Source organism: Cellulomonas sp. P1_G12_2, from assembly GCF_056405535.1.
The window spans coordinates 57,672-115,342 of sequence record NZ_JBFUBX010000005.1; the positions used below are offsets into that span (position 1 = coordinate 57,672).

A 57,671-nucleotide genomic window follows, 5' to 3' on the forward strand; every position below is an offset into this window, starting at 1 on the left:
TGCGCATCATGCCGAGGACGACGTTCGACGCGGTGATCCCGTCCGCCAGCTCCAGGGTGCGCATCTCAGGTCGCCGACAGCGTCGCGAGCTCGTCGGCCGTCAGCACGAGATCGGCCGCCGCGGCGGAGTCCTGGATGCTGGTCGGACGCGACGCGCCAGGGATGGGGATGACCACGGGAGCGAGCGCGATCTCCCACGCCAGGGTGACCTGGTGCACGCTCACACCGCGGCTGGCAGCGACCCGCCCGAACGGCGCGTGCCGCGTCGCGAGCTCTGCGGCGTTCGAGATGCCGCCGAGCGGCGACCAGGGCAGGAACGCGATGCCGAGCGCGGCGCAGTGCTCGAGCTCGCCGAGACTGGAGCGGAAGGCCGGCGAGAACTGGTTCTGCACCGACGCCAGCCGGCCGCCCAGGATCCGCTGGGCCTCGTCGATCTGTGCGACGTTCGCGTTGGAGATCCCGGCCATCTGGATGACGCCCTCGTCGAGCAGGTCGACCAGCGCCCCGACGGAGTCGGCGTAGGGCACCCGCGGGTCCGGCCGGTGGAACTGGTACAGGCCGATCGCGTCGAGCCCGAGCCGCTGGGCCGACGCCTTGGCTGCAGCCTTGAGGTACTCCGGGTGCCCGTCCTGGGTCCAGGTGCCATCGCCCGGGCGCAGGTGCCCGCCCTTGGTCGCGACCAGGACGTCCGAGGTGTCGGCGCCGTAGCTGCGCAGGGCCTCGGCGATGAGCTCCTCGTTGTGCCCCACCTCGTCGGCGTGCAGGTGGTAGGCGTCCGCGGTGTCGATGAGGGTGACACCCGCGTCGAGGGCGGCGTGGATCGTCGCGACGGATCGCTCCGGCTCGGGACGGCCCTCGATCGACATCGGCATGCCGCCGAGACCGACGATCGAGACGGTCCGGCTACCCAAGGTGCGTTGCTGCATTGCTTCCTCCTGATGACTGACTGACGCAACGACGCTAGAGATTCGAGATATATCTGTCCAACATGACAAGACGATGGGTTTCAGAACTCGCTCAGATCAATGCAGGTGGTCCTGCGGTGTGTCACGTTAGGGTCGGCCGATGGCCCTGATCCACCGCGCCACCATTCGTCCGACCAAGGCGGAGCTGCTCACCGACTGGGTTCCGACCCAGCCCTGGGGAGAGCAGGAGCTCGAGCTGGTCGGTGCGTACCGGTTCGACGATCCGGACGGCGAGGTCGGCATCGAGAGCCACGTCCTGTCGACTGCCGGCGGGCACCTTCTCCATGTTCCGCTGACCTATCGCGGTGCTCCGCTGGACGGAGCGGAACGGTTCCTGATCTGCACGATGGAGCACTCGGTGCTCGGGCGGCGTTGGATCTACGACGCGACCGGAGACCCCGTCTATGCCCGCGTGCTCGCGTCCGTGCTGCTGGCGGGTGCTGACCAGGCCGACGAGCTCGTCGAGGGTGCCGCCGCCCCGCGCGAACCGAGCGTGCGCGTGACCGGGAGCGGCGCTCGCTCACGTGAGGTCCCGCCCATCAGCGAGGTGACTGCGTCCTCGGATGACTCGACGACAGTCATGGAGCTGTCCGGGGCCTTCCGCATCGTCATCTGCCGTCGTCTCGCCCGGCATGCGACTGCCACCGACCGTGAGTCCACCCTCACGGGCACGTGGTCGGGGCTCGAAGCGCCCGTCTTGCTCGCCTACGTGGACTAGCGCCGCGGCGGCGACTTCCGGATCGCTCAGCATGACGCACGCGACTCCGCTCGCTGAGCACGTCGCACCCCGATGGTCCCGGGCACGTGCCTCTGCGGGGTGGTTGCCTACGGTGATGAGGCAGACGCCGATCTACTACTACTCGTCGACGTCCGGCTTGGTACGCACGTTCGTCGATCGGCTGGGCCGACCCGCGTTCAACCTGGCCGAGCGAGAGCACCGACGCGCAGAGGTCGACGGACCGTGGGTCCTGCTGACGCCGTCGTACAAGACGGGCAACCCTGACAACGACACGATCCCGGAAGCCGTGCGACGGTTCCTTGCCTCGCCGGTGAACAGACGGCGGCTGGTGGCCGTGATGGGGTCCGGGAACCGGAACTTCGGGACGTACTACCAGCACGCGGCGAGACTCATCGCCACGCGGTCCGGGCGGCCGATCTTGTTCGAGTTCGAGCTCGCCGGCACCCCGTGGGACGTCGAGGAGGCACGGGGGCTCATGGCCGCGCTCGACGAGCGGCTCGCCGCAGGTCGATCCCGCCAGGACGACCGTGCTCCCCGCATTTGCGAGGCGGCACCGCGCGAGCGGGCACCCGAGACGGCATAGGTCGGAGCCGACGAAGCCGGTCCTGTGATCGCGCGACGATGCGGCCGCGCGTCGATCAGGGCGTCGGGACGACGCGCAGCGTGACCTCGGCGGCGCTCGGGCCGACGATCGCGCCGACGGGTCCGGGTCCGTAGCGGTCGTACTTGGCGTGCAGCGCCGCGTCGATGGCGGCGTGAGGCGCGTCGAGCCCGTCCTCGAAGACCACGTCCTTCTCGACGGAGCCGATGCGCACCCGGCCGGTCCCGGACTCCGTGGCCCGACGGAACCAGCCGTTCTGCGGCCCGTGCGCCGAGCGGATGTAGACGTCGTCGCCGAGGGCGGTGAACCAGATCGTCACGAAGGCCCGCAGGCTGCCGTCCGGGCGTCGGGATGCCACCTGGAGCTCGTCGACCCTCGCGATCGTGCGCAGGTCGTCTGCTGTCCAGCCGCTCATGCGCCTGTCCCTTCGTACTGCTCGGGGGTGACCTCGTCGGCCCAGTCCGTGTCTGGCCCGGTGCTCTCGTCGCCGATCTCCCACATGGCCAGGTGGGTCATGAAGCGGTCGGGGACGGCGCCGTGCCAGTGCCACTCGCCCGGCGGGGTCCAGACCGTCTGGCCCGGGTGCACCTCGATGACACGCCCGTCACGGGTGCCGACCCGGGCGGTGCCCTCGGTGACGTGCAGGGTCTGGCCGCGGGAGTGGCGATGCCAGAACGTGTGCGCGCCGGGCGCGAACCGCACGGCGTTCACGCGCAGCCGTGCGGGTTCGGGYGGTGCACCCAGGACGTCGAACCAGACGTCCCCGGTGAACCACGTCTCGGGGCCCTTCTGCGTCGACGGCAGCGGAGTGATCTCCATGTCGTCCTCCATTCCTTCGTGTCGTCGTCAGGGCTGCAGCAGGACCTTGATCGCCCGACGCTCGTCCATCGCCCGGTAGGCCTCGGCCACCTCGGAGAGGGGGAGCGTCAGGTCGAACACCTTGCCGGGGTCGATCTGCCGGGACCACACCAGGTCGATCAGGTGCGGCAGGTAGGCGCGCACGGGTGCCGGGCCGCCTCGGCTGCCCTTGTTGGACCAGAAGATCTGCTCGGTCGGCAGGTCACCGTGCGGGACGCCGACCAGGCCGATCATGCCGCCGGGTCGTGCGCACGCGACGGCCTGCAGGCGTGCCTCCTCGGTGCCGACGCACTCCAGCACCGCATCGGCGCCGATGCCCTCGGTCAGGTCGCGGACCTGGGCGAGTCCGGCCTCGCCGCGCTCGGCGACGATGTGGGTGGCGCCGAACTCGGTGGCGACCTTCTGGCGGTCGGCGTGCCGGCTCATCGCGATGATCGTCGTCGCCCCGAGCTGCGCCGCGGCCAGGACGCCGCTCAGCCCGACGGCGCCGTCGCCGACGACCACCACGCTCGTCCCGGGGCCCACCCCGGCCGAGACCGCGGCGTGCCACCCGGTGGCCATCACGTCGGACAGGGCCAGCAGGCTCGGGACCAGGTCGGGATCGGGCTGCCCGGGGGTGGCGATCAGGGTGCCGTCGGCGTTCGGGATGCGGATCTTCTCGGCCTGGCAGCCGTCGAACCCGCCACCGCGCTGGCAGGCGGAGTGCATGCCCTTGCGGCACACCGGGCAGGTGTTGTCGCTGTGCAGGAACCCGCCGACGACGAAGTCTCCGGGCTTCACGGTGGTGACCGCGTCGCCGACCTCCTCGACGATCCCGACGTACTCGTGGCCGATCGGGACGGGCTTCGACACGTCCGCGAGCCCGCGGTACCGCCACAGGTCCGAACCGCACACGCACGCGGCGACCGTGCGGATGACGGCGTCGGTGGGCTCGATGATGGCCGGGTCGGGGCGCTCCTCGAAGCGCACGTCGTGGGGTCCGTAGATGATGGCTCCTCGCATGGAACCCATAGAACCTCGCTCTGCGGATGGCCGGGAGGGCCTGTCGGTACCCCCCTGCGTCCGGCCACACCGTGTGCGAGGAGGACGACGACGCTCGGGCCTGGATCGCGAACCCGGTGCGCCGCTGACGGATCGACTCCCAGGCGGGTGCTTCACCTGTAAAGTAATTCGCGTGGACGTCAAAGGAGATGGAGCGCCGCTGAGCGAGCAGGAGCGGGCGTTCCTGCGCGCGCTCGCTCGGGCGCTCGTGTTCGTGCCGCGCGCGCTGGAGGCCGACCTCGGCCGCGAGCACGGGCTGTCCATGAGCGAGTACTTCGCCCTCATGTACTTGTCGGAGTCTCGGTCCGGCGGCCTGCGGATGGGAGACCTCGCCTCCCGGAGCGCGCTGAGCCTCGGTGGAGTCACGCGCGTGGTCAAGCTGCTCGAACGCAAGGGGCTCGTGGAGCGCAGGCGGACGCCCGCCGATGGCCGGGGCTACGAGGCCGTGCTGACGGAGGCGGGCCGTCGCCGGCTGGACGCCGTCCAGCCGGCCCAGGTGGCCAGCGCGCGTCGGCGGGTCTTCGACAAGCTGCAGGGCGTCGACCTGCGCGAGGCGACAGCGATCGTGTCCGTCCTGAGCCAGGACGACTGAGGAGAGGACGGGCCGTGCCGACGACCAGCGCAGGGACGAGCGAGTACGACAGGTTCGGTCCGTGGATCGACCAGGTGCGCACGCGGGACGACGTGCCTCGGCTGTTCCGCGACGACCCGGTCGACGTCGCCGGCGCACGCCTGGTCCTCAAGGTCCCGCGCAACATCGCCCGTCGCGATGCGACTCCGGACATGGACCTGTACGACCACCTGCTCGTCCTGGAGCCGGACGCGCTCACCGTGCTCAGCCGGCGGGGCGGACCCCAGGACGCGGTCGGAGGCTACGACCGGGTCCGCGTGCCGCTGGGACAGGTCGTCGCCGTGCGCGACGTGGTGAACCTGCTCGACGGCCGACTCACGGTGAGCACCCCCGCCGGCGACCTGCTGTCGATCCGCTACAACGGCTCCGCTCGGGCCAGCATCGGAGTGCTGGTCGATGAGCTGCGTGCCGCCGCGGCCGGTCGTCCGGCGAGTCCGGTGGGCGCGGCACTGCGGGCGTCGGGCACGGCGCTCGCCACACCGGTCCCGCCGTACAGCATCGGCCGGGACGACCTCGCCCTGGTCAGCGACCTGCACGAGCTGGAGCGTCGCCACCCCGGCGTGACCGTGTGGAGCCTGCACGGCAGGACGGCCCTGACTCCCACGCGGGGCGGTGCGATCGCTCGCGCCCGGAACGCGCTGTCACCGGCGACGCTGCACGGGGCAGTCCTCGCGGGTGACGCGACGGCTCTCGAGGTGCTGGGGCGTCACGACTGGGTGCTGCGCGGGCGCAGCCCGGTCCACTCGGCCTCGCGCACGGTGATCCCGTGGAGCGCGCCCGAGCACCTCACCGTCGCACCCCACCCCGACTACGAGCGAGCCACGCTCGTCACGTTCACGACGGGTGCCTCCGAGGTGCGTCTCGTGGTCCCGACGGGGTCCGCGGCCGAGCAGCTGTTCGCCGGAGCCGTGCAGCGTCGTCCCTGAGAGGTCACGATCGAGGTGGCTACCCGCCCTGCTCAGTCCAGGGGCGCTGTCCACCGCAGCAGCGCCCCACGGCCCGACGGCGGCCTCTGCAACGAGAAGGTGCCGCCGGACTGCCGGGCGCGGATCGCGAGGTTCTTCGTCCCGGAGGCGCGGGTGGGCGCGGCCGGGACGCCGACGCCGTCGTCCTCGACCTCCACGATGATCGAGCCCTGCGGCGGCGACGTGAGCATGAGCCGGACCGCGACCGAGTTGGAGTGGGCGTGCCGCGCGGTGTTCGACAGCGCCTCTCGGACCACCGCCACGACGTTGTTCGCCCGCCCGGGCGCCACGAGGTCGTCGAGGAGGGACGGCGCGGGCGACCACGGGGCGCCGTCGGCCAGGGAGTCGCCGTCGACGCTGATCAGCAGCGACGGGGCGAAGCCCAAGGAGGTGCGGGCGAGCTCCACCTCGGCGGCGACACGCTCCACGAGCGGGGTTCCCACCCCGCCGTCGTCCAGGGTGCGCACGACCACCCGGATCTGCTGGATCCCGGCGTCGACGAGGCTCAGCGCGGAGTCCAGCGTGCGGGCGAGCGCGGGCGGGAGGGGCTCGTCGGTGCTCGTCCGGGCACTCTCCAGCTGCATCCCGGCGGCGAAGAGCTGCTGGATGGCGAGGTCGTGCAGGTCGCGGGCGATGCGGGTGCGCTCGTCATCCAGCACGGCGCGCCCCTGCGCCCGGCGGGCCTCGGCGAGGACGAACGCCAGCGCGGCCTGGGACGCGAACGTCCGGGAGAGCGCGAGGTCGCTGTCGGTGAAGGGTTCCGCGCCCGCGCGCCGCAGCAGCAGCATGACGCCGACGCTCTGGCCGGCAGCGCGCAGCGGCGCGAACAGGGCGGGCCCGTACCGCGCGAGGGCCGGGTCGGCGGCGCCGTCCATGCTGGTGACGAACAGCCCGGCGCCGTCGTCGAACGCCGAGCGGACGCGCTCGTCCTCCGTCAGGTCGAGACCGAGGAGCTCCTGCTCGCCGACGCCGGACACGATCTCCAGCACCAGCTCGCCGCGACGGCCGGGAAGCACGAGCGCGGCGGTGTCCGCCTGGTCGATCTCCCGTGCCGACGAGGCGATGCGGACGAGCACGTCCTCGTCGCCGGCGTCCTCCAGCAGCATGGTCGTGATCACCTGCGCGGCGGTCAGCCACTGCTGCCGGCGGCGCTCGAGGGCATAGAGCTGCGCGTTCTGCACGGCGACCGCGGCGGCTGCGGCCAGCGCGAGGACCACTGACTGGTCCTGGTCGTGGAACCCGCCCGTCTTCTCCGAGAGGTACAAAGTCCCGTACCTCGCACCGCCGACGCGGACGGCCGCACCGAGGAACGAGCCCATCGGCGGGTGGCCGGGTGGCAGGCCCCGGAACGCCGGGTGCGCCGAGAGGTCCTCCAGACGCAGGACGCCTTCGTCGGGGATGCTGCCCAGCACGCCCCAGGCGTGCGGCGGATGCCCCAGGAAGGCGGCCGTGGCGTCGTCGACTCCGCTCTGCACGAAGGTGGTCGACGTGCCGCTCTCGTCGACGATGTTGATGGCGCCGTACCGTGCGCCCGTCAGCTCTGTGCTCGCCACCACGAACCTCGTGAGCAGGCTCTGGATGTCCAGGTCCGCCGCGAGACCCAGGATGGCGTCGAGGAGGGCGACCTCACTGTCGGAGGGCGCACTGCCGCTCGACTCGTCGACGCTCACGATCGGCCTCCTGGAGTCGAGGCGCACCGGGACGGGGTGCGCGAGGGACCAAGGTCCCATGCCCGAACGTCAGCGACCAACTGCCACGCCACGCGGCCGAGCGTCCACCGGGACCTTCGGCTCGGCGGGCGCACCGTCGGGACCCATAAGGTGCGTCCAGGTCAGGACCGTCGCGGGCGCACGCCCGGCGCCGAGATCCCGGCTCGAGGAGGCGGCGACGTGGCGGACCCCCGGGGATTCCTGAAGACCCGGCAGCGCGAGCTGCCGACCGACCGGCCCGTCGACGTGCGCATCATGGACTGGCGCGAGGTGCACGCCCACCGCGCCGGCCACCCGGACGACCTCACGATGGTGACCCGCCAGGCGGGTCGCTGCATGGACTGCGGCATCCCGTTCTGCCACAACGGATGCCCGCTCGGCAACGTCGTGCCGGACTGGAACGACCTCGTCTGGCGCGGCCAGTGGGCCGACGCGAGCGACCGCCTGCACATGACCAACAACTTCCCGGACTTCACCGGCCGGCTCTGCCCCGCCCCGTGCGAGACGGCGTGCGTGCTCGGCATCACCGAGCCGCCGATCACGATCAAGAACGTCGAGGTCACGATCGCCGACGAGGCGTTCGACCGCGGGCTGGTCCAGCCGCAGCTGCCGCAGTGGATGACCGGCAAGACGGTCGCGATCATCGGGTCGGGACCCGCCGGGCTCGCGGCGGCGCAGCAGCTGACCCGGTCCGGGCACACGGTCGCCGTCTTCGAGCGGGCGGACCGCCCTGGTGGTCTGCTCCGGTACGGCATCCCCGAGTTCAAGATGGAGAAGCGGCACGTCGACCGGCGCCTGGCGCAGATGGAGGCCGAGGGCACCCGGTTCCACAACGGCGTGGCCGTCGGCACGGACGTCACCGGCAAGCAGCTGCGCGACCGCTACGACGCGGTCGTCCTGGCGGTCGGGTCGACGATCCCGCGTGACCTGCCCGTGCCCGGGCGCGACGCCGGCGGCGTGCTGCAGGCGATGCAGTACCTGGTGCCCGCCAACCGCGTGGCGCTCGGCGAGGTCGTGGAGGGCCAGCCCCTCGCCACGGGCAAGGACGTCGTGGTGGTCGGCGGTGGCGACACGGGGGCGGACTGCGTCGGCACGGCGATCCGGCAGGGCGCCCGGTCGGTCACGCAGCTCGAGATCATGCCGCGTCCGCCGCAGGAGCGCCCGGCCACCCAGCCGTGGCCGACGTACCCGATGATCTACCGCGTCGCCAGCGCCCACGAGGAGGGTGGCGAGCGCGTGTATGCCGTCAGCACGCAGGAGGTCCTCTCTGACGAGGACGGGCAGGTGCGCGCGATCCGCCTGGTCGAGGTCGAGCTCGTCGACGGGCGGTTCCAGCCGGTCGAGGGATCGGTGCACGAGATCCCCGCGCAGCTGGTACTGCTCGCCATGGGCTTCACGGGTCCGGAGCGGGGATCGCTGCTCGACCAGCTCGGCGTCGACCTGACGGAGCGGGGGACCGTCGGGCGGGACGACGACTTCGCCACGAACGTGCCGGGGGTCTTCGTCGCGGGCGACGCCGGTCGCGGCCAGTCGCTGATCGTGTGGGCGATCGCCGAGGGCCGATCCGCCGCGGCGGCGGTCGACACCTACCTGTCGGGGCTGACCGAGCTCCCGTCGCCGATCCGCGCGAGCACGGGGGCGCTCCGGCCCTGACCGACAGGGGCTCCGCGCGTCAGGCCTCCTGGTGCGCGTCCGCGCCGACCCTGTGCAGCTGGAACAGGTAGGGCTCCGCCATCCCGCGGGAGTCCATGGCGCCCAGAACCGTGTCGTCGTCGACGGCGCGGAAGGCGTCGATGACGGGGAGGTCGTCGTAGACCATCGCCGCCGACACCACGCCGCGGTAACTCACGTCACGCAGGCGCGCGCGGGGTCGACGCGTCGACATCAGCGGGCGGGCCAGGGCGAACACGCCGGCCGCCGGCGGGGTGCGCAGCAGGGGAGCCGCCCGCAGCACCACCGCGAAGGGGACCAGGGCAGGGTCGATGCTCGTCAGGCCGCGCCGGGAGTGGAAGACCAGCGGCTGGACCCGTCATGGGCGCCTCCTGCGGACGGTGGACCAGGCTGGCACGACGCCGGTCAGCGGTCTCGGCTCAGCGCACCATGCTGTGGTCGTACTCGGGTGACAGCCGCGCCTTGACGCTCAGGAGCGTCTCGATGATGAAGTCCTCACGGCCGGCCAGGCGGCTGATCGGCACGGCGACGCTCACGCCGTCGACCGCGGGGCGGGCGAACGGCAGCGCGACCCCGAAGCAGCGCACCCCGATGCACGACTCCTCGCTCTCGGTCGCGTAGCCGAGCCGCGCGGCGTCGTCGATGATCCCGAGCAGGGCGTCCCGGTCGGTCACCGTCTGGGAGGTGATCGGCGCGATCGTCTGGGGCACGAGGCCGGCGCGGACCTCGGCGGGTCGCTCGGCCAGGATCGCGCGTCCGAGGGCGGTGGAGAAGGCGGGGAGGCGCCGGCCGACGGGGGAGTGCATCCGCAGGGGGTGCACGGACTCCCGCTTGGCCGTGTAGATCACCTGGTTTCCGGCGAGCCGGCCCAGGTTGACGGTCTCCTCCGTGGCGCCCGCGATCTCGTCCATGATCGCCTGGGCGCGCGCGAGCACCGGGTCGCCGGCCAGGTACGCGGAGCTGACCACCAGCGAGTGGATGCCCAGCTGGTAGACGCTGCCGGTCTGGTCGGTCTCGAGCCACCCGCGGTCGGTCATCGTCTTCAGGAGCGCGTGCAGGCTGCTCTTGGGGATCCCCAGCCGCGTGGACAGCTGCAGCTGGGTGCCGGGGCCCGCCGCCGCGATCTCGTCGAGGAGGTCCAGGGCGCGAGCGGCCGACTTCACGGGGCCGGCGGCGCCGAGGGTGCCGTTCGGGTGCGGGGACTGCATCGCAGAGCCTCCTGATCTTCCGCGCATCTCGCACGCGCGGAGCGTTCCCCCGACTGTACTCGCTCGTCCACATACATGGACGGACTTCCATCCCTTGACCGTGAGGTGGGTCACGTGTACGTTCGCGATTCACATAGACGAACACAGTTCATGAAACAGGGAGCACATGTGATCCAGGTCCGGTATTCGACATCGCCGTCGAGCGTGGAGACAGCAACCACGGCGGACCTGCGGGAGAACTTTCTCGTCGACGACCTGTTCGAGTCCGGCGAGGTGCACGGGGTCTACACGCACGACGACCGGATGATCGTCGGCGGAGCGGTCCCGGGTCACGAGCGCCTCGAGCTGCCGTCGTGGAGCGAGGTCCTGGGGACCGGCTCGCACCTCGAGCGTCGCGAGCTCGGCGTCGTCAACGTCGGGGAGACCGGGCACGTCCTCGTGGACGGCGAGAAGTTCGAGCTCGGCCACCTCGACGGGCTGTACGTGGGCCGCGGCAGCGAGGTCGCGTTCACCGGCGCCGACGCCGCCTTCTACTTCGTGTCCGCCGGCGCGGGCGCCACCTACCCCACGACCCCGTTGGTCCACGACGAGGTCAGCGGGGTGTCCATCGGCACCGCCCAGGGCGCCAGCGAGCGCAATCTCTACCGCTACGCGTGGGGTTCCGAGCTCAAGACGGCGACCCTGCAGTTCGGCGTCACCGTCCTGGCGGACGGGTCGGTGTGGAACACGCTCCCGCCGCACCTGCACGACCGCCGCACGGAGGTCTACCTCTACGTCGACCTCGCCGAGGACGGGCGGGTCTTCCACTTCCTCGGCAAGCCGGGCGCCACGCGGCACCTGGTCCTCGCCAACCGGCAGGCCGTCATCTCGCCCCCGTGGTCCATCCACGCCGGTGCGGGCACCAGCTCCTACGCCTTCATCTGGGCGATGTCCGGTGAGAACACCGAGTACACCGACCTCGCGCCCGTCCCCCTGGAGCAGCTGTGACGCGCTCACCCTTCGACCTGTCCGGCAGGCGGGCCGTCGTGACCGGCGCCGGTCGCGGGCTCGGCCGGGGCGTCGCGCTCGGCCTCGCGCAGGCGGGTGCCGACCTGGTGCTCGTCGGCCGGCGCGACAGTCACACCGAGACCGAGAAGGCGGTCCGCGACCTCGGCCGCGACGTGGAGCTCGTCGAGCTCGACCTGGGCGACCACGCCGCGGTCGCCACCGTGGGCGCGCAGATCTCGGACCGCCACGAGGTCGACATCCTGGTGAACAACGCCGGAGTCATCGACCGCCACGACACGGTCGACGTCACCGAGGAGTCCTGGAGCAGGGTGCTCGACGTCAACCTGTCGGGGCTCTTCTTCCTCACCCAGCACGTCGGCGCAGCCATGGTCGGGCGCGGGCGCGGGAAGATCGTGAACATCGCCAGCCTGCTCTCGTTCCAGGGCGGCATCCGCGTGGCCTCCTACACGGCCAGCAAGCACGGTGTCGCCGGCCTCACCAAGGCCCTCGCCAACGAGTGGGGCCCCCGCGGCGTCCAGGTCAACGCCATCGCTCCGGGCTACATGGCCACCGACAACACGCAGGCACTGCGCGACGATCCCGACCGGGCGCGTGCGATCCTCGAGCGGATCCCGGCCGGACGCTGGGGCACCCCCGACGACGTCGCCGGCACCGCCGTGTTCCTGAGCTCCTCGGCAGCCGACTACGTCAACGGGCACGTGCTCGTGGTGGACGGGGGCTGGATGGCGCGCTGACCGAGCTGGCACTCCCGACGTTCCTGGCGCCGCGCCACGCGGCCTCACGCACCACCCTCTCGGAATTGTCCCGCCGGAGTTTCTGGCACTACGGAAGAGGATCAACGATGATCTGCACGTCACGTTCCGCCGCCGCGCTGCTCGGTCTGTCGCTGGCGGCCATGGCCCTCACGGGCTGCACCGAGGCGTCCAGCGCCGAGGAAGGCGGCTCCGGAGCTGCCACTGGCTCGTGCGACCCCGCCGACGTCAAGCTGGTCGGCCAGGTCCGCAACGAGTCCAACCCCTACGAGGCCTCCTGGCTCGACGGCGGCGACGCCTTCGCCGAGTCGGTCGGCCTGGAGCAGCAGCGGCTCACCTACGACGGCGAGTCCACCAAGCAGCAGGAGCAGATCCGCCAGGTCCTCGCGGGCGACACGGACTGCCTCGTGCTCAACGTCCTGCCCAACGGCGACGCGGACACCAAGCCGATCGTCGAGGGCGCCGAGGCGGCCGGGGCCTTCCTGGTCACCCAGTGGAACAAGCCCGCCGACCTCAACCCGGTCGACTACGACACCTGGCTCAGCCACATCACCTACAACGGCATCGAGTCCGGCAAGCAGATCGGTGACGCGCTGGCCGAGGCCATCGGCGGCGAGGGCGGCATCATCGCGCTGCAGGGCATCCTCGACACCGGGGCGGCCAAGGACCGGTTCGCCGGGCTCGAGGAGTCGCTCGCCGAGAACGCCGGCGTCGAGCTCCTCGACCAGCAGACCGCGAACTTCTCCCGCCAGGAGGCGCTCGCGGTCACCGAGACCCTGCTGACCAAGCACGGTGACAAGGTCAAGGGCATCTGGGCCGCGAACGACGACATGGCCCTGGGCGCCCTGCAGGCTCTGGAGCAGGCCGGCCGCACCGACGTGGCCGTGGTCGGCATCGACGCCGTCCCCGACGCGCTGACCGCCATCAAGGACGGCACCATGACCGCGACCGTCTCGAGCGACGGCCCGTGGCAGGGTGGCATCGGCCTCGCCATCGGCTACTGCGTGGCCACCGGCGAGCTGGCGGTCGAGGACATCGCCGACGACAACCGCGCGTTCTTCGCCGAGCAGTTCCTCATCACCGACGAGAACGTCGCCGACTACCTGACGCCGAAGACCGACCCCGCCGACTTCGAGTGCGACAACGTCTTCAACCGTGTGGCAGGTCCGCTGTCGTGACCATGACATCCCCCGCCGAGGACGTTGTCGCGGCGCGCCCCCAGCCTCGGCGGGGGGTGTCCCTCCGGGACGCCGGTCCTCCGATCGCCCTCGTGGTGATCGTGATCGTCTTCTCACTGCTCAGTGCGCAGTTCCGCACGCTGGGCAACTTCCAGAACATCCTCGACGCGGCCTCGGTCCTGGCCGTCGTCACCTGCGGCGCCACGTTCGTGCTGCTGATGGGCTCCATCGACCTGTCAGCGGCCGGGGTGATGGCCACGTCGGCCATCACCGTGGCGCTGCTGGTGGAGAACAACCGCAACGGCAACGACCTCGGGTTCCTCGGCATCGCGATCGCGGTCGCCCTGGGCGCGGCGCTCGGGTGCCTGAGCGGGGTGCTGCTCATGGTGCTCAAGGTCCCCTCGTTCATGACGACGCTGGGCGTCTCGGCCATCGGGATCGGGATCGCGACGCTCCTGTTCGCCGGCGTCCAGCCCAACATCACGGACGCCGCGCTGGAGAGCTGGGCGACCGACCGGCTGCTCGGGTTCACCTATCTCACGTGGATCGCGGCGGGCTGCGTGCTCGTCGGCTGGCTCATCCAGCGGTACACCCGGCTCGGGCGCTACGCCTACGCGATCGGCGGCGCCGAGGAGGTGCTCGGGCTGTCGGGCGTCAAGGTCGCGCCGTACAAGGTGGCGGTCTTCACCCTCGCCGGCGCGTTCTACGGGCTCGCCGCGGTCATGGTGACCAGCCAGCTCGGAGCCGGGCTGGTGCAGGCGGGCGCCGACTTCACCTTCTCGTCCATCACCGCCGCCGTCGTCGGCGGCACCCTGCTCACCGGCGGTCGCGGGGGAGTCCTGCACTCCACCGTCGGCGTGCTGCTGATCGTCGTCCTGACCAACGGGCTCGTGCAGATCGGGGTCAGCCCGTACTGGCAGGGCGGCGTCCAGGGTCTCATCGTCGTCATCGCCGTCGCGGCGGCCGCCGTGCCGCTGCGCCACAGGAACCAGGTCGTCAAGTGAGCGTCGAACTCGCCAACCAGCCCAGCCCCTTGCTGCCGGCCCTCGAGGTCCGTGGCCTGGTCAAGCACTACCCGGGCGTCAAGGCGCTCGACGGCGTCGACTTCTACGTCAACCAGAACGAGGTGCTCGGCCTCGCGGGCGAGAACGGGGCCGGCAAGTCCACCCTGCTCAAGGCCCTCGTCGGTCTGGTCCGCCCCGACGCGGGGCAGATCTACGTGCGCGGCGAGAAGGTCAGGATGCGCAGCGTCGTGGACGCGGCCGACCACGGCGTCGGCATGGTCTTCCAGGAGCAGTCCCTGGTGCCCAACCTCACCGCGGCCGAGAACATCGTCCTCGGCAGCGAGGGGCCTGGGGTGCGCCGCGGGCTGTACCGCTGGGAGACCATGCGCAGGCTGGCGCAGGAGCAGCTGGACAAGATCGGCTCGACCATCGACCCGCTGGCACGCACGGACACGCTCAGCTTCGCCGACCGGCAGATGGTCGAGATCGCCAAGGTGCTGCGCATCGAGCAGCGCACCCAGCACGCCCCGGTGATCATCCTCGACGAGCCGACGTCGGTGCTGGAGTCCGGCGAGGTCGAGACCCTGTTCACCCAGATCCGACGGCTGCGCGAGTTCGCCTCCGTCATCTTCGTCTCGCACCGTCTCGACGAGGTGCTCGAGGTGTGCGACCGGGTCACGGTGCTCCGCGGCGGCCAGTCCGTCGGCGACGTCCCGACCGCCGGTGCCGTGCCGGGCGACCTGCACCGCCTGATGATCGGGTCGACGGGGTCCGACGACCACTACCACGACAACTCGATCGACCGTCCTGCCGGTGAGCCGCGTCCCCGGCTCACCGTGCGCGGCCTGAGCGGCCCGTCGTTCCGCGACGTGGACCTCGACATCGCAGCGGGGGAGATCCTGGCGATCGTCGGCGTGCACGGCTCGGGCCGCGAGGACGTGTGCCGCGCGCTGTTCGGGGCGGAGGAGACGCTCGCCGGGGAGGTCACGCTCGACGGGAAGAAGCTCGACCTGTCCGGCACCCGCGCGGCCTGCTCCGCGGGTGTGGGCTACGTGCCCGCCGAGCGCAAGATCGAGGGCATGGTCGGCCCCATGTCGGTCGCCGACAACATGACGCTCACCAAGCAGGGCGTCCGCTGCGCAGGCCCGCTCGTCATGCCGGTCAAGCAGGCGTCGATCGTCGACAGCTGGATCTCGCGGCTCTCGATCCGCACGCCGCACCGGGGGACCCCGATCCAGCGGCTGTCCGGCGGCAACCAGCAGAAGGTGGTCCTGGCCCGCTGGCTCGTGGGTGGCGACATCCGGCTGCTCCTGCTCGACCACCCCACCCGCGGCCTCGACATCGGGGCGCGCTCCGAGGTCTACAAGCTCATGCGGGAGCTGGCGAACACCGGGGTGGCCACCCTGCTGCTGGCCGACAGCCTCGAGGAGGCGATCGGCATGGCCGACCGGATCGTCGTGATGAGCGACGGCCGGATCACGGCCGAGGTCGACTGCCCGTCGGGCAGCAAGCCGACGCCCCTCGACCTCGTGAAGGAGATGGTGTGAGCGCCCCCGTCATGACCAAGCCGGCGACGGACAACGCCGTCAAGGGCGGCCCCACCGTCGGTGCCCGCCTGACCTCGTTCATGCCGGTGATCGCGCTGGTCGCCCTGGTGGTCGCCCTCGCCGTCGCCGACCCCGGCTTCCTCACGGAGCGCAGCCTGACCGCCGTGATCAACACGGCGGCGCCGCTGGCCGTGCTGGCGGCGGGCGCCACGGTCGTGGTGCTGTGCGGCGGCATCGACCTGTCCATCGCGGCGCTGGCCTCCCTGTCGAGCGTGTTCCTCGCGCTCTGGCTGCCGAGCCTCGGTGGCCTCAGCACGCCCGCCGTGGTGGGAGTGGCCGCCGCGCTCGGCGCGCTCCAGGGCGCGTTGCACGTGTTCCTGCGGATCCCGTCGTTCATCGTGACGCTCGGCGGGATGAGCATCTTCTCGGCGATCGCCCTGGTGGTCTCCGGCGCGGGCACGGTCCCCGTCGTCGACGACTCGGCGATCAGCTGGGCGAACATGTACGTCGCGGGCCGCGTGCCTACCGCGGTCGTCGTGGCCGTGGCCGTCGTCGCGGTCCTGGCGATCCTCATCAAGGTGACCCCGCTGGACAACTACATCAAGGCGACCGGCTTCTCCGAGCCCGCCGCCCGGCTGGCCGGCGTGCCGGTCGACGCCGTCAAGATCGGGGCGTTCTGCGTCTCGGGTGCCTGCGCCGGCCTCGCGGCGGTGCTCCTGGTGGCCCGCAACTACAGCGGCAGCCCCACGGTGGCCGACTCGCTGCTGCTGCCCGCAGTCGCGGCCATCGTCGTCGGCGGCACCGCCATCACCGGCGGCCACGGCAGCCTGTGGCGGACGCTCGCCGGCGCCCTGGTGGTCACCCTGCTCCGCGTCGGGCTCTCCACCGTCGGCGTCTCGTCGGCCTACGAGCAGATCCTCTACGGCGCGATCATCGTCGTCGCCGTGGCCCTCACCCTCGACCGATCGAAGGTCTCGATCATCAAGTAGCCGTCGTCTCCCACCGCTCCGCGTCACTCCTGGAAGGCCACCATGTCGCTCGACACCTCTACCCTCCTGCCCGCCGTCCGCTCGTTCCTCTCCTCGCCCAAGCAGCTGCTGATCGACGGCGAGTGGGTGGACGCGAAGGACGGGAAGACCTTCGCCACGGTGAACCCGTCGACCGAGGAGGTCCTCGTCCAGGTGGCGCAGGCGTCCGCCGTGGACGTCGACCGCGCGGTCGCCGCGGCGCGCAACGCGTTCGAGGCGCCCTCGCCGTGGTCCCGGTTCACGCCGCGCGACCGCTCGCACCTGCTGTGGCGCATCGGCGACCTGATCGAGGCCCACGCGACCGAGTTCGCGCAGCTGGAGGCCCTGGACAACGGCAAGCGGGTCGAGGCCGCCCGGGACGGGGACGTGGCGACGGCCGCCGAGCTGTTCCGGTACTTCGCCGGGTGGGCCACCAAGATGGAGGGCACCACCATCCCCATGTCCGTGCCGGGCCGGGACTTCCACGCCTACACGCGCCGCGAGGCGATCGGTGTGGTCGCGGGCATCGTGCCGTGGAACTTCCCGCTGCTCATGGCCTGCTTCAAGATCGTCCCGGCAATCACTGCGGGCAACACGGTCATCCTCAAGCCGGCCGAGCAGACGCCCTTGACCGCGCTCCGGCTCGGGGAGCTGCTGCTCGAGGCCGGCGTCCCTGCGGGCGTCGTGAACATCCTTCCCGGCTACGGCGACGCGGGTGCCGCGCTGGTGGACCACCCCGGCGTGGACAAGGTCGCGTTCACGGGCAGCACCGAGGTCGGCAAGAAGATCGCTGCCGCGGCGTCGGTCAACCTCAAGAAGGTGTCGCTCGAGCTCGGCGGCAAGGCGCCGAACATCATCTTCGCGGACGCGGACCTCGACGCCGCAGTCGCGGGCGCGACCCTGGGCGGCTACTTCAACGAGGGCCAGTGCTGCGTCAACGGCTCGCGCCTCTACGTCCAGCGCGCCGTGTTCGACCAGGTGGTGGAGGGGGTCGCCGCCGCAGCCCGCGCGATCACCGTGGGCGACGGCTTCGAGGCGGGAGCTCACATGGGCCCCCTGGTGTCGCAGGAGCAGTTCGACAAGGTGCTCGGCTACATCCGCGGCGCCGTCGCCGACGGTGCCGTCCTGAGCGCCGGCAGCACCGACCCCGCCCGTGATCGCGGTTACTTCGTCAGCCCGACCCTGATCACCTCCGTCACCGAGCAGATGGCGGTGCAGACCGACGAGATCTTCGGCCCGGTCGTGACCGCGATCCCGTTCGACACCGAGGACGAGGTGGTCGCGGCCGCCAACAACACCGTCTACGGCCTGGCCGCGGGCGTGTGGTCGCAGAACATCGGCACCGCCCACCGCGTGGGTGCGCGGCTGCGCGCCGGCACGGTCTGGCTCAACACGTGGCACGCCGACGACGTCACGCTGCCGCGTGGGGGGTTCAAGCAGTCCGGGTGGGGCCGCGAGCTGGGGTCGTTCGGCCTGGACGACTACACCGAGCTGAAGACGGTGATCGCCGAGCTCCGCTGACGCGGGGTGCCGGGGCACGACGGGTCCTCCACGACCGTCGTGCCCCTTGGCATGCCCTCGCGTGGCCGCAAGATTCATAGATATGAATCAAACTGAGCAATCGTTCACAAATCAGGATCAGGTTCTTGCACATGTGCAATCCGCGCCACTACGGTCCAAATGACGCGGCCCGCCGGTGTGCACCGTCGGATCCGTCGTCGCGCTGTTCCGAGCCCACGACAGAGGGATCCCAGATGAACCTGCTACGCAGATCAGCCCACGTGCGGACCGCACGTGCCCGACGTTCGGTCCTGCGGTTCGTCGCGCTGGCCGCCGCGCTGGCGGTCGGCCTCCCGGCGATGGCCGCCCCGGCCTCCGCGGCCCCCGGCGACGACGAGACCCTCCGGGTCCTCCTGTTCTACAAGGCCAACTTCCACGCCTCGCACGTCCAGGCCCGCCAGGCCGTGCGCGACCTCGCGACCGAGCTGTCCACCGAGTACGGCAAGACGCTCGAGATCCAGGAGACCGACGACCCCGCGGCGTTCACCACGGCGAACCTGGCCACCGTCGACGCGATGGTGTTCGCCCAGACCGGTGGGGTGCTCTTCGACGCGGCCCAGCGCGCCGCGCTCGAGAGCTACATCCGCGGCGGCGGCGGCTTCATGGGTCTGCACTACACCGGCTGGTCCGTCGGGCAGAGCGAGCACGACGTAAACCCCTTCTACGCCCGCCTCGTCGGCGCCATGTCGGAGGGCCACCCGGAGAACCCCGCCGTCCGCCCCGGGCGCGTGGTCGTGCGCGACGTCGAGCACCCGCTGACGGCCGGCCTCCCCACGAGCTTCACCCGCAGCGACGAGTGGTACGACTGGACGGTCAACCCCGCCCCCTACGTGCGCACCCTGCTGCTGGCCGACGAGGCGTCGTACGGCGGCGGACGTCAGGGCACCGAGCACCCGATCACGTGGTGCCAGGAGATCGACAGCGGTCGGTCCTGGTACTCGGCCATGGGGCACGAGGGCACGGCGTACGCCGAACCCGTCATCCGCACGCAGATGCGCAACGGCCTGGCCTACGCGTCCGGTCTGGTGCAGGCCGACTGCTCGTCCCCGTCCAAGGAGGTCAACGGCGCCTGGAGCGGCGTCACGCCGTGGCCGCTGATGCCCATCAACATGGCCCTCACCTCCGACGGCACGGTCCAGTCGTTCGGCAGCGTCGGCGGTTGGGGCACCGACACCACGCCCTACGACTGGACCGGCGACAGCTCGATCACGCAGGGCGGGCAGATGGAGGTCGACGTCTGGGACCCAGCGCAGGAGCGCACGCTGGCGAACCTGCGCAGCGGCATCCTGCCGAACACCACCTACACCGACCTGTTCTGCTCCATGCAGGTGCAGAACCCGCACGACCACTCGACGATGACGGTCGGCGGTGACGACGGCCTGGGCGGCAACGCGCCCAACGACGCCGCCATCGGGGTCACCAGCTACACCACCAACAACGGGCTGCAGAACGAGGCGCCCATGAACTTCCCGCGGTGGTACCCGACCGGCACGACGATGCCGAACGGCGACATCGTGGTGCAGGGCGGCAGCCTCCGCGGCGGACCGGGCGGACCCGGCGTGCTCACCCCGGAGATCTACACCCCGGACGAGGGCAGCGGCTGGAAGACCCTCGACGGTGCCACCAGCCCGGTGGCCTACGGCGACGGCGGTGCCGACCACGCCGGCGCGGACGAGAACCGGTGGTGGTACCCGCGGGCGTTCGTGACCCCCGGCAGCGGCACCCTGTTCAACATCAGCGGCACCCAGATGTTCGAGCTGGACCCGCAGGGCAACGCCGGCGAGGGCGAGCTCACGCTGCGCGGCACCCTGCCGGCCGGCATCGCCAACCAGGGCGCCGACGGCAACCCGGTCGGTGCGACCTCGACGGCCACGATGTACCGGCCCGGCAAGATCCTGCAGGTCGGCGGCGGCTGGTGGGGCAACGGTGGCGGCCCGGACGGCGCGCGCGCCGGCTTCACGGTCGACATCACGGGTGGCACGGCCAACCCGGTCATCGCGCCGACCGCGCCGATGGAGTACCAGCGCCACTGGGCGACCTCGACGGTCATGCCCGACGGCGACGTGCTCGTCACCGGCGGCAGCCGCGAGAACAACGGGAACGGCGGATACGTCACGAACGCCGAGATCTGGGACCCCGAGACGGGGACCTGGACCACCGTCGAGTCACCGTACGAGCACGCCCGGCTGTACCACTCCGCGGCGCTTCTCCTGCCCGACGGTCGCGTGATGGTCGGCGGTGGCGGGGCTCCCGGGCCGCGCAACTACACGGACGTGGAGTACTACTCCCCGGCCTACCTGTTCGACGGCGAGGCGCTGGCCCAGCGGCCGGAGATCACCGACGCGCCCGAGGCCATCGGCTACGACGGGACCTTCGGGATCACGGCGTCCGGTGACGTCTCCCGCGTGACCCTGGTCCGCAACGGCTCGGTCACCCACGGCTTCAACAACGACCAGAACTTCCAGGACCTGCAGTTCAGCCAGGTCCCCGGGTCGGGCGAGGTCACCATCACCGCTCCGCAGGACGGCACGTACGCCCCTCCCGGCGCGTACATGCTCTTCGTGTTCGACGCGGACGGCACCCCGTCGGTCGCCTCGATCGTGGACATCGACCCCGAGGTCGCGATGGACAAGCGGACCCCGCAGGTCGTCGACCAGTTCGAGTACCCGCGCCTGCCCACCGACTGGCGCGGCGGCAACCCCGCCGCGGTCGTCGACGTGGCCCCGGGCAACGGCCGCATGACGCCTTGGACCGTCGGCAACCAGGTCCAGCTCGTGCGCGGCACCGCACCCGGCCAGGGTGGCCTCGGCCTCACCGGCTACCACCTGGCGCTGGGCGGCTCGGGAAGCCTCGAGCGGACGCTCACGGGTCTCGAGCCCGACAGCGAGTACCGGATCTCGCTGCGGTACGCACGCGACAGCCGGTCGGCAGGGTCGGGCCCCGGGACGGCGACGCTGACGGTCGGGAGCCTGAGCACCACGCTCACGGCCACGACCGACATGCCCTCCCAGAGCAGCAGGGCCATCACGTTCGGCACCTACGTCGGGACGTTCACGGCCTCGGCGCGCGCCGAGACGCTGAGCCTCACGGGAGCCGGCGCCGGTCTGGTGATCGACGACCTCGTCGTCATCGCCGTGGACCCGGGCGTCGGGGACGTGCCGGTCCACTACGAGTTCGAGGAGGGCCAGGGCACGTCGGCGGCCAACACCGGCACCGACTCGTCGGTCGGGGCAGCGACCCTGACCGGCACCACCGGATGGTCGCCGAACGGGGCTCTGGGAGGGGCGCTCGACCTCTCGGGCGGCTCGAACGCCAACGCCGTGGACCTGCCGGACAACCTGCTGCAGGGCGCGGAGAACTTCTCCACCTCGTTCTGGGTGCGGCCGGACACCAAGGCGAACTGGATCGGCCTGTTCCACCTCGGTGACGGGCTGGAGGGCGCGGGCAGCTTCTTCCAGATCCAGATGCAGACGCAGGCGGCCGGGGGCACCGGGCTGGCCGCCACGTTCAAGGCGAAGGGCAGCGCCCTGCAGGAACGCGTCTACGCCACCCCGGTGAAGGACGTGGTCGCGGGCACGTGGAACCACGTGGCGTTCACCCGCGAGGGTTCGACCGGCACGCTGTACCTGAACGGTGTGGCGGTCGCGAGCCGGGCCGACCTCACCATCGACATGGCCGACGTCGGGCCCACGTCGAACAACTGGCTGGGCCGCAACGGGTACCCCGACCCGGCGTACGACGGACTGATGGACGACGTGCGCCTGTACACGTCCACGCTGTCCGCGGACGACGTGTCGGCCCTGTACGACGACGGCACCGCGCTGCGTACCACGACGACGGTCACGGCCGGCCCGGCCTCCCCGTCGCCGTTCGCGGAGCCGGTGGCGTTCACGGCCGAGGTCGAGGGCGAGGACGGCCAGCCCGCCGGCGGCACGGTCGCGCTGTGGGTCGACGGGACCGCCGTCGGGTCGCCGGTGACCCTGGCGGCCGGGACGGCCACGTTCCCCGAGCTCACCCTGCGCCGGGGCGACCACCAGGTGGAGGTCCGGTTCGCGGCAGCCGACGGCTGGCGTGACTCGACCGCGACGATCGCGCACACGGTCCAGGGGCCACCCCCGGGATCGGGTGTGCCCATCCGGTACACCTTCGACGAGGGGACCGGCCCCACGGCCGCCAACACCGGCCTGGACCAGTCGATCGGGTCGGCGACCCTCCAGGGCGCCGCGGGCTGGGCGGCGGAGGGCAGGTTCGGCCCCGCGCTGTCGCTGCCCGGCGGAGGCTCGGCCACGGGCAACCAGGCCAGGCTCCCGGACAACGTCCAGGACGGCATGGACGACGAGTTCAGCGTGTCCGTCTGGGCACGCCCGGACGTCCTGCCGGCGTGGGTGCCGCTCCTGCAGATCGGCAGCAGCACGGACACGTTCTTCCTGCTGCAGTCGAACACCAACGCCGCCGGTGCCACCGGGTTCGCCGCGACCTTCAAGAAGGCCGGCGCCGCCAACCAGGAGCGGTTGACGTTGGGGGCAGGCAACGACCTGCCGCTGAACCAGTGGACGCACGTGGTCTACACGCACAGCGGCACCACCGGCAGGATCTACTTCGACGGGGTGCTGAAGGGCACCCGCACCGACTTCACGCTCGACATGGGTGACGTCGGGGTGGCCGGCAGCACGACCGCCAACCTGGTCGGCGGCACCAGCTGGCCGGACGGCCGGTTCGACGGTCTGGTCGACGAGCTCCAGCTGTTCGGCTACGCGCTGACCGAGGAGCAGATCGACGACCTGTTCGAGGGACCGCCGCCCCCGAACGCCGCACCGGTCGGGGTCGCCGACTCCTTCACGACCTCCGAGGGCGATCCCCTCACGGTCGCGGCTCCGGGCGTCCTGGCCAACGACACGGACGCCGAAGGCAGCCCGCTCACGGCGACCAACGCCACCCAGCCGGCTCACGGCACGGTCGTGCTCGCGGCACAGGGGTCGTTCACCTACACCCCCCAGGCCGACTTCTTCGGGACGGACACCTTCACGTACACGGCGAACGACGGGTCGCTCGACTCGGCGCCGGTGACGGTGACCCTCACGGTGGAGGAGGACGTGGATCCGGGACCTGTGGCCACCACGGTCGCGGGTTCGGCGGCGACGTTCACGTACGGCACGGCGGGGTCGGTCGTCGCGACCGTCACCCCGACGACGGCCACCGGAACCGTCTCGCTGCTCCTCGGCACCCGCACCTTCGGGTCGGGCGAGCTGTCGGCGGGGACGGTCACGATCCCGCTGGCGGCGACGTCGCTGGTCCCCGGCACGCACCAGCTCACGCTGGAGTACGCCGGTGACCCCACGCACGCGCCGTCGACGGGGACCGTCGCGGTGACGGTGCAGAAGGTCACGCCGACGATGGTGGTGACGGCGCCGAGCGAGGTGGCGCCGGGGACACGCCCGAGCGTGACGGTGGTGCTCTCGGCACCGGACGGCGTCCCCGTGACCGGCTCGGTCAGGATCGACGTCGCCGGCTACAACACGGTCTCCGGCACGCTCAAGGACGGCAAGGTCGTCCTCGAGCTGGCCACCGCGACCGAGGTCGGCGTGCTGGACCTCACGGTGACCTACCGGGGGAGCAGCCTGGCCGAGCGGGTGGTGAAGACCCTCACCATCACGGTCGCCAACCCGACGCCACCGGCGACCACCAAGATCACGGGGTCGGCGGCGACGTTCACCTACGGCACGGCGGGCACCGTCTCCGCGACGGTCACCCCGGCCACGGCCACGGGCGAGGTCACGGTGCGTCTCGGCTCCCGCGTCCTCGGGTCGGGCACCCTGTCGGCGGGGAAGGCGACGATCCCGCTGCCGGCGACCTCGCTGGCACCGGGGACGCACCAGCTCACGCTGGAGTACGCCGGTGACCCGAAGCACAAGGCGTCGGCGACGACCGTGAAGGTGACGGTCAAGAAGGCCACCCCGACGCTCGCGGTGCAGGCGCCCAGCGAGGTGAAGGTCGGTGCGCGCCCTCTGGTGCGGGTGATCCTGTCCGCACCTGACGGGGTTCCGGTGACCGGCACGGTGGCGGTCGCGGTCGGCGGCGGCAGCACCGTCGTCGACACGCTCAGCGGCGGCGAGGTGGCTGTCGAGCTGGCCAGGGCGACCAAGGTCGGCGACCTCAAGGTCACGGTCACCTACCGCGGGAGCACCCTGGCCGAGACGGTGAAGAAGGACCTCACCATCAAGGTGAAGCGCTAGCCCGACAGACGAGGCGGGCCCGGAGGATGTTCCTCCGGGCCCGCCTCGTCCGAGGGGTCTGCTCAGACCCTGTCGTCCAGCGCGGCCACCACACCCGCGCGGCTGTCGTCCTCGCTCGCCAGGACGCCACCGTTGGCGACGATGTCGGGAGTGATCTCGTTGAAGACCATGCGGACGTCCTGTCGGCGCGCGCCGAGGATGTCGACGGCGCTGTCGGCCACGGCCTGCGCGAAGGCTCGGCGCTGCTCGAGCGTCCGGCCCCGGAGCAGCTCGACGGTGATGTTCGGCATTGGCAGTTCCCTCTCTTCGGGAGCGTGGTCCACATGCGCGACCATGGTTCGCTCATATGAACGCCATCCTAGGCGTGGGCTCAGATCGGTTCAACAGTGTGTAGCAGGTTCACATCCTTGACAGAGATTCTGCGGGCTGCTTCAGTGGCGGCGTCACCGGCGACAGCCGGGCTCAGTGTCGAGGTGAGGACCGGTCCATGAAGCGACTCGTGGCGCGGACGGGCGTCGTCGGCGCCGCGGTCACGCTCGTGCTGGTGGGTGTCGCCGCGCCGGCCCAGGCGCACGTGACCATCACCCCCTCCACCACCGCGGCCGGCGCCTACGCGGTGCTCGAGGTGGGCGTCCCGCACGGGTGCCAGGGATCGTCGACCACGGGGATCACCATCCAGCTCCCGGACGAGATCGTCTCGGTCACCCCGACCCGCCACGCCCTGTGGGAGGTGGAGAAGAACCTGGAGCAGCTCGACCCGTCGGTCACCGACAGCCACGGCCGTCAGATCACCGAACGCGTCGCCTCCGTGACCTACCGGACCGACAGCCCGCTCCCCGAGGGCTACCGCGACGTCCTCGAGCTGTCGCTCCTGCTGCCCGACCTCGAGGGCGAGACCCTGGTCTTCCCGACCATCCAGACGTGCGAGCAGGGCGAGGCCGCCTGGATCGAGGTGCCGGCGGAGGGGCAGGACGGGGAGGCGCTCGAGCTTCCGGCCCCGTCGTTCGTCCTCACCGCACCACCGGGCGACGGCCACGGCGCGCCCGCGGTGATCGACACCAGCCTCGCTGCCGACGGCGGCGCCGCGGTCGAGGACAAGGCGGACGGCGTCGACGCGTGGACGGTCGGGGCGCTGGTGGTCGGCCTGGTCGGCGCCGTGATGGGCGGGACGGCACTCGTGCTCCAGCGTCGGCGCGCATGATCGGACGCCGCTCGCCCGCGCGAGCGCTGCTGCTGCTCCTCGTCGCGGTCGCCGGGCTGCTCCTGGGCTCGGCCGGTCCTGCGTGCGCGCACTCGACCCTGATTGGCTCCGACCCGGCCGAGGGTGCCGTCCTCGACGCGGCGCCGGAGCGGATCCGGTTCACGTTCGACGAGGCGGTCGCGGGCGTGCCGGACGGTGTCCGGGTGTTCGACGCGGAGGGTGCTCCGGTGGCGTCGTCCGCAGCGGTCTCCGGCACGGAGCTGGCGGTCACCCTGACCGAGCAGGCGGCGCCCGGGACGCTGGTGGTCGTCTGGCGGGTGGTGTCGGAGGACGGGCACCCCGTCAGCGGGTCGCTCACCTTCTCGGTCGGCGCTCCCAGCAAAGAGGTGGCGCTCCCGCCGAGCACCTCGAGCGCCAGCACCCGCGCACCCGTCGCGCTGAGCCTGGCCCGCTGGGTCGGCTACGGCGGGCTGCTGCTGTCGACGGGCCTCGTCGCGTTCGCCCTCCTCGTCGTGCCCGCCGGTGAGCTCACGGGCCAGGTGCGTTCCCGGCTGGTCTCCGTCGCTCGAGGCGCAGCCGTGGCCACGGTGGTGGCCTGGCTCCTGGGGCTGCCGCTCACGGTCCTGTACCAGGTGGGCGGCGGTGCGGGCTCGTTGGCGCGGACCAGCACGTGGGCCGGCGTGCCGACGACCGAGTACGTCGTGACCGCCGCGGTCGTGCTCGGCACCGCTGTGGGCGTGGGGTTCCTGAGTCGCGGGGCCCTCACCGGATCGCGACGTCTCGTGGCGCTGGTCGCCGCGGCGGTCGCGCTCGTCGCGCCGGCCTTCACCGGTCACACCCGTGCCGCGTCCCCCGAGGCGCTGGTGGTCGGCGCCGACATGCTGCACCTGCTCGCCGGGAGCATCTGGCTCGGCGGCCTGGTGGGACTCGCACTCACGCTCCGTGAGCTCGCCGACCGGGGCGAGGTCGCGGCGCACGTCCTGGCCCGGTTCTCCGCCCTCGCGGCCGGCGTCCTCGTCGCCCTGGTGGCGGCCGGCTCCGTCCTGGCATGGCGGATCGTCGGCTCCTGGGACGCGCTGGTCAGCACCGGCTACGGCCGCCTCCTGCTGGCCAAGGTGGCGCTGGCCCTGGTCGCCGTCGGGATCGCCGCCTGGAACCGGTACCGGCTCGTGCCCGCCCTGCGGGCCAGCACCCGGCTCCGCACCCGCCGAGCGGGGGCCGACCTCCTCGTGCGTTCCCTGGGCGCCGAGGCTGCCGTGCTCGTCGTGGCCCTGGCGGTGACCGGGTTCCTGGTCGACCGGAGCCCGCAGGTGGAGGCGTCGGCCGTGGACCGGGCCAGGGAGGGCGTCCAGACGGCGACGCTCGGTGACGTCCACCTGCAGGCGCGTCTCGCACCGCTGACCGCCGGACCCAACGCCGTCACCCTCGAAATGCGTGACGCGGCGGGGGAGCCCTTCGAGGGGTTCGGCGCGCCGAGGGCCCGACTCTCCTCGGACCAGGTCGACCTCGGTCCCGTCGCGCTCACGAACGCAGGTCCCGGCACCTACACCGCCGAGGTCGTGCTCCCGTCCGCGGGCACCTGGCGGCTCCAGGTCTCGTTGCGGACGAGCGAGTTCGACAACCCGGTGACGACCGTGGAGTTCCGGGTCGACGCCTCGTCCTAGGCGCGCAGCACGCGGACCCCGGCGCTCTCCAGCTCGGTGAGGACGGGGTGCGTCCGGTCCGCGTCGCTGACGATCCCGGAGACCTCGTCGAGCCCGAGGACCGTGAACGGGGACGCCGCGCCGATCTTCTCCTCGCTCGCCATCACCCAGGTCTGCGACGCCCGGCGCGCCAGGGTGCGCTTCATCGCAGCCTCGTCGGCGTCGCCGGTGGTCAGGCCCGTGTCCGCCCGCACGCCGGTCACGCCCAGGAGGAACAGGTCGGCGCTGATCAGTGCCGCCGCCTCGGCCGTGGCGGCGCCGGACGTCACGACGGAGTGCTTGAACAGCCGCCCGCCGAGGACGAACACCTCGGCCGGGTGGTCGACGAGCGCGACGGCGATCGTCGGGCTGTGCGTGATCACGGTGAGCTGGTCGTCGCGGGGCAGCGCGCGCGCGACCTCGAGCGCCGTGGTGCCGCCGTCCAGGATCAGGGTGCTCCCCGGTTCGACCAGCTGGAGGCAGGCGGCCGCGACGCGCTGCTTGCTGCTCGTGGCGAGCTCCTGCCGGCGGGCGTAGCTCGCAGCCGCGGGGGCGACCGGGATGGCGCCGCCGTACACGCGATGGCACAGTCCGGCGGCGGCGAGCTCGCGCAGGTCCCGCCGGATCGTGTCCTCGGAGGTGTCCAGCTCGGTCGCCAGGTCCCTGGCCACGAGCCGCCCGTCGGCGTGGAGCCGGTCCAGCAGGAGTTCCTTGCGCTGCGCGGCGAGCATCTGCACGATTTCCCTTGTTCGTTCCGACTCGTGCACACTATCGCACATGACGACGCCACTCATGATCCTCATCGCCGGCCCCTACCGCTCCGGGACGGGCGACGATCCCGCGCTGATGGAGCAGAACCTCCGACGCCTCGAGCAGTCCGCCTGGCCGATCTTCCGCGCCGGTCACATCCCGATGATCGGGGAGTGGGTGGCGCTTCCGGTGCTGAGCAGCGCGGGCGCCGACGGCCCGCTGAGCCCGCTGGCGGACTCCGTGATGTACCCGACGGCGGAGCGGTTGCTCCAGCACTGCGACGCGGTCCTGCGGGTCGACGGTGAGTCGACGGGGGCGGACCAGGACGTCGCGATCGCGCACGAACGCGGACTGCCGGTCTACCGCCGCGTCGAGGACATCCCCGGCTTCGTCGCCGAACCGGAGAGCTGACCGCGCCGACCCACCCTGGCCGCGGCGGGCGATCTGGGTCTAGCGTCCGATGTGTCCGGTATCGCCTCAGCAGTGGGGCAGGCGAGAACTGATGCAGCTTCCGCTCCTCCTCGCGGGTCCTGTCCTGCGTCGCGTCGACGCAGGACTCGTCGCGGTCCAGGTGATGCTCAGCGAACCGGCGACCGTCAGGCTCACCGTCTGGGAGGGGCGGGTCGCCTTCGACACCACGAACCCGCCCTTCGCGAGCAGCGGCGATCCCTCGGACCCCAACGCTCCTGCGCCTCATCCCGGCGAGTCGACGGTGCGCATCGGCGAGCAGCTCCACCTCGGACTCGTCACCGCGCGTCTGCCCCCCGCCTCCGGCAAGGTCTTCCAGTCCGATCGGCTCTACTCCTACAACGTCACCATCGAAGGCACCCAGAACAGGACCGACCTGGCCGAGCTGGGTCTGCTCGGCCCGCACACGGTCAGCGGGGTCGACGTGGGGCCCCTCGGCTACGCCGACCGGATGCTGCCGAGCTTCGCCCTCCCGCCGACGACCCTCGACGACCTGCGGCTCGCGTACGGCTCGTGCCGCCGGCCGGGGTACGACGACGGAGACGCGCTGGCCTGGATGGACGAGTACCTGGGCGAACGGGTCGACGACCCGCGCGCGCGGATCCACCAGCTGTTCCTCGGCGGTGACCAGATCTACGCCGACGACGTGGACCCGATCATGATGCTCCGCGTCGTCGAGCTCGGCGTGGAGCTCATCGGCACCGCCGGCGGGGTGCCGGTCGAGCGGGTGAAGGTAGGCCAGGTCCTCCGGCGGCCGCCGGCGAGCACGCCGACCGAAGCCGACCCGACCGCGGCGTACACCCCCGAGACACCGCAGGAGACGGCCGCGGCGGGAGACCTGCCGGCCGGGCCACCGCAGTTCCCGGTCGACGACGGCCGCCCGGGGCCGACCGTCGAAGGGCGGCTGGGCCTGACCACCGTCAGCGGCCAGCTGACGAGCATCGACGGCAGGAACCACCTGATCTCGCTCGGGGAGTTCGCCGCCACCTACGTCCTTGTCTGGTCGCCGGCCTGCTGGGGGGAGGAGGTGCCCGGCGCCACGACGAGCGGGGGCACCGCCCTGCGCTGGCTGGACACGCTCGGTGCAGACGAGGACGTCGTGATGCCGACGCACGTCCCGCCGGAGCGCGTCCCGCAGCACCTGTACGCCGACGCAGCGACGCTCGCCGGGCGTGCCGCGAAGGAGGCGAAGAAGACCGACGAGGACCGCGCGAAGGAGGCCGACCGCGAGCGGCGGTCGAGGCTGCGCAGCCACCGCGTGCACCGCGAGCTCCTGCTCGGGCTCGGCCGGGTGCAGCGCGTTCTCGCGAACGTGCCGACGTACATGATGATCGACGACCACGACGTCACCGACGACTTCTTCCTCAACCCGATGTGGCGGCACCGGGTGCTCGGGTCCGCCCTCGGCCAGGTGATCCTGACCAACGGGATGCTCGCCTACGCCCTCTTCCAGGACTGGGGCAACGATCCGCGCCGGTACGACCCGGTCACCACGCCCAGCCATCCCGAGCTGGGGGGTCAGCTGCCGGGCGACCTGCTCGACCAGGCGGCCCGGCTGTTCCCGGCATCGACGCCCGGTCCGGACGCGGACGCCTTCGCCGCCGTCGGTCGGATGTTCGGGCACAACCTCGACAACCCACCGCTCCCGGACGGCCGGTTCGGCGCCGTCGACGCGCCGATCACCTGGCACTTCACGGTCGACGGTCCTCAGCACGTCGTGGTGGCCCTGGACAACCGGACGCGGCGCAGCTACGTCGCGGAGATCGGCCCACCGGGCAACGTGTCGACGGAGGCGCTCGTGGACCAGATCCCGCGACCGCCGCTGCCCGCCGGGCGCGAGGTGCTCGTGGTGATCGCACCGCTCCAGGTGATCGGTCCGCCGGTCATCGACGAGGTGGTGGCCCGGGCGATCTACCGGATCTTCGACCTGGCCACGGCCGGCGACCTGACCGACCCGGCGTCCGTGGCCGGGAACCGCCGGATGCCGGGGACGAACCCGGACGCCCTGGAGACCTGGGCCTTCGACGCGATCACGTTCGAGCACCTCCTGGCCAGGCTCGCGGAGCACCAGCGGGTGGTGGTCCTGTCCGGCGACGTGCACAACGCGGCGTCGAACGTCATGAGCTACTGGCGGGGCGCGCAGGAGCGCCCGGCCCGCATCGCGCAGTTCACCTCCAGCGGGTTCAAGAACGTCATGCCCGTCTACCTGCGGGCGCTCGACCGCAGCGCGATGCTCCTGCAGGAGCTCCTGCGCGCGAGGCTCGGCGTCGAGCGGCTCGGCTGGACCCGCCCGGACGCCGACCTCGTGCTGCTCCCTCGCGACCGGACCGAGGCGGACCTGGTGGCGACGACGCGGGCCAAGCTGCTCCGCAGCCCGGTGCTTCTGGCGACGCACGGCTGGCTGGACGACAACGAGGACGGCGAGCAGCCGGACCCCGAGCTCACGTCGCGGCTCAACCCGGCGAAGCCCCCGGAGTGGCGCTGGCGGGTGACCCCCCTGCTCGACGACCGCGCCGACGTCGACCGCCCGGCGCCGATCCGGGTCGCACCGTTGGACGACGCCACGATCGAGGCCCAGCTCGCCGACCCCGCCACGGCCTTCCCGGCCATGCAGGCGGTCGCGGGCCGGCACCAGGCAGCCCTGGACCGCATGCGGAACACCCGGCAGATGATGTTCCGGTCCAACTTCGGGATCTGCCGGTTCGAGTCGGGTCAGGACGGCACGGTGACGGCCGTCGGCGAGGTGCACACGTCGGCCGTCGACCCCGAGACCCAGCTGCCGGTGCTCGGCCCGTACATGGTGCACCGGGCGTCGCTGGGTCCGCAGGCCGAGGCGCCGCCGGAGCAGCTGCGCGAGTCGGTGCTGAGCCGGGTGCCGATCCCGGAGCCGGAACCGTGAGCGCGCGCTCGGTGCTCCGCCAGCTCGCGGGCGAGGTGCTCGACTTCGTCACCTTCTCCGCCGACCTCCTGGGCCGGCCCGAGGTCCGCAGCGCGGTGCTCACCGACCTCGGGGCCGCGCCGGACGCGACGACCAAGGCCCTCGTCCTGCCGGAGGCCCCGCTCGCCGCGATCACGGAGTACCGGGCGCAGGTGGACACGGACCTGCAGGCGGACATCGAGGCGGCCGGCAACCTCGCCCTGCTCCTCGGGGCGGTCATCGACCAGGTCGAGTCGTGGCAGGGCACCGACTGGGCGGGCCGCGGCGACACGTTCGTGAACAGCCTGCTCGACCTGCTGGGCAGCACCTACGTCCGACGCCGCTGGCCCAAGCTGTTCCTGGTCATGCAGGCGGTGGCGATCACGACCGAGCTCACCGGGTCGCTGGCGCCGGGGGAGCAGGCCCACACCCGGTTCCTCGACGCCTTCGGCACGATCTTCTCGTTCGTGTGGAACCCCGGGCGGACCCTCGACGACCTGGACGACACGCAGCCGGGTGCCGAGGGGAGCACCCTGAACACCGCGCGCGACACGTCGTTCCTCGTCGTCGACGGGCTCATCCGCGGCATCGTCGCGGCGATCGCCGTCGTCGACCAGACGCTGGACGAGGACGCCCTGAACGTGCTCGACGACGTGATCGTCGGCTGGGACGCGGCCGCGCTCGACGTGGACTCGCCGGCGCGCCCGACGGCGGCGGACGTCCTGGCGGGCCGGATGGTCTCGCTCGCGCTGCGGCGCGACGGCGGCACCGACTCCGAGCAGCTGCGCGTCACCTGGATGTACCTGCCCCGGCGACTGGGCACCCCCGCACGCCCGCACCAGCTGTTCCTCGCGCTCGGCGGCACTCTCACGCTGGACGAGGTGCTCAACCCCGGGGCCACCGACGGCCCCACCTGGAGGTTCCGGGTCGACATCCGCAGCGACGCCGGCGCCGCCCTGCTCATCGACGGCGACGGGGTGCAGCCCAACGCGACCGCAGCCGGCTCGGCCGTCTCGGTGGGCTACCGCGCCGCGCCCGACGAGACAGGGATCAGCTACGCCCTGCCGCGATCCACCGGGACCCGGCTCGAGATCGGGGAGATGGCGGCGGTGCTCACGCTGAGCGCTTCCGGCGCGCGCATCCTCCTGCGGCTGGACCACTGCGCCCTGGTGATCGACTCGGCCGACAAGGACAGCTTCGTGCGCAAGCTGCTCGGTGGCCGGCCGATGCGGAAGGTGTTCTCCCTCGGGCTGGGGTACGACGCCGCGCTCGGGTTCATCCACGAGGTGCACGTCCCCTCGACCGTCGACGCGACCGGCCCCGAGCCGCCGTTCGACTCCTCGGGTCCGGCGGGTCCGCCGGCGATCGAGAAGACCCTCCCGCTCGGCGGGGGCGGGACGCTGGGCATCAACGTGCACGAGGTGGTGCTGCGGCTGGCCGGGCGCCGGGCGGAGGCGCCGGAGACCGGGTGGGCGGTGGCCGCCGGCGGGCTGGTGTCGTTCAGCACGCAGCTGGGCCCCCTGTACGTCCGGGTGGACCGGCTGGGCCTGTTCGCCGCGGTGGACACGATGACCCCCTCCGCCGAGCGCAACCTGCGGGTCATCGACGCGCACGTGGACGCGACCCGGCCGACGGGGATCGCCCTGGACCTGCGGACCGGACCGGTCAGCGGCGGCGGCACCATCCAGCACGACCCGACCACCGGCGACTACGTCGGTGCGCTCGTCCTGCGCGTGGGCAAGCAGATCACGATCACCTGCATCGGGCTCGCGTCGACCCGGGACCGCGAGGGCAACGAGCTGTCGTCCCTCCTCCTCATCGGCACGGTCGAGCATCTCGGGTGGCAGGCCGGCGTGGTCACGCTCGACGGTCTGGGTGTGCTCTACGCAGCGGACCGGACGCTCGACGTGGCCGCCGTCCGCGCGGCGCTGCCGTCCGGGCAGCTCAAGCACATCCTCTTCCCCGCCGACCCCGTCAAGCACCTCCCGGAGCTCGTCGCCGCGCTGCGCACCTTCTTCCCTCCGAAGGACGGGACGCACATCTACGGCCTCCTGGTGAAGCTGACCTTCGGCAGTGCGCACCCCCTGCTGCGGGCCGACCTCGCGCTCATGCTGGAGCGCGACTCGGTCTCGGAGACGAGCCGGCTGCTCGTGCTGGGCCGGGTGTCGTCGGTGCTGCCGCAGGAGGAGAACGCACTCGTCCGGCTCAACCTCGACGTCGTCGGGGTGTTCGACTTCGACACCGGGGCCGCCGCCCTCGACGCGGTCCTGTACGACTCGACGCTGTGCGGTCGCTTCGTGCTGACCGGCGCGGCGGCGTTCCGTCGCGAGCGGGGCCAGGGCTTCGCGCTCGCGGTGGGCGGGTTCAACCCTCGGTTCAGTCCGCCGGCGAACTTCCCCGTGCTGCCGCGGGTCTCGGTGGCGCTCACCACCGGCGACAACCCCAAGCTGGTCATCGAGGCCTACCTCGCGATCACGACGAACACCCTGCAGTTCGGCGCGAAGGCGTCCCTGTACGCCGCCGCGTACGGGTTCAGCATCCAGGGGTACATCGGGTTCGACGTGCTGGTGAACTTCTGGCCGCCGCACTTCATCGCCGACTTCGCGGCGGGCGTCCAGCTCAAGCGCGGTTCCCGGAACCTGTTCAAGGTCGACGTCCGAGGCATGCTCGAGGGGCCGATCCCGCTGCGGGTCGCCGGGAAAGCCACCTTCGGCATCCTCTGGTGGGACTACACGGTCTCCTTCGACAAGACCCTGATCGGCGGGAGCGGGTCCGTCGTCACCGAGACCATCGACGTCGTCACCGAGCTCCTCGCCCGGCTCGGCGACCCCGGCAGCTGGCGGACGGAGCTGCCGGCGGCCGCGACGCAGGTGGCCGGCGTGCGGAACGTGCCACGCACCGACGGCCTTCTGCTGCACCCCCTCGGTCGACTCGTGGTGCAGCAGGGGCTCGTCCCCCTGAACACCACGCGGGAGATCGACCGCGTCGGCGCCTTCGTGCCGCGCGACGCCCGCCGCTTCGCGCTCACCGAGCCCCGGATCGGCGGCGCGACCCCGGGCGTCGCTCCCGTGAGCGACGAGTTCCCCGACAGCCAGTTCTTCGAGATGAGCGACGCCGAGCGTCTGGCCGCGCCGGGCGTGGTGATCCGCGAGGCCGGCGTGAGCTTCGGCAACGACCGCTACGCCTCCGACGCCACGGGCGGCGTGGCGGCGCCGTTCCGCTACACCGAGATCGTCGTCGGGCCGGACGGCGTGCCCGTCGTGCTGCCCGACCCCGTACCCGCGGAGCCCGGACACCTGCGCGCCGGCCTGCGGCTGTCCGCGGCTGCGCGTGCGGCGACGCGCACGGCCGTCGCCGAGCGGTACGCCGGGCTGGACCGGCCGGACGCCCCGCGGCTCGCCGGGCTGGTGAGGACGCCATGACCGAGCCGAACCTGGTCTTCCTCCCGTGGGCGCGGCGGGGTGGACCGCTCGACCTCCCGCCGGACGTGCGGGACGGGCACCCCGCCAGCCAGGCCTCCGCGACCGCCGAGGTGAAGGTCAACGGCGCCGGGCCGGCGACCGTGCAGGTCCGGCTGCTGGGCCCGGGCGACGTCACCGGGCTCCCGTCGCAGCAGGTGATCCGCACGGACCCGGCGCCGGGTTCGCGCACGTTCGAGGCCAACTAACTGCCGCTCGTCGAGTTCGACGAGCCGGCGCTGCCCTGGCTGTTCACCCCTGCCTCGGCGTCGGCGGGCCGGTTGCGGCCGTGGCTGTGCCTGGTCGTGGTGCGCGAGCAGCCGGGCGTCCAGCTCGCGCCACCCGCCCGCGGCTCGCTACCGGTGCTGAAGATCGGGATCCCGGCCCACCCGGAGGAGGAGCTGCCGGACCTCGACGACAGCTGGGCCTGGGCCCACGCACAGCTGGCCACCGAGGTCGCGCTGACCGACGCGGCGCTGGCGGACGCGCTCGCCGCCGACCCGGGGCGCAGCCTGTCCCGGCTGGTCTGCGGGCGCCTGCTGACCGAGCAGACCGAGTACCTGGCCTGCGTCGTGCCCACGTTCGAGGCGGGCCGGCTGGCGGGACTGGGCGACGACCCCGGCGCCGCCGAGGGGCCGGCGTGGCGGCGCGCGCCGGGGATGGCGTCCGTGGAGCTGCCGGTCCTGCACCACTGGCGGTTCGCGACCGGTCCGGCCGGCGACTTCCAGTCCCTCGCGATGGCGATCCGCGGCCGTCCCGTCGCCGACGGCTTCGGCACCCGGGCGGTGGACCTGTCGACCTCGGGGCTCGGGATCGCCGGTGCCGAGGACGCCCAGGTGCGGCTGGCGGGCGCGCTCCTGGCGCTCGATGCGCCCGTCCAGCGGTGGTCGGACCCGGCGATGGAGGGGCGGTTCGCGGCGGCGCTGGTCGACGTGCTGAACGCGCCCGACCACGTGCCGGCCGGCAACCCGCTGCTCGCGCCGCCTCGGTACGGGTCGGCGTACGCGGCCCCGGCGGCCCTGGACCCTGCGGCGGCGGGACGGTGGTACGAGCAGCTCAACACCGACCCGGCGCACCGGGTGGCGGCGGCGCTGGGCACGCTCGTGGTCCAGCAGCAGCAGGAGACGCTCGTCGCGGCGGCCTGGGACCAGGCGGCGGACCTGCACGCCGCGGAACGGGTGTTCGGGCTGGCCGCGCTCGGCCTGGCGGTTGCCGACAGCCTCCACCGGCGGCACGTGGCGCCGCTGCCGCCGGAGTCCGGGCTGTTCGTGCTGGCTCCGTTACGAGCCCGGCTGCTGCGGTCGTCCGCGACCGGGAGCACCAGCTTCGCCCAGCAGTGGGCCGAGGCCCGCCTGCCGGACCAGGCGCTGAGCACCGTGGTCAGGCGCGTGACCCGGCCCCGCGGTCCGGCCGTGCGGCGGGTGGGCCCCGCGGCGCCGGTGACGGGGAGAGGCGTCCTCGGGCGGATGGCGCCGACCGAGATGATCGGTCGCGAGCTCACGCCGGCGGCCGGCCCGCTGACCTTCGAGGCGGGGGGCGGCGCGCTGAACCTGTCCTGGGCGCAGGTGAGCACGGACGCGGTCGGGGGCGCGCCGCCGCGGCCGGGGTTCGAGATCGGCCCCTCACCGACGCCCGCACCCGGACCGGACCCGCTGCCACCGTTCGGCGGCGGAGTGGTCGGTGGCGGGGTGCTGGGCGGCGGTGTGCTCCACGGTGGCCTCGTCCCGGGTGTCGGGCCTTCCCTCGCGCGCCGCCGACCGACCGACCCCTTCGACCCGACAGACCCGACGGACCCGACCGACCCCACCGAGCCCGACCCCGTCGACCCGACGGAACCGGACCCGCACCCGCACCCGCCGCGCCGGGACAACCCGATGGCCGCGACCTTCCGGACCGCGGCGGCGCGTCACCTGTCCGCGTTCCTGGCACCGGCCCCGCCCGACCGCGGCCCGCTCGGCACGCTGGCCGTGGAGGCCATGTTCGCCGAGGCCCTGGCACTCACCACTCCCGCTCGCACGTTCTCCGCCCGGGTGTCCGGCCTGCTCGCGGTGCCCGTACCGCAGGAGCCGGCCGGCCCGGTGCCGCAGGTGCGGTTCGCGCCGCGGTTCGACGCGCCGATGTCGCGCTCGCTCGTCGAGCTCGGTCAGCACTGGTTGCTGCCCGGGCTGGACGGCGTCCCGGCCAACACCGCCCTCGGCCTGCGCACCAACGGGGAGTTCGTCGAGGCGTTCCTGGTCGGGCTCAACCACGAGCTCGGCCGCGAGCTGCTCTGGCGCGAGTACCCGACGCCGATGACCGCCACGTTCTTCGACCGCTTCTGGGACGCGGCCGTGGCGCCCGACGCCCCGCCGGACATCACGCCACTGGACTCGTGGGGTGGTCGGGCGCTGGGCGCGCCGACGGTCGCCGAGGACAGGTTCGTCCTGCTCCTGCGCAGCGAGCTGATCAGGCGCTTCCCCGACGCCCTCGTGTCCGCCGTCCGTCCCGGCCCGCCCGCCGAGCAGCTCCTGCCGGTCTTCCGCGGTGCCATGGAGCCCGACATCACCTTCTTCGGGTTCGCCGTCCCGCTCGCCGACGCCGACGACTGGTCGATCGTGATCGCCGAGCAGCCCGGTGCTCCACGCTTCGGCTTCGAGGTGGGGGAGGCGCCGGCCGGCGTCAGCCACGCGCCCGTGACCGAGGCGACGTCGGCGAGCCAGGCCGCGCGGCTGCGCCAGCTGCCCGCCCGGATCACCATCCCCGTGACCGTGCTCCTGCGGAGGCCGACGCCATGACGGACCCGCTCGACCTCGCTCCGCTCACCGCCGACGCCCTCGCCGCCGACCCGAGGCTCGCCCAGCAGGTGGCCGGGTCGCGGCACCCGCTGGTCCTGCTCCCGATCCGGCTGGAGACCCGCTTCCGCGACGGCTCGCTCCTCGTCCGGGTCTACCCCGACCAGCTGCACGTCGACGCCCACGACCCCCGCGTGTCCGCCGCGGAGATCGCGGCGGGGGAGGAGTTCTGGCGCGCGCAGTGGCGGACGGGAACCGATCGTGAGCGGGCGCAGCGCGCCTGGTCCGCGCTCGCGGACAGGTGGGGTCCGGGGCGGGCGGCCTGGGTGGTGCGCGCCACGACACCGACCAACCCGCAGGCCCGGCCCGATGCCGCCGTCGCCGACGGGGCGCCGCTGTCGGTGGAGCCGGCCTTCCCCTCCCTCCAGCCCACCGAGCAGAGGAGCACCCCGGTGGCGCGCCTCCTGCCCACCCGGTGGACCGCGACCGCCTACGCGCAGGGGGCAGTGGTCGCGGTCGCCACGGGCAGGCCGATCACGGCCGACCTCGCCGTCGGCCCTGACCTGTCGGTCCCGCTCGTCCACGAGGAGCACGGCGACGACGAGGACGACGAGGTGGCCGCCGTCGACCAGGCGATGAGCTGGCTCGTCGACTTCGCCACCGCGGAGGACGTCGGCATGGCGCTGCGCCTGCCGGTCACCGAGCCGGTGGACCTGCTCCTGGTCACCGGCGTGCGCGAGACGGGGGACAGCGCGGGCGACCTCGGCCGGCTCCTCGAGGCCCAGCACTACAGCGAGGGGCTGGCGTTCCTCGACCCGGAGACGCCGACCAACAACGCCGAGGGTGCGCCGTCCGGCTGGTCCAGCGCCGCCACCGGGACGTGGGCGCCGACGCCCGGGGGCTCCGGCGCGCGCACCGCCACCGCGCTCGGGTTCTCCGACCCCGCCGCGCTGCCGGGCGGGAGCGACACGGACGAGACGCTGGCCGAGGCCATGAGCACCGTGCTGTGGCCGTCCACCTGGGGGTACTGGCTGCCGCAGCTCGCGGGGGTCGCCCTCGACGACACCGACTGGGCGCGGGACCACGCGCGACGGTTCGTCCGGCCGGGCGGGCCGCTGCCGACGCTGCGGGTGGGCCGCCAGCCGTACGGGCTGCTGCCCGTGACGTCGCTCGGTCGGTACACGGGTGACGAGCGCGCGAACCGCCTGCGGCGCGCGCTGGTGGGTCTGGTGGACGGCGCCTGGCGGCCGGCCCTGGGGCAGGCGCCACGGATCGGCCGGGGCGACGTCGCGGCCGACCTGGTCGACGTGCTCCGGCTCGGCGCGCGCTCCGACCGGGTCCGGCTGCGCCGGGCGTTCGGTGCCCGCTTCGCTGAGCACGTCCAGCTCTTCCTCGGCCGCCGGCTCGCCGACGCCGGGTTCTGGGAGGTCGCCAGGGACCGGTCGCTGCCCCTCGCCGTGGCCGCCGGCGCCGGTCTGCTCCCGGCTGCGCTGAGCGTGCACGAGCCGGACAGCGCACCGGTCACCGTGCCGCTGGTGGGCGGGGCCGGCGAGCTCCGCGACCTGCTGGCGGCAGACGTCGACCAGCTCGCGACCGGCGGGGACGACGCGCCGACGTCCCTGCTGGTGGGACTCGTCCGGCACGGCCTGCTGCGCGAGCACGCGGAGGCGGCGGCGCGCCTGCTCGCGCCCGACGCCCCGGACGTGACCGACGCGGAGCTGTACGGCTTCGGCGAGTCCACGCCGGGCTGGCGGGCGCAGCGCGACGCGCCACTGCCGGACGGGGGGACCGTGCGTGAACGCATCGCCGCCGGGACGCCGGCCCTGACCGCGTTCCGCTCGGCGGTCGAGGTGCTCGCGGCAGCGGACCCCGCCGACCTGGAACGGCACCTGCTCGGGACCCTGGACGCGGCCGCCTACCGGGTCGACGCCTGGGTGACGTCGCTGGCGAGCCGTCGGCTGGCCGAGCTGCGGGCGGACGAGCAGCGGGGCGCCCTCGTCGGCGGCTACGGATGGGCGGAACGGCTGGCACCGTCGACCGCCGACGTCGTCGCCGAGACGCCGCGGGGTGAGCCGGGCGAGCTGCTGTCCGCGGTCGACGACCCCGGGTTCCTGCACGCTCCGTCGCTCCACCAGGCGCAGGTGGCCGCCCTGCTCCGGAACGCGCACCTGGCCAACGGCGGAGGGGAGGACGACCCCTTCGCCATCAGCCTCACGTCCGAGCGCGTGCGGCTGGCCAGGACCGTGTTCGACGGGGTCCGGGCCGGACGCACGGTCGGCACCGTGCTCGGCTACCTGGTGGAGCGCGACCTGCACGAGCACGGCCTGGACAAGGCCGTCGACAACGCCCGCGAGGTGTCGCCCCTGCCCGGTGAGGAGCACCTGCCTCCCGCCGCCCGCCGCCTGGACGGCCTGAGCCTGCACCGGCTCTGGGCGGCCAGCGAGGACCACGCCCTCGACCACCTGGTGGGCGGGGACCCGAGCGAGGCGGTCCGCACGGCCGCTCAGGGGGTCCTGCGTCGGCTCGGTGCCACGGTGGACGCCACCGCCGACGTGCTCCAGGCCGAGCAGGTGCACCAGTTCGCGCTGGGCGACCTGGACCGCGCGGTGAGCACCGTGACCGACTTCGACCGTGGGCTCGTGCCGCCCTCCACGCTGGACGTGGTGCAGACCCCGCGGTCCGGGGTCGGGGTCACGCACCGGGTGGGAGTCCTCCTGGACCCCGACGCGGCGACGACGGCCGGGTGGGCCGGACCGGCGCAGTCGCCACGCAGCGCGGCCGAGCCGGGGCTCGACGCATGGCTGGGCCGGATGCTCGGCGCGGCCACCGGACGGACCGTCGCGGTGCGCGACGCCTCCGGCGACCTCGTGCGCACGGTGCCGCTGCCGGACCTGGGCATGGCGGCCGCAGACCTGGTCCGGATCGCCGGCGCGGGGGAGCACGGCTGGACCGAGCTGGCGGCCAGGGCGGCCCTGGCGTCCGGTGCCGACCTGCTGCGCCCGGCTCTGGTCCCGGACCGGGCGCTCCTGGACCTGCTGGAGGTGGGTCGCTCGCTGTCCGCGCTGCTGGGCCCGGTCCGGCCGATGGACGGTGGGGCGCTGCAACCCCCGCACGCGGACGCGGAGCCCGGGGTCGACGTGGCGGAGCTCGAGGAGCGGGCGGCCACCGCGCTGGCGGCCGTGCGGAGCGCGGTGGACATGCTCGAGGCCGCCCTCGCCGACCAGGGCGCGCAGCGGCTGCGGGACGCGGTGGCTGCCAGCTGGGCGTTCGGGGTCGGCGACGCCGCGGTGCCCGTCGAGACCACGGTGGACGGTTGGTCCGCGGCGGCCGCCCGAGCCCGTGACCAGCTGCAGGGTCGGCTCGTGGAGGCCGGCGCGGTGCAGGCGAGGTCGTCCGCGCCCGCCTGGGAGGCCGCTCTGCTGCGGCTGCGGGCGCTGCTCGGGCCCGGCTTCGTGGCGCTGCCGCGGTTCGTCGCCCCGACGACCGCCGACCTCGTGGCGTCTCGGGACGATCCGGCGCTGCTCGGCGGGGACCCGCTGGCGGTGGAGGTCTGGCTGACCCGGATGGAACGGGTGCGGGAGCCGCTCGCGCGGCTGGGGATCGCGCTGCGCGAGGCGGAGGCGCTCGGCGGACCGGTCGTCTCGCTGGGTGCCGCGCAGGTGCCGCACCGGCCGGGCGACGTCTGGAACGCGCTGCCCGCCGATCACTACGTGGACGGCGCGGTCTCCGTCGCGCTGTCCGGCGTCGAGCTCGTCGTGCCGGGTCGGGAGCTCGCCGGACTCCTGGTCGACGAGTGGACCGAGGTGATCCCCTCGGCGACCGAGACCACGGGCGTCGCCTTCCGCTACGACCCGCCGGAGCTCATGGCCCCGCAGGCCGTCCTGCTGGCGGTGCCACCGGTGGTCGGCGAGCCGTGGACGCTGGGCACCCTGAACCAGGTGCTCGTCGAGACCCTCGAGCAGGCGCACCTGCGGGCCGTCCCGCCGGGCGCGCTCGGGGCCGCCCGGCAGTACCTGCCGGCCACCGTGCTCGCCTTCAACGCGGACCGGGACGCCGTGTCGACCAACCCGAACGCCCTGACCACCCCGGTGGGCGGCTGACATGGCCTCGATCACCACGTTCTCCCGGCTGGAGCCGGAACCGCTGCGGCCCGACGTCATCGACGGCGCCACCGCGCCCGTGCAGGACCCGCTGTGGCTGCTGGCCCGGCAGTGGCAGGTGGGGGAGTTCGCCGGCCACGACGGCGGCACCCCGGTGCTGGCGCGCTGGCGCGGCGAGGCCTCCCGACCCACCCGCTTCGTGGCCGGTCCGGTCCCGCCCGAGACGACGCTGCAGGCACCGAGGTTCGACGCGATGGCGGCCCCGCTCGAGACGCTCGTCGAGCGTGCCGGGGCGCCGCTGCCGACGACCGCGGCGTCCGCCGAGGGCCTGCGCCTCGCCGTCGACACCGGGCGGTTGTTCCTGCGGGTCCTGGCCCAGCAGACCACGTCGCGCGACTACGGTCCCGACGTCGTGCGGGCGTTCGCGGTGCCGGAGCCCGCGCCGGAGGTGCTGGCGACCCTCGACCCCGCGACCGCCGGGTTTGCGCGCCTGCACGCCGGCCGCAGCGTCGACGGGCGGCGGCTGCGCGGCGAGCTGCAGGGTCGGGACCTGATCCGCCTCGGCGTCGAGATCGCCCAGGCCGACCGCGCCGAGCTCCGGGCAGCCGGTGCCGACTGGCTGCGGCTGGTCGCGGGGCTGTTCGCGGACGCCGATCCGGACGCGACCAGCTGGCAGCCCACCCGGTTCGAGCACACCGCGTCGTTCGCCACCCGCAGGCCCGCCGAGCCGGCGAGCGAGATGACCCTGACCGCCCACCGCTACGACAGCGACACCCTCGACTGGTACGAGCTGGACGTCAACGGGGACGTGAACCTGGGGACCACCCCTGCGGAGGTCGGCCAGGCGGTCACCCGCACGGTCATGCCCGCGCCCGTCACGGCCCCGGGTCTGCCCGCCCGCCGGTTCTGGGAGCTCGAGGACGGCCGGCTCAACCTCGCCGCGCTCCAGCCCGCCGAGACGGACCTGGCCCAGGTTCTCCTCATCGAGACCCTGTCCGGCTACGGCAACGACTGGTTCGTCATCGGGGTGGAGCTCCCGGTCGGCCACCTCGTGTCGTCGACGTCGCTGGTGGTCACGGACACGTTCGGCGCCCGGACGCTGCTGCGGCCGCACGGCCACCACCGGCTCGAGTCGTCCAGCCGGTGGGGGCTCTTCCAGCACTCCAGCCCGTCGAGCGACGGCTCGGAGGGCGTCCCGATCACCAACCTGCTCTACCTGGCACCGCGCCTCGCCCAGCCCGTCGTGGGGCCGGTCGTGGAGCAGGTGGTGCTCGCCCGGGACGAGCAGGCGAACCTCGGCTGGGCCGTCGAGCAGCTCCAGGAGTCACCGCTCCAGGTGGGCGTCGAGCTGAGCGCGGCGCGGCCGCCCGACCTACCCGGCGACCCCGACGAGGCGCCCGACTACCACCTGGCCCAGGCGCCTCCGCCGCACTGGGTCCCGCTGCTCCCCGTACGCGTCGACGGGACCGAGCAGGTCGTGCTGGCCCGCGGCTCGGTGCTCGAGCTGTCCGGGGGGCGCCGCGTCGTCAGCAGCGTGACCCGGCTGCTCGGCGGCGGCCCCGACGGTGCCCTGCTGATCCCCGAGGAGGAGGTGCCCAGCGGGGGCATCGTCGTGCAGCGCACCTACCAGTCGGCGCGCTGGGTGGACGGGTCGCTGCACGTCTGGGCCGCCCACCGGACCAGCGTGAGCACCGGCCTGCCGCCCAGCGGGGTCCGGTACGACTTCCTGGTCGAGTAGACGGTGCTCAGGGCGGGTCGGTGACCGTGACGATCCCGCGGGCCCCCCGCTCGGCGTCCGACATGACGTGGCTCACGAAGGGGTAGTGCCCCGCCTCGGCGAAGGTGACCTCGACGAAGCCGCCCTGGGCACCGGCCAGGTCGAGCGCCTGCGAGCCACCCGTCCCGGTGCTGCCACCGTCCCGGAGCAGGTACTCGCCCTCCTTGAAGACGGTGTGGAACTGGCCGCCGACCACGTGGAAGGAGGTGCCGACGTCCGGCCCCGCGGCGAGGACCCAGAACCGCACGGTCTCGCCCGTGCGGGCCGACAGCGGCCGCGCGGCGTACTGGTTCGCGTAGCCGTTGAACACGACGAGATCGGGCTCCCGAGCCTGCAGCTTCGCGGCGTCGACCTCTCCGCCCTGCGCGCCGAGGTAGAGCTCCGACTGGATCAGCGCGTACTCGCGGTCGACGGTGGCCAGACCGGGCGGGTCGATGATGACGGCCCCGAACATGCCGTTGGCGATGTGCATCGACATGGGCATCGTCGAGCAGTGGTAGAGCCAGATGCCCGACCGCGTGGCGGTGAACGTGTAGGTCAGACGGCCACCCGGCTGGATGGTCCGCATCACCTCGTCGGGACTGATGCCGCCTGCGTGGAAGTCGACGGAGTGCCCCACCGTGCCCTCGTTCACCAGGGTGATCTCGAAGACGTCCCCCACGGAGCCGCGCAGCGTCGGCCCGGGGACGGTGCCGTCGAAGGTCCACAGGGTCTGCGTCACGCCGGGGGCGACCTCGGTCTGCACGTCCCTCACGGTCAGGGTGCGCCGGTGCACGGTGGTGCCCGCGGCGGGCGGCACCGTCGCGTCGCGGGCCACGAAGCCGGCCTCGGGCTCCCTCATCGGGTCGAGCTCGTCCGCGGCCGAGGCCCCTGTCGCGTCGACGTCGTGACCGACGTGCTCGGGAGCGCCCACCGCGACGACGTCGAGGTCCATGCCGAGCAGACGATGGCCGGCGATGGAGCACCATCCCTGCACGTCGCCGCCGATCGGGCCGACCGTCACCACCTCGCTCTCGCCCGGCTCCAGGGACGGCGACACCAGCCCGGTCTCGAGCACGAGGTTGTGCACCATGTCGTCGCGGTTGGTGAGGGTGATCACGAGCTCGTCGCCCACCGGGACCTCGACACGGTCGGGCACGAAGCGGGTGTCCACCATCTCGACGGTGACCTCGGTGGTGTGCCCGGTCGCGTGCACGGGCGCGCCCTCCTGCGCCGAGGCGGTCTGCGGGCCCATGGACGGGGGATCGACGACGATGCCTGCGGTCACCGTGAGCAGCACGGCGGCCGCGGCCACGAGGATCCGGCCGGTCGCGCGCGGCGCGGGGACGGGGGACCGCTCTCCGGGCGCCACGCGCACGAGCGGGAGGGCGCGGACCCGCCGGTTGGTGCGCAGGGCGCGGGCGAAGAGCACCAGGAAGCTGGCCATGCAGCCCACCACCAGCAGCGACAGGGCCACGGTCAGGCTGCTGCTCACGGGCAGCACCGACACGCCGAGCGCGGCGTTGACGGTGACGACCCGGAACAGGCCGCCCCGGTCGAGCTCGGCCGCGGTGGCCTTGGCCGCCGCAGGGCCGCCGCCGAGCACGACGGGCACCAGGTAGCTGAGCGCGCCCAGGAGCACCTGCGCGGCGAAGCCCACGGCGAGGTACGGCACGAGCGCCTCGACGCGGGCGGCGGCGACGGTCCAGCTGGGGGCGAGCGCCACCTGGACGGCGAACCCGAGCGTGCAGAGCGCGAACCAGGCGAGCGCGGCGCCCAGGCTCCAGCCGGCGTAGGTGACGGCGGGTGCGCGGCGCAGGTGGCCGACGGCCTCGCGCAGCACCCGGCCGAGCGCGAGCAGGTAGACCAGCACCCCCAGGGTCACGACGAGACGCAGGTCGGTCAGGCAGCCGAGCGCCAGCAGCCCCAGGCCGCCCATCAGCACGGGCAGGGTCGGCCCGGCGGCCGCGGTCGCTGCCTCGACCCTGGTGTGCAGCACGGTGGGCCACAGGAGGGCGATGGTCCCGATGACGGCCAGCCCCACCCAGCCGAGCAGGTTGAGGCCCAGGTGCCCGAGGAACAGGCGCTCGTAGTCCTCGCCGCCTCCGTCCAGTCGGGCCATCAGCACGCCGAGGGTGACCCCGACCGCGAGCATCAGGGCGCTGGCGGCGTAGTAGCGGACCAGGGGGGAGAACCGCGCCGGGAGCGCGCCACGTGACTGGCCGACGATCACCACGGCGTGCGCGACGGCGTTCAGGCCGACGAGGATCCCGCCGGCCAGCACGAGCCCGAACGCGTCGACGACCATGCCGGTCATGACCAGGACGGCACCGACCGTGTGGGCCGCCAGGCGCAGACCCAGCGAGAGCCGGTGACCGAGGGCTCGTCGCCGCAGCAGGGTGTCCGCGAAGTGCTGGCTCCAGATCAGGATGGCGGTGCTCACCGCGCCGAGCAGCAGCAGGTGCACGAGCAGCCAGCCCGACGACGGCAGCATCCGGTGCAGCAGGGTGCCGAGCGCCGCCGCGAGCAGCCAGGCCGGCACCAGGATGCCCGTGAGGACGTGCCACATCCGGTCCCTCATCGCGTCCCCCTCAGCACGGACGCGACCGCGACCACCACGAACAGGAGCACCGCCACGATGTTGAGTGCCCCGCCCCACTGCACCAGGGCGGGGTGACCGTAGGCGTCACCGAGCAGCACGCGGGCGAGCAGCGAGACGTGCAGCAGCGCTGCGGGCACGTACATGACCGGGCGGTACGGCAACGGGCGGCGCAGCACCGCGGGAAGGATGGTCGGGGCGTGCGCCATGATCATCGACATCACGAAGCCGAGGAATACGGCGTGCATCATCGCGTCGTACGCGGGGCCGGCGTAGACCGGCCCCTGCACCAGCCAGATGCCGCCCACGACCACCAGCCAGACGTAGCCCGCCAGCAGGCAGCACGCCATGTACCGCGGCAGCCCGGCCGAGCGCACGGTGCGGGTGGCGACGTCGTGCCGGGACAGCCAGCCCACCACGGCGAGCATGCCCAGGCCGAGGAGCGGGTACCCGGCGACGGGGAGGACGAGCGCTACGACCGCACCTGCGGCGAGCCCGAGGCCGATGCCGAACAGCCACTGCTCGGCGCGCTGGTCCACCGACGGCGACAGGCGCGAGAGCTCGAGCCGCTCACCGGCGATCGTGAGCACCAGGTAGAGGATCAGCAGCGGGGCGAGCTGGGGGATGCCCAGGCCACGCCACCACAAGGCGGTCGCCATCAGGCCCATCAGGGCGCCCACGACCTGCACCGCGGTGGCCACCGAGGACTGCCTGCGCCAGATGGCGGCGTAGGCGACCAGCAGCACGGCGCTGCCGCCCACCAGCAGGACCTGGCCCACGACCACCGGGAGCGGCGAGACGAGCGCGATCCCGCCCGCGCCGAGCAGGCCGGGCGCGAGGTAGGCCCACGGCCGGCGTACCGCCACCGCCCGTTCGAGCGTGACGACGGTGCCGACGAACCCGAAGACCATCAGCGGCCCGTGCACCTCGGCGAGCCGGAGCGAGTCGACGGGCGCCGCGAGGCCGAGGAGCACCAGGGCGCCATCGAGCCCCGCGAGCAGGGCGAACCCGCCGAGAAGCAGCAGGCCGAGCCGGGCGGGGACCCGGGGTCGCGTCGCCGTGCCGGTGCCGGGGCGCCGGGCGGGGCTGAGCGTGGTCATCCGCGGCGGGCCGGTGCCGGCGTTACAGCGCGCGGGTGAGGCGGACCGTCCAGGCGTCCGGTCCGCTCTCCAGGTAGGAGACGGCGAAGTCGCCGGGGCGGCTGCGCTCCAGCTGAGCGAGCAGCGGCAGCGGGTCGTGCGGGGCGATGAGGTCGAGCGCGAAGCCGGGCTGGATCGCGCCGAGGGCGCCGAAGATCGAGGCGTGCCGGACGGCGTGCGGGATCGTGCGGGCGTCGAGGACGATGCTCGGGGCGTCGTCGTGGCCGCACTCGCAGGCGTGCTCGACGGGCGACTCGGCGGCGACCGCGCCGGGGCGGTGGGCCGACAGGTTGATCGGTTCGGCGGGCATGGTTCCTCCTCGGCGGGTCGGGTGACCCTGGGAACCAATTTAAGAGGACCAACGTCCTTTCAATAGGACGTTGGACCTACCCAGTCGTCCGGCAGGTCCACCAGGCACAGGTCCGGCTGCACGAACGGACGCAGCCGGAGGCCGTCGCCGTCGTGCCCCAGCGAGCGGGCGACACCCCGCAGCAGCCCCAGGTGCACCGAGCACACGACGTCCGGGTTCGCCCGCGCCTCGGTCCGGAACGGGCAGGCCGGCAGGGCGATGGCGCCCTCGACCGCGCGCAGCTCCGGCTCGAAACCGATCTCTGTGAGCACCCCCAGCAGTGGCGGCACCGGGTCCGTCTCGGCCATCGTCGCGTACTGCGCGGACCACTGCTCGCCGGCGCGCACCGCACGGGCGCGGCCGCCGTCGACGTCCTCGCCGATCACCGCGGCGAGTGCGTGGGTGAGCTGCTGCTGCGCCTCCTCGGGCGGCTTCGGGAGGACGGCGGCGCGGAACAGGACCTGCGGTCGACCGCGTCGACCCGACCGCGCGACCTGCCGGGACACGAGCCCGGCGGCCTCCAGCTGGTCGAGGTGGAACCGCGCCGTGGTCACGTGCACCCCGACGCCGACAGCCACCGTGAGGGCGTCCAGCGGGTCGGGGGACTCGCTGAGCATCGCGAGCACGCGGCGGCGCGGTTCGCTGGCCAGGGCGGCGTGCCACGCCTCGCTCTGCCCGGTCGGGACCATGAATTGACAGTAACAGCGTGCATTCAAAGCTCAGGCTCGGGCGGCCTCCGCGAGGAGCTCCTCCGCCGTCGTCGCGCCGGGGCGGGCGCCCGCCGCAGCAGCCTGGCGGGCACGCCGCTGCAGGACCGCGTTCACCGGGGTCGGCACGCCGTGCAGCCGGCCCAGCAGGACGATCTCGCCGTTGAGGTGGTCGGACTCGATCGACCCCGCCCCGCGCGCGAGGGACTGCCACGACGACCCTCCACCGCGCTCCTGCCCGGACAGTCGCTCGACGCGGAACCCGGCGCGGGCGGCGTCGTGCACGGCGTCGTCGAGGGTCACGATCCCGGCGGCGCGCAGCACGGCGCGGCCCTCGGCGTCGGCGCGTGCGGCGAGCTCGCGGGCGTCGTCGTCCCGGAGGGAGCCGCAGAGCGCCTCGACCGCGTTGGCGAGGTTGGTGAGCAGCTTCGTGTACTTCCAGGCCATGACGTCCGCGGCCACGGGCGCACGGAAACCCGCGTCGTCGAGCTCCTGCGCGTACTCGGCGAGCAGGTCGTCCCCGTCTGCGGGTGCGGCCCATGCATGGCCGAGCGTGAGGACCCCGGGCACCGGCGTGCCGCCTGCGGACACGCGTCCGGGCTCGAGGTAGGTGGCCGGGAGCCAGACGCACATGGCGATCACCCGGGCGAACACGCGCAGGGCCGCGCGCTCGTTGTCCACGCCGTTCTGCGCGCAGACCACGGCGAGCCGCTCGGCCGCGGTCCCGCCGCCGGCGACGGGCCGGTCGGACCAGGCAGCGAGCGCGTCGGCGGTGTCCTGGCTCTTGACGGCGAGGACCAGCACGTCGTCCGGACGGAGGTCCACGTCGTCGGGACCGGCGGAGACCCCGGGCCGCACCCGCACCGTCCCCGCCGCGGTCGTGACCTCGAGCCCGCCGGCGCGCAGAGCGGCCAGCTGTGGTCCGCGGGCGACCAGGACGACGTCCTTGCCGACGCTCGCGAGCAGCCCGCCGACGACGCCGCCGACCGCTCCCGCCCCGATGATGATGTGCCGCACCGGCCCACCGTAGGGAGTGGCACGTCGAGTACGTCACACTGCCCATCGCCTGGACGCACGGGCACCCATCGCGGTGCGTGCCCTAGTTTTGGCCCGTGACCGCACCTCTTTCGCCGAGCGACGCCGTCCAGAGCTCTGCCCGGAGCCCCGCGAGCCACGAGATCCCCGAGCCGATGCGCAACGACGTCCGCGTGCTGGGCGAGTTCCTCGGCCGGGTGCTGCGCGAGGCGGGTGGCGAGGAGCTGCTGGCCGACGTCGAGGCGCTGCGCGAGCTCGCGATCCGCGCCCACAACGGCCCGGACGCGGAGGCGCTGGCGCAGGCCGAGCAGCTCGTCGCCGGGTTCACCCTGGCGCGTGCCGAGCAGGTCGCCCGGGCGTTCACGTGCTACTTCCACCTGGCCAACACCGCGGAGGAGTACCACCGTGTGCGCGTCCTGCGGGAGCGCGAGGCCAGCCTCCAGCCGCACCACCTGGCACCCGACGACTCGCTGCCGGCCGCGGTGGCGCAGCTGGCCGACGAGGTCGGGGAGGACGTCGCACGGCAGCGGCTCGCCGAGCTCGAGTTCCGGCCCGTGTTCACCGCGCACCCGACCGAGGCGCGTCGCCGTGCGGTCTCCAGCGCGATCCGCCGCATCGCGGAGCTCGTCGCCGAGCGGGACCTGCGGTACATCGGCGGGATGTCGCTCGCGGAGAACGACCGTCGTCTGCTGAGCGAGATCGACACGCTCTGGCGCACGGCCCCGCTGCGGGAGGCCAAGCCGTCGGTGCTGGACGAGGTCCGCACCGTGATCAACGTGTTCGAGGCGACCCTCGCCGACGTGCTGCCGGCCGTCTACCGACGGCTCGACGACTGGCTGCTGGCCGACGCGGGGGGAACGACGGCCCCCGCCGTGCGCCCGTTCGCCCGGCTCGGCACCTGGATCGGTGGGGACCGGGACGGCAACCCCAACGTCACCGCGCAGATCACCGAGGACGCCGCGGCGATGGCGTCCGAGCACGCGCTGCTCGAGCTCGAGTCGTCCGCCCGCAAGTCCGCCCACGGACTCACCCTCGACGGTTCGGGGACGCCCGCGTCGCACGAGCTCGGCGCACTGTGGCAGAAGCAGCGCGGGCTGTCCGCGACCCTGGCGGCACGCATCGCCGGCGACGCCCCGAACGAGCCGCACCGCCGGGTCGTCTACTTCCTCGCGGAGCGCATCGCGGCCACCCGGACCCGGAACGCGGACCTCGCCTACGGCGACGCGACGGAGCTCGAGGCCGACCTCGCCGTCGTGCAGCGTTCGCTGGCCGAGGCCGGCGCCAACCGCGCGGCGTACGGCGACCTGCAGCGGCTCATCTGGCAGGTGCAGACCTTCGGGTTCCACCTGGCCGAGCTCGAGGTCCGGCAGCACTCGCAGGTGCACGAGGGTGCGCTGGCCGACCTGCGTGCCAAGGGGATCGACGGCGCCCTCGAACCCCGCACGGTCGAGGTCGTCGACACGTTCCGCGCCATCGGGGCCGTGCAGCGGCGTTACGGCGTGCTGGCCGCCCGCCGCTACATCGTCTCGTTCACGCAGTCCGCCGAGCACCTGGCCGCCGTCTACGAGCTGGCGGAGCTCACGTTCGCGGGCATGGACGCGCCGGTCATCGACGCGGTGCCGCTGTTCGAGACGTTCGCGGACCTCGAGGCCAGCGTCGACATCCTCGACGGCGCCCTCCAGCTGCCGCAGGTGCAGCGGCGGCTCGCGGAGAACGGGCGCCGGGTCGAGGTCATGCTCGGCTACTCGGACTCGTCCAAGGACGTCGGCCCCGTCTCCGCGACCCTCACGCTGGACACCGCGCAGCGCCGGATCACCGAGTGGGCGCGGCGCAACGAGATCGTGCTCACCCTGTTCCACGGCCGCGGCGGCGCCCTCGGGCGTGGTGGCGGCCCCGCCAACCGTGCGCTCCTCGCCCAGCCTCCGGGGTCGGTCGACGGCCGGTTCAAGCTCACCGAGCAGGGCGAGGTCATCTTCGCCCGGTACGGCGACCCGGTCATCGCGGCACGGCACATCGAGCAGGTCGCCGCGGCGACGCTGCTGGCCGGTGCGCCCTCGGTCGAGCGCCACAACGCGGCCGCGACCGAGCGGTTCGCGCCCCTGGCTGCGCAGCTCGACGAGACGTCCCGCATCCGCTTCCACGAGCTGGTCAAGGCGCAGGGCTTCCCGCAGTGGTTCGCCGAGGTCACGCCGCTCGAGGAGGTCGGCATGCTGCCGATCGGCTCGCGCCCGGCACGGCGGGGACTCTCCGTGGAGTCGCTCGACGACCTGCGCGCGATCCCGTGGGTGTTCTCCTGGTCGCAGGCCCGCATCAACCTGGCCGGCTGGTACGGCCTGGGCACGGCGCTGGAGACGGTCGGTGACCTCGAGGAGCTGCGCACGGCCTACGCGCAGTGGCCCTTGTTCGCCACCATGATCGACAACGTCGAGATGTCGCTGGCCAAGACCGACGAGCGCATCGCGGAGCGGTACCTCGCCCTCGGCGACCGGGACGACCTGGCCCAGCAGGTGCTGGACGAGATGGCCCTGACGCGCCGCTGGGTGCTCGCCATCACCGACAGCGAGGCGATCCTGTCCCGCCGCCGGATCCTCGGCCGGGCCGTGCAGCTGCGCAGCCCCTACGTGGACGCGCTGTCCCTGCTCCAGCTCCGCGCGCTGCGCGGCCTGCGCACGGGAGACGCCCCCGAGCAGGCCGACGACCTGCGCCGGCTCCTGCTGCTCACCGTCAACGGCGTCGCGGCCGGCCTGCAGAACACCGGCTGACCGCGCACCCGCGCTACGGGCCGGTCGGTCCGAAGCGCTCGGTCCGGATCCGCTCCGGGTCGTGCCCGAGGTCGACCAGCGTGTCGGCCACCGTCTCGACGAACGGCGTCGGCCCGCAGACGAACACGTGCGCGCGCTCGTCGGGCGGGAAGCACGCGGCCTCCAGCAGGGCCGGGTCGATCCGTCCGACGCGGCCGGTCCACCCGTCAGGCCCGCGTCGCGTCCACACGCGGGTGATCGCGACGTCGGTGCCGAGAGCCTCCAGCTCGTCGGCGTAGATCGCGTCCTGCGGCGTCCGGACCGAGACGACCAGGCGGAAGGGCGCGACGCTCCGGGCCAGCCGGCGGGTGCGGAGCATGGACATGAGCGGCACCAGGCCTGAGCCGCCCGCGATCAGCTGCACCGGGTGCGGGTCGGTCGGCTGCCACACGAACCAGTGCCCCACGGGGCCGCGCAGCTCGACCTGGTCGCCCACCTGCAGGTCCTCCGTGAGGTACGGGGACACCTCGCCGTCGTCGACGACCTGCACCGTCAGCGCGATCCGGCTGTCGTGGTCGGCCGGATCAGGGGGAACGCCGGGCAGGCCCATGGTGCCGGCGGAGGCCAGCGAGTAGGAGCGCTGGGTGGAGTAGCCGTCCTCGGCGGTCAGCCGGATGTCGACGTGCTGCCCGGCCAGGGCGCCCCGCCAGCCGGGGACGTCGAGCTCGAGGGTCATGGCCGTCGGGGTCTCGGCGGTGCGGGCGACGAGCGTGCCGACCATCCAGGGGAGGGCGTACAGCTCGGTGTCGGGAGAGGTCACGCTCAGTCTCCCCAGTACCGCTGCTCCTTCCAGGGGTCTCCGTAGGCGTGGTACCCGAGCCGCTCCCAGAACCCCCAGCTGTCCTCGGTCAGGAGGTCGAGGCTGCGCACCCACTTCGCGGACTTCCAGAAGTACAGGTGCGGGATGAGCAGCCGGGCGGGGCCGCCGTGCTCCGGGGGCAGGGGTGCGCCGTCGTACTGGTAGGCGATCCACGCCTTGCCCCCGCGCAGGTCCGCGAGCGGCACGTTGGTGGTGTACCCGCCGTCGCAGTGCGCCATCGCGTACTGCTCCTCCGGGGCGATCTCGACCCCGTCGAGGAGCGTGTCCAGGGAGATGCCGCGCCAGGCGGAGTCGAGCTTGGTCCACTTGGTGACGCAGTGGATGTCCTTGACGATGTCGTCGTGCGGCAGGTGCGTCAGCTCGGACCAGGTCCAGCTGGCGCGCGTCGCCCCGCCGGCGGTGATCGAGAACGTCCAGGTGGACAGGTCGGCGCGCGGGGTGGGGCCGGCCGACAGGACGGGGAAGCCGCGCTCCAGGTACTGGCCGGGCGGGATCCGGGGGTCGGTCTCGCGCTTGCCGCGGAACCCGCGGGAGATGATCGCCATCAGACGGCCGTGCGGTGGGGCATGGTCACTCCCGGGGTCGAGGACGCTCCGGATCATCATGCGGCCACTCCGGGTGGATGCGCCAGAGGCCGGTCCGAGATTCGGACCGGCCTCTGATCTGCGGATACGTCAGCCGCGCGAGTAGACCACGCGCGGGCCGCCGGAGGTCGAACCGGAACCCCCGCTGGTGCCACGGCCGCTGCCGCCGCGACGGCGACGCTGACCGGACGCGCCGGCCGAGGCCGTCGCTGCCGGGGCACCGACGCGACCGCGGCCGCGTCCACGACCACCGCCGCCACCGCCGCCGCCGGTGCTGGCGGTCACGGGGGGTGCGACGTACTTCACCGGGGCGGCGACCTCGCCGACGAGGCGCGTGAGCGTCGCGTCACCGGGGAAGACGGGCTTCGGCGTCGCGGTGATCTTCGCGGCACGCGTCAGCGCACGGACGTCGCCGCGCTGCTCGGGCAGGACGATCGTGACGACGTCGCCACCCGAGCCCGCACGCGCGGTGCGGCCGGAGCGGTGCAGGTACGCCTTGTGCTCGGCCGGCGGGTCGACGTGCACGACGAGCTCGATGTCGTCGACGTGGATGCCGCGCGCGGCGATGTCGGTGGCGACCAGGACGCGGACGGCGCCGGAGGAGAACGCCTCGAGGTTCCGCTCGCGGGCGCCCTGGGCCAGGTTGCCGTGCAGGTCCACGGCCGGGATGCCGTCCATGGTCAGCTGCTTGGCCAGCTTCTTGGCCTGGTGCTTGGTGCGCATGAACAGCAGGCGGCGGCCGGTGCCGGAGGCGAGGTGGTGGACGACCTGCTTCTTGGCGTCGGCGTCGCGGACCTCGAACAGGTGGTGGGTCATGGCGGCGACGGGCGACTCGGCGCTGTCGACGGAGTGCTCGACGGGCGAGGTCAGGTAGCGCTTGACCAGCTGGTCGACGCCCTTGTCCAGGGTGGCCGAGAACAGCAGGCGCTGGCCGGTCTTCGGGGTCTTGTCCATGATGCGCTTGACGCCCGGCAGGAAGCCGAGGTCGGCCATGTGGTCGGCCTCGTCGAGCACGGTGATCTGCACGTCGTCGAGCGTGAGGGCCTTCTGGTTGAGCAGGTCCTCGAGGCGGCCCGGGCAGGCGACGACGATGTCGACCCCGCCGTTGAGCGCGGACGTCTGCTTGCCCTGCGACACGCCACCGAAGATGACGGTCGTGTTGAGGCCCATCACCTTGGCCAGCGGGGCGATCGTGGCGTCGATCTGCGAGGCGAGCTCGCGCGTCGGGGCCAGCACGAGGGCGCGGGGGCGGCGGGCGGCCTTGCCCTTGCCCGCGGTGGCGGCGAGCCGCACGACGAGGGGGAGGGCGAACGCGAGGGTCTTGCCGGAGCCCGTGCGGCCGCGGCCGAGGACGTCCCGGCCCGCCAGCGAGTCGGGCAGCGTGGCGGTCTGGATGGGGAAGGGGGCGGTGATGCCCTGCGCCGTCAGCGCGGTGGACAGGGCTGTGGGCACGCCAAGTGCGGCGAACGAAGTCATAGATAGAGCCTCTCGGGGCTTGGTCGGGGTCCGCCGCCAGAGCAACCAGAGCGAGTGCTCCGGGGGACCTCCACGACGCGGGGCGCGCAGGTTCGCGCAGCCCTTGGTGTCCCCACCCTCTCACACGACATGTCTCGCGGGGGCTCGCGGTGTCGAGCGTCACAAGGGACGATCGGACCCAACAGCCCCCGCACCAGGAGGAACGCACCCCGATGACCGGCCTCGTGATCGCCTCCGCCCGCGACCTGGTCAAGGTCTACGGCGCCGGATCGACGACCGTGCGGGCGCTCGACGGCGTCGACGTGGACCTGGCCCGCGGGGAGCTCACGGCGATCATGGGGCCGTCGGGGTCGGGCAAGTCGACGCTCATGCACTGCCTCGCAGGGCTCGACCGGCCGACGTCGGGGACCGTGGTGGTCGACGGCCAGACCGTGAGCAGCATGTCCGAACGGAAGCTCACGGCGCTGCGCCGCACCCGCGTCGGCTTCGTGTTCCAGGCCTACAACCTGGTGCCGACGCTCACCGCGCTGGAGAACATCACGCTGCCGCTCGACATCGCGCGAAGGCCCGTCGACCGCGCTCACCTCGACCTGGTCGTGCAGACGCTCGGGCTCACGGACCGGCTCGGGCACAAGCCGACGGAGCTGTCCGGCGGCCAGCAGCAGCGGGTCGCGTGCGCGCGTGCCCTCGTCGCCCGACCGGCCGTGGTGTTCGCGGACGAGCCGACCGGCAACCTCGACAGCACGTCCGCCGCGGAGGTGCTCGGCTTCCTGCGCGGCAGCGTGGACGACCTCGGGCAGTCCGTCGTGATGGTCACGCACGACCCGACGTCCGCCGGGTACGCCCACCGGGTGCTCTTCCTCGCGGACGGCCGCGTGGTGGGGGAGCTGCGGGACCCGACCGCCGAGTCCGTGCTCGCCGCCCTGGCAGCCCTGCGCGTCGGCGCCCCCTGATGGTCCGGGTCGCCCTGCGCGGGGTCCGGGCGCACCTCGTGCGGTTCTGCCTCTCGGTGCTCGCGGTCGCGCTGGGCGTCGCCTTCGTGGCGGGGACGTTCGCGCTGCGGACCATGCTCGGGTCCACGTTCACCGACATCGTCGCGACGACCACCCTCGGCGACGCCTACGTGCAGGGTGCCGAGCCCGCCGGGGGCACGGGTGGGCCGGACCGCATCAGCCCGGAGGTGCGCAACCCGGTGCCGCTCACGCTGGTCGACGAGCTCGAGGCGGTCGACGGCGTGGCTGCGGTGCTCCCGGACCTGCAGGGGCCGCTCGTGCTGGTGGGAGCCGACGGCACCGCGGTGCAGAGCACCCAGGCGCCGAGCTTCGGGTTCGCGTACGACCCGCGGGACCGGGCCGTGGACGTGGTCGCCGGGAGGGCGCCGGGCGGTTCCGACGAGATCGCCGTGGAGTCCGCGACGCTTCGCGCCTCGGGTCTGGCGATCGGTGACGCGACTCGCGTGGTGGTCGGCGGCGAGGTCCGGCCCGTGACGGTGGTCGGGGAGATCGGGCTCGGCTCCGCGCTGGCCGGTGCGACGGTGGTCTTCCTCGACGCCGGCACGGCGGCGGCCGCGTTCGCACCCGACGGGACGGTCGCCACCATCTCGGTGCTCGCGGACGACGGGCTCACCGAGCAGCAGGTGGTGGACCGGATCGCTCCCGTGGCGGCGGCGTCGGCGGTTCCCGCGGAGGCGGTGACCGGCGACGAGGTGCGCGAGCGGGCGACCGAGAACATCCTCACGGTGCTCGGGTTCATCACCACGTTCCTGCTGGTGTTCGCCGGGATCTCGCTCTTCGTCGGCGGCTTCATCATCGCCAACACGTTCTCCATGTGGGTGCGCCAGCGGACCCGCGAGCTCGCCCTGCTGCGCGCGGTGGGGGCCTCCCCGCTGCAGGTCTTCTCCTCGATCGTGCTGCAGGCCGCGATCGTCGGGGTGGTCGGTGCTGTGCTCGGCGTGGCCGGCGGGCTCGGGCTCGTCGTGCTGCTCCGGGAGGTGCTCGGCACGTTCGGGATGCAGCTGACGGGTCAGGTGCCGCTGGACGGGTTCACCCTGGTGGTGTCGGTGCTGGTCGGCACGCTGGTGAGCGTCGTGGCCGCGGCCGTGCCGGCTCGTCGTGCCGCGCTGGTCCCGCCGGTGGAGGCGCTGCGCGACGAGGTCTCCCTGCCGGAACGCTCGCTCGTCCGCCGCGCGGTGATCGGTGTGACACTCGTGGTCGCCGGTGTGGTCGCCGTGGTGCTCGCTCTCCTGGACCCCACGGCCGACCACGCGGGCGCCCTGCTCGGCTGCGGGGCGGGCGCCGTGGTGCTCGGCGTGCTGGCGGCGTCCCCGGTGCTGGCGCGCGGGTTCCTGCGGGTGGCCTCCCTGCCCGTGGCGGGGTGGCGGC

At 73.1% G+C, this 57,671-nt stretch carries 43 protein-coding genes (2 of these 43 cut by a window edge); 25 read left to right on the forward strand and 18 right to left on the reverse strand.

What is annotated here, in order from left to right:
- Positions 1-64, reverse strand: the beginning of a protein-coding gene (locus AC1DXT_RS16265; RefSeq protein WP_477062345.1) for an aldo/keto reductase. The gene continues 869 nt to the left of window position 1, outside the view; the window shows 64 of its 933 coding nt (coding positions 1-64); it begins with the start codon at positions 62-64; its stop codon lies beyond the left edge, outside the window.
- Position 65: 1 nt separating this feature from the next.
- Positions 66-926 carry an aldo/keto reductase gene (locus AC1DXT_RS16270; RefSeq protein WP_477062346.1) on the reverse strand — a complete coding sequence of 287 codons (861 nt, stop codon included), beginning with the start codon at positions 924-926 and terminating at the stop codon, positions 66-68.
- 139 nt (positions 927-1,065) lie between these two features.
- On the opposite strand from AC1DXT_RS16270, the gene AC1DXT_RS16275 reads away from it, so the two are divergent.
- Together AC1DXT_RS16275 and nrdI are read left to right on the forward strand one after the other, a co-directional pair.
- Positions 1,066-1,683 carry a CG0192-related protein gene (locus AC1DXT_RS16275; RefSeq protein WP_477062347.1) on the forward strand — a complete coding sequence of 206 codons (618 nt, stop codon included), beginning with the start codon at positions 1,066-1,068 and terminating at the stop codon, positions 1,681-1,683.
- Positions 1,684-1,798: 115 nt separating this feature from the next.
- Positions 1,799-2,287, forward strand: a complete 489-nt coding sequence (gene nrdI, locus AC1DXT_RS16280; RefSeq protein WP_477062348.1) for a class Ib ribonucleoside-diphosphate reductase assembly flavoprotein NrdI — start codon at positions 1,799-1,801, stop codon at positions 2,285-2,287.
- A gap of 55 nt (positions 2,288-2,342) precedes the next feature.
- On the opposite strand, the gene AC1DXT_RS16285 is transcribed toward nrdI, so the two are convergent.
- From AC1DXT_RS16285 to AC1DXT_RS16295, 3 genes are read right to left on the reverse strand one after another with little or no spacing between them, the layout of a single operon-like run.
- Entirely contained in the window at positions 2,343-2,720 is a 378-nt protein-coding gene (locus AC1DXT_RS16285) for a DUF2255 family protein (RefSeq protein WP_477062349.1), read from the reverse strand.
- Entirely contained in the window at positions 2,717-3,124 is a 408-nt protein-coding gene (locus tag AC1DXT_RS16290) for a (R)-mandelonitrile lyase (RefSeq protein ID WP_477062350.1), read from the reverse strand. The genes AC1DXT_RS16285 and AC1DXT_RS16290 overlap by 4 nt, the downstream gene beginning before the upstream one ends.
- A gap of 27 nt (positions 3,125-3,151) precedes the next feature.
- Complete coding sequence (locus AC1DXT_RS16295; protein ID WP_477062351.1) at positions 3,152-4,165, reverse strand: zinc-dependent alcohol dehydrogenase family protein; 1,014 nt, start codon at positions 4,163-4,165, stop codon at positions 3,152-3,154.
- Between the two features lie 172 nt (positions 4,166-4,337).
- Here AC1DXT_RS16295 and AC1DXT_RS16300 point away from each other — a divergent pair, with 172 nt between their 5' ends.
- Together AC1DXT_RS16300 and AC1DXT_RS16305 are read left to right on the forward strand one after the other, a co-directional pair.
- Positions 4,338-4,796: a MarR family winged helix-turn-helix transcriptional regulator gene (locus tag AC1DXT_RS16300; RefSeq protein WP_477062352.1), complete on the forward strand. Its 459-nt coding sequence runs from the start codon at positions 4,338-4,340 to the stop codon at positions 4,794-4,796.
- Positions 4,797-4,810: 14 nt separating this feature from the next.
- Positions 4,811-5,761 carry a hypothetical protein gene (locus tag AC1DXT_RS16305; RefSeq protein WP_477062353.1) on the forward strand — a complete coding sequence of 317 codons (951 nt, stop codon included), beginning with the start codon at positions 4,811-4,813 and terminating at the stop codon, positions 5,759-5,761.
- A 32-nt stretch (positions 5,762-5,793) separates the two neighbouring features.
- Here the strand turns inward: AC1DXT_RS16305 and AC1DXT_RS16310 are convergent, their stop codons facing one another.
- Positions 5,794-7,470 (reverse strand): sensor histidine kinase, encoded by a 1,677-nt coding sequence (locus tag AC1DXT_RS16310; RefSeq protein WP_477062354.1) that lies wholly within the window; start codon positions 7,468-7,470, stop codon positions 5,794-5,796.
- Between the two features lie 219 nt (positions 7,471-7,689).
- Here AC1DXT_RS16310 and AC1DXT_RS16315 point away from each other — a divergent pair, with 219 nt between their 5' ends.
- Positions 7,690-9,162 carry a glutamate synthase subunit beta gene (locus AC1DXT_RS16315; RefSeq protein ID WP_477062355.1) on the forward strand — a complete coding sequence of 491 codons (1,473 nt, stop codon included), beginning with the start codon at positions 7,690-7,692 and terminating at the stop codon, positions 9,160-9,162.
- Positions 9,163-9,181: 19 nt separating this feature from the next.
- Here the strand turns inward: AC1DXT_RS16315 and AC1DXT_RS16320 are convergent, their stop codons facing one another.
- On the reverse strand, positions 9,182-9,466 hold the full coding sequence (locus tag AC1DXT_RS16320) for a DUF4334 domain-containing protein (protein ID WP_477062356.1): 285 nt from the start codon (positions 9,464-9,466) through the stop codon (positions 9,182-9,184).
- Between the two features lie 133 nt (positions 9,467-9,599).
- Positions 9,600-10,388 carry an IclR family transcriptional regulator gene (locus tag AC1DXT_RS16325; RefSeq protein ID WP_477062357.1) on the reverse strand — a complete coding sequence of 263 codons (789 nt, stop codon included), beginning with the start codon at positions 10,386-10,388 and terminating at the stop codon, positions 9,600-9,602.
- Between the two features lie 204 nt (positions 10,389-10,592).
- On the opposite strand from AC1DXT_RS16325, the gene kduI reads away from it, so the two are divergent.
- The 8 genes from kduI (at position 10,593) to AC1DXT_RS16365 (ending at position 24,677) form a co-directional block, all read left to right on the forward strand.
- Complete coding sequence (gene kduI, locus AC1DXT_RS16330) at positions 10,593-11,375, forward strand: 5-dehydro-4-deoxy-D-glucuronate isomerase (RefSeq protein ID WP_477062358.1); 783 nt, start codon at positions 10,593-10,595, stop codon at positions 11,373-11,375.
- Positions 11,372-12,130: a 2-dehydro-3-deoxy-D-gluconate 5-dehydrogenase KduD gene (gene kduD, locus AC1DXT_RS16335; protein WP_477062359.1), complete on the forward strand. Its 759-nt coding sequence runs from the start codon at positions 11,372-11,374 to the stop codon at positions 12,128-12,130. Before kduI ends, kduD begins: the two co-directional genes overlap by 4 nt.
- 107 nt (positions 12,131-12,237) lie before the next feature.
- Entirely contained in the window at positions 12,238-13,326 is a 1,089-nt protein-coding gene (locus AC1DXT_RS16340; RefSeq protein ID WP_477062360.1) for a sugar ABC transporter substrate-binding protein, read from the forward strand.
- Between the two features lie 92 nt (positions 13,327-13,418).
- The gene (locus AC1DXT_RS16345; RefSeq protein WP_477062361.1) at positions 13,419-14,330 is read left to right on the forward strand and encodes an ABC transporter permease; all 912 of its coding nucleotides are present in this window, start codon (positions 13,419-13,421) and stop codon (positions 14,328-14,330) included.
- A complete protein-coding gene (locus AC1DXT_RS16350; RefSeq protein ID WP_477062362.1) occupies positions 14,327-15,877 on the forward strand; it encodes a sugar ABC transporter ATP-binding protein in 1,551 nt (516 codons plus the stop codon). The genes AC1DXT_RS16345 and AC1DXT_RS16350 overlap by 4 nt, the downstream gene beginning before the upstream one ends.
- On the forward strand, positions 15,874-16,866 hold the full coding sequence (locus AC1DXT_RS16355; RefSeq protein ID WP_477062363.1) for an ABC transporter permease: 993 nt from the start codon (positions 15,874-15,876) through the stop codon (positions 16,864-16,866). The genes AC1DXT_RS16350 and AC1DXT_RS16355 overlap by 4 nt, the downstream gene beginning before the upstream one ends.
- A 42-nt stretch (positions 16,867-16,908) precedes the next feature.
- A complete protein-coding gene (locus AC1DXT_RS16360) occupies positions 16,909-18,405 on the forward strand; it encodes an aldehyde dehydrogenase family protein (protein WP_477062364.1) in 1,497 nt (498 codons plus the stop codon).
- A 233-nt stretch (positions 18,406-18,638) separates the two neighbouring features.
- Complete coding sequence (locus AC1DXT_RS16365) at positions 18,639-24,677, forward strand: LamG-like jellyroll fold domain-containing protein (RefSeq protein ID WP_477062365.1); 6,039 nt, start codon at positions 18,639-18,641, stop codon at positions 24,675-24,677.
- Positions 24,678-24,739: 62 nt separating this feature from the next.
- Here AC1DXT_RS16365 and AC1DXT_RS16370 read toward each other — a convergent pair whose 3' ends face one another.
- A complete protein-coding gene (locus tag AC1DXT_RS16370) occupies positions 24,740-24,967 on the reverse strand; it encodes a tautomerase family protein (protein ID WP_477062366.1) in 228 nt (75 codons plus the stop codon).
- Between the two features lie 197 nt (positions 24,968-25,164).
- Here AC1DXT_RS16370 and AC1DXT_RS16375 point away from each other — a divergent pair, with 197 nt between their 5' ends.
- Both AC1DXT_RS16375 and AC1DXT_RS16380 read left to right on the forward strand, forming a co-directional pair.
- Positions 25,165-25,878 carry a YcnI family copper-binding membrane protein gene (locus tag AC1DXT_RS16375; RefSeq protein WP_477062367.1) on the forward strand — a complete coding sequence of 238 codons (714 nt, stop codon included), beginning with the start codon at positions 25,165-25,167 and terminating at the stop codon, positions 25,876-25,878.
- A complete protein-coding gene (locus AC1DXT_RS16380; RefSeq protein ID WP_477062368.1) occupies positions 25,875-27,542 on the forward strand; it encodes a copper resistance protein CopC in 1,668 nt (555 codons plus the stop codon). Before AC1DXT_RS16375 ends, AC1DXT_RS16380 begins: the two co-directional genes overlap by 4 nt.
- Here the strand turns inward: AC1DXT_RS16380 and AC1DXT_RS16385 are convergent.
- The gene (locus AC1DXT_RS16385; protein ID WP_477062449.1) at positions 27,539-28,291 is read right to left on the reverse strand and encodes a DeoR/GlpR family DNA-binding transcription regulator; all 753 of its coding nucleotides are present in this window, start codon (positions 28,289-28,291) and stop codon (positions 27,539-27,541) included. The two genes, AC1DXT_RS16380 and AC1DXT_RS16385, sit on opposite strands and share 4 nt — an antisense overlap.
- Positions 28,292-28,337: 46 nt before the next feature.
- Here AC1DXT_RS16385 and AC1DXT_RS16390 point away from each other — a divergent pair, with 46 nt between their 5' ends.
- The 7 genes from AC1DXT_RS16390 to AC1DXT_RS16420 all read left to right on the forward strand — a co-directional run bounded on the left by AC1DXT_RS16390 (position 28,338) and on the right by AC1DXT_RS16420 (position 43,762).
- Positions 28,338-28,721 carry a DUF4406 domain-containing protein gene (locus AC1DXT_RS16390; protein WP_477062369.1) on the forward strand — a complete coding sequence of 128 codons (384 nt, stop codon included), beginning with the start codon at positions 28,338-28,340 and terminating at the stop codon, positions 28,719-28,721.
- A gap of 91 nt (positions 28,722-28,812) precedes the next feature.
- Complete coding sequence (locus AC1DXT_RS16395; protein WP_477062370.1) at positions 28,813-31,677, forward strand: metallophosphoesterase family protein; 2,865 nt, start codon at positions 28,813-28,815, stop codon at positions 31,675-31,677.
- Positions 31,674-35,117 carry a DUF6603 domain-containing protein gene (locus tag AC1DXT_RS16400; protein WP_477062371.1) on the forward strand — a complete coding sequence of 1,148 codons (3,444 nt, stop codon included), beginning with the start codon at positions 31,674-31,676 and terminating at the stop codon, positions 35,115-35,117. Before AC1DXT_RS16395 ends, AC1DXT_RS16400 begins: the two co-directional genes overlap by 4 nt.
- Positions 35,114-35,362, forward strand: a complete 249-nt coding sequence (locus AC1DXT_RS16405; protein WP_477062372.1) for a hypothetical protein — start codon at positions 35,114-35,116, stop codon at positions 35,360-35,362. The genes AC1DXT_RS16400 and AC1DXT_RS16405 overlap by 4 nt, the downstream gene beginning before the upstream one ends.
- A 99-nt stretch (positions 35,363-35,461) precedes the next feature.
- Positions 35,462-37,927: a hypothetical protein gene (locus tag AC1DXT_RS16410; RefSeq protein ID WP_477062373.1), complete on the forward strand. Its 2,466-nt coding sequence runs from the start codon at positions 35,462-35,464 to the stop codon at positions 37,925-37,927.
- The gene (locus AC1DXT_RS16415) at positions 37,924-42,024 is read left to right on the forward strand and encodes a hypothetical protein (protein ID WP_477062374.1); all 4,101 of its coding nucleotides are present in this window, start codon (positions 37,924-37,926) and stop codon (positions 42,022-42,024) included. Before AC1DXT_RS16410 ends, AC1DXT_RS16415 begins: the two co-directional genes overlap by 4 nt.
- A gap of 1 nt (position 42,025) precedes the next feature.
- Positions 42,026-43,762, forward strand: a complete 1,737-nt coding sequence (locus AC1DXT_RS16420; protein WP_477062375.1) for a hypothetical protein — start codon at positions 42,026-42,028, stop codon at positions 43,760-43,762.
- Between the two features lie 7 nt (positions 43,763-43,769).
- On the opposite strand, the gene AC1DXT_RS16425 is transcribed toward AC1DXT_RS16420, so the two are convergent.
- Genes AC1DXT_RS16425 through AC1DXT_RS16445 form a run of 5 tightly spaced genes read right to left on the reverse strand, consistent with a single transcriptional unit; the run spans position 43,770 to position 49,591 of the window.
- On the reverse strand, positions 43,770-46,361 hold the full coding sequence (locus tag AC1DXT_RS16425) for a multicopper oxidase domain-containing protein (RefSeq protein WP_477062376.1): 2,592 nt from the start codon (positions 46,359-46,361) through the stop codon (positions 43,770-43,772).
- Complete coding sequence (locus tag AC1DXT_RS16430; RefSeq protein ID WP_477062377.1) at positions 46,358-47,479, reverse strand: hypothetical protein; 1,122 nt, start codon at positions 47,477-47,479, stop codon at positions 46,358-46,360. Before AC1DXT_RS16430 ends, AC1DXT_RS16425 begins: the two co-directional genes overlap by 4 nt.
- Positions 47,480-47,501: 22 nt before the next feature.
- Positions 47,502-47,828: a DUF2249 domain-containing protein gene (locus tag AC1DXT_RS16435; RefSeq protein WP_477062378.1), complete on the reverse strand. Its 327-nt coding sequence runs from the start codon at positions 47,826-47,828 to the stop codon at positions 47,502-47,504.
- 59 nt (positions 47,829-47,887) lie between these two features.
- Positions 47,888-48,556 (reverse strand): helix-turn-helix transcriptional regulator, encoded by a 669-nt coding sequence (locus AC1DXT_RS16440; protein ID WP_477062379.1) that lies wholly within the window; start codon positions 48,554-48,556, stop codon positions 47,888-47,890.
- A 30-nt stretch (positions 48,557-48,586) separates the two neighbouring features.
- The gene (locus AC1DXT_RS16445; protein WP_477062380.1) at positions 48,587-49,591 is read right to left on the reverse strand and encodes a ketopantoate reductase family protein; all 1,005 of its coding nucleotides are present in this window, start codon (positions 49,589-49,591) and stop codon (positions 48,587-48,589) included.
- A 173-nt stretch (positions 49,592-49,764) separates the two neighbouring features.
- On the opposite strand from AC1DXT_RS16445, the gene AC1DXT_RS16450 reads away from it, so the two are divergent.
- Positions 49,765-52,371, forward strand: coding sequence for a phosphoenolpyruvate carboxylase (locus tag AC1DXT_RS16450; RefSeq protein ID WP_477062450.1), 2,607 nt, complete (start codon positions 49,765-49,767; stop codon positions 52,369-52,371).
- A gap of 13 nt (positions 52,372-52,384) precedes the next feature.
- Here the strand turns inward: AC1DXT_RS16450 and AC1DXT_RS16455 are convergent, their stop codons facing one another.
- The 3 genes from AC1DXT_RS16455 to AC1DXT_RS16465 form a co-directional block, all read right to left on the reverse strand.
- Positions 52,385-53,131, reverse strand: a complete 747-nt coding sequence (locus tag AC1DXT_RS16455) for a ferredoxin reductase (protein WP_477062451.1) — start codon at positions 53,129-53,131, stop codon at positions 52,385-52,387.
- Between the two features lie 41 nt (positions 53,132-53,172).
- Positions 53,173-53,775, reverse strand: coding sequence for a sulfite oxidase-like oxidoreductase (locus AC1DXT_RS16460; protein WP_477062381.1), 603 nt, complete (start codon positions 53,773-53,775; stop codon positions 53,173-53,175).
- 129 nt (positions 53,776-53,904) lie between these two features.
- Positions 53,905-55,290 (reverse strand): DEAD/DEAH box helicase, encoded by a 1,386-nt coding sequence (locus AC1DXT_RS16465; protein WP_477062382.1) that lies wholly within the window; start codon positions 55,288-55,290, stop codon positions 53,905-53,907.
- A 212-nt stretch (positions 55,291-55,502) separates the two neighbouring features.
- Between AC1DXT_RS16465 and AC1DXT_RS16470 the strand changes: the two genes are divergently transcribed.
- Together AC1DXT_RS16470 and AC1DXT_RS16475 are read left to right on the forward strand one after the other, a co-directional pair.
- A complete protein-coding gene (locus AC1DXT_RS16470) occupies positions 55,503-56,243 on the forward strand; it encodes an ABC transporter ATP-binding protein (protein WP_477062383.1) in 741 nt (246 codons plus the stop codon).
- Positions 56,243-57,671 carry the 5' portion of an ABC transporter permease gene (locus AC1DXT_RS16475; protein ID WP_477062384.1) on the forward strand. 1,118 nt of this gene lie beyond the right edge of the window, so the window shows 1,429 of its 2,547 coding nt (coding positions 1-1,429); its start codon is at positions 56,243-56,245; the stop codon falls past the right edge of the window. Before AC1DXT_RS16470 ends, AC1DXT_RS16475 begins: the two co-directional genes overlap by 1 nt.

Coding starts and splice junctions, on each gene's coding strand:
- AC1DXT_RS16450 (WP_477062450.1), top strand. CDS start 49,765: ATGCGCAACGACGTCCGCGTGCTGGGCGAGTTCCTCGGCCGGGTGCTG.
- AC1DXT_RS16380 (WP_477062368.1), top strand. CDS start 25,875: ATGATCGGACGCCGCTCGCCCGCGCGAGCGCTGCTGCTGCTCCTCGTC.
- AC1DXT_RS16385 (WP_477062449.1), bottom strand. CDS start 28,291: ATGCTCGCCGCGCAGCGCAAGGAACTCCTGCTGGACCGGCTCCACGCC.
- AC1DXT_RS16405 (WP_477062372.1), top strand. CDS start 35,114: ATGACCGAGCCGAACCTGGTCTTCCTCCCGTGGGCGCGGCGGGGTGGA.
- AC1DXT_RS16420 (WP_477062375.1), top strand. CDS start 42,026: ATGGCCTCGATCACCACGTTCTCCCGGCTGGAGCCGGAACCGCTGCGG.
- AC1DXT_RS16375 (WP_477062367.1), top strand. CDS start 25,165: ATGAAGCGACTCGTGGCGCGGACGGGCGTCGTCGGCGCCGCGGTCACG.
- AC1DXT_RS16285 (WP_477062349.1), bottom strand. CDS start 2,720: ATGAGCGGCTGGACAGCAGACGACCTGCGCACGATCGCGAGGGTCGAC.
- AC1DXT_RS16325 (WP_477062357.1), bottom strand. CDS start 10,388: ATGCAGTCCCCGCACCCGAACGGCACCCTCGGCGCCGCCGGCCCCGTG.
- AC1DXT_RS16435 (WP_477062378.1), bottom strand. CDS start 47,828: ATGCCCGCCGAACCGATCAACCTGTCGGCCCACCGCCCCGGCGCGGTC.
- AC1DXT_RS16295 (WP_477062351.1), bottom strand. CDS start 4,165: ATGCGAGGAGCCATCATCTACGGACCCCACGACGTGCGCTTCGAGGAG.
- AC1DXT_RS16275 (WP_477062347.1), top strand. CDS start 1,066: ATGGCCCTGATCCACCGCGCCACCATTCGTCCGACCAAGGCGGAGCTG.
- AC1DXT_RS16455 (WP_477062451.1), bottom strand. CDS start 53,131: ATGGTCGGCACGCTCGTCGCCCGCACCGCCGAGACCCCGACGGCCATG.
- AC1DXT_RS16370 (WP_477062366.1), bottom strand. CDS start 24,967: ATGCCGAACATCACCGTCGAGCTGCTCCGGGGCCGGACGCTCGAGCAG.
- AC1DXT_RS16440 (WP_477062379.1), bottom strand. CDS start 48,556: ATGGTCCCGACCGGGCAGAGCGAGGCGTGGCACGCCGCCCTGGCCAGC.
- AC1DXT_RS16465 (WP_477062382.1), bottom strand. CDS start 55,290: ATGACTTCGTTCGCCGCACTTGGCGTGCCCACAGCCCTGTCCACCGCG.
- AC1DXT_RS16425 (WP_477062376.1), bottom strand. CDS start 46,361: ATGAGGGACCGGATGTGGCACGTCCTCACGGGCATCCTGGTGCCGGCC.
- AC1DXT_RS16395 (WP_477062370.1), top strand. CDS start 28,813: ATGCAGCTTCCGCTCCTCCTCGCGGGTCCTGTCCTGCGTCGCGTCGAC.
- AC1DXT_RS16390 (WP_477062369.1), top strand. CDS start 28,338: ATGACGACGCCACTCATGATCCTCATCGCCGGCCCCTACCGCTCCGGG.
- AC1DXT_RS16360 (WP_477062364.1), top strand. CDS start 16,909: ATGTCGCTCGACACCTCTACCCTCCTGCCCGCCGTCCGCTCGTTCCTC.
- AC1DXT_RS16340 (WP_477062360.1), top strand. CDS start 12,238: ATGATCTGCACGTCACGTTCCGCCGCCGCGCTGCTCGGTCTGTCGCTG.
- nrdI (WP_477062348.1), top strand. CDS start 1,799: ATGAGGCAGACGCCGATCTACTACTACTCGTCGACGTCCGGCTTGGTA.
- AC1DXT_RS16365 (WP_477062365.1), top strand. CDS start 18,639: ATGAACCTGCTACGCAGATCAGCCCACGTGCGGACCGCACGTGCCCGA.
- AC1DXT_RS16415 (WP_477062374.1), top strand. CDS start 37,924: ATGACGGACCCGCTCGACCTCGCTCCGCTCACCGCCGACGCCCTCGCC.
- AC1DXT_RS16470 (WP_477062383.1), top strand. CDS start 55,503: ATGACCGGCCTCGTGATCGCCTCCGCCCGCGACCTGGTCAAGGTCTAC.
- AC1DXT_RS16270 (WP_477062346.1), bottom strand. CDS start 926: ATGCAGCAACGCACCTTGGGTAGCCGGACCGTCTCGATCGTCGGTCTC.
- AC1DXT_RS16460 (WP_477062381.1), bottom strand. CDS start 53,775: ATGGCGATCATCTCCCGCGGGTTCCGCGGCAAGCGCGAGACCGACCCC.
- AC1DXT_RS16430 (WP_477062377.1), bottom strand. CDS start 47,479: ATGACCACGCTCAGCCCCGCCCGGCGCCCCGGCACCGGCACGGCGACG.